We start from the raw sequence: 57197 nt of genomic DNA on the forward strand, positions 1-57197 counted from the left end.
TGGCGGCCGTGGCGGTCATACCAATCGAGCACGGCACTTGCGAACTGCTCATCCCTCATCGTTTGAACAGCCCTTTAAGCGCGTCTTTGAGTTCGGGGCTGACTTTGTCACCGAGTTTTTCTTCAAGTTTTTCGCTCAGTTTGTTGCCGGCGGCTTTAACGGCGACTTTGCCCAAGCCTTCTTTGTCCAGGCGGCAGGCCTTGGCGCCCAGTTCCAGCGGGCCACGGCAGCGCAAGGGCAGCTCGATACCGACGAAGTTTTTGCCCACTTGGCACGCCGGGTCGGGCATGGGGCGGGTGTCGCCTTCGATGGTGATGCCAATGCGGTAGTCCATGCCCAATACGCGCAGGTCGATGTCGCCATCGCCTTTGACGCTCAGGCCGGGAATGCGCACCACCAGGTCCTGGTTGCTGGCCACGCCGTTACGGAACACCAGGCTGCCCTTGAGTTCGTTGAAGGGCGTGTCTTTGCCCAGCGGGGCGCCGCTCAGGGTTTTGCGGTTGAGCGTGGAGATGGCTTTGCACAGTTGCTGTTCAATGTTGGCATTGAGCAGCACGCCGTTGTTGAGGGCGAAGCTGGCGGTGCCGTTGAGGCTCTGGATCAGCGCGCTCTGGCTGTTGCCGCTGCCGGTCACGTTGCTGTTGAGGGTCAACAAGCCGGTGACGGGCGATGTTTGCCCCTGGCTCTGGAGGATCTTCTCGACCGGCACACTGGTGATGCGGGTTTGCAGTTTGACCACCGGCAACACCGGCTGCACATTCAGGCTGCCGTTGGCGGCAAACGTGCCTTTGTAGAGGCTGCCGCTGAGGTTTTCGAGGGTCAGCACACCGTCTTTGCTGTTGGCTTTGAGCGCCGCATTCTGAATGGGCAATTTGCTCAGGGTCAGTTGGCCAAAGCTGATGTCGGCGTTCAGGTCCAGGGTTTTCAGGCGCTCGACGGGGATGATCTTGGTGGTGCTCCAGCCGCTTTTGGTTGGCGCATCCGGCAGCGGGCTGTCACCCGAGGCGGTCAGGGCGCTGGCTTCGCTGCCTTGCACTTCGGCCTGACGCGCAGCCTTGGCGCCATTGGCTTCGGCTGATTTAGGCGGCAGGTAGCGATCAGCGTCGAACGTGTCGGCTTTGAGCTGAATACGCAGGGCTTGTTTGGCGAAGTCTTCGACGGCGATGCGGCCATTGAAGGTGCTGTCATCGAGGCTCAGCTTGAGGTCATCAAAGCTCACGCTAGTCGGCGTAGCGGAGAGCTGGGTGACCAGTTCGAACTTGCTCAGGCTGCCCGGCGCCATGGTGGGCAGGGGCTGGCCGATGCTGTCGAGGAACTTGGCCAGGTCAAGCTGTGCAATCGACAGGCCGCCGCTGATTTGTGGAGTTTTGTCGAGGCTGTTGGCCTTGAGTTCACCGAGGGCGCGCAACTGGTTGGCAGAAATCTTCAGGCTGCTCCATTCGGCGACGTTCGCTGCCATATCAACCAAAAGCTGGCCAGAAGCCGAGAAGTTCATGGTTTTGCCTTGCAGCGGCTCGCCCGAGGCTTCGCCCACGATCTTCATGTCTTCGAGCTGATAACGCTTGAGCACGCGGTCAAAGCGCAGCTTGCCGTCGAGTTCGGTCTTGACCCGCATCACCGGCTGGTTGGTGCCCAAAAAGGCGGTCAGTTTGACCGGGATGCTGGTGGCCTCATGAACCGGGCCGGTGCTCAGCTGGATGCTCTCGGCGCTGAACTGCTTGCCGGTCAGCTCGTCGCTGTATTCAACGCGGGCGTTGTTCACGGTCAGGCTGTCGATGTCGAGCTTGATCGGCTGGCTGGCGGTGTCTGCGGCAGCAGGCTTGGTGCTGTCGGTGGCGGCTGTTTCAGTGCCGGGCGCAGCGGGTGCAGGCTTGCCAATGTCTTCCCAGTTGCCGCGACCGTCTTTGTCGCGGGTCAGGTGCAGGTTCAGGCCTTCGACCCGAACGTCGCTCATTTGCACTTCTTTGCGCAGCAGTGGCAGCACCCGCACTGACAGGCCGAGCATTTGCAAGTCGGCGAAAGGCTGGTCGGGGGCTGTCAGGGTCGCCACGCTGGCGTCGTGCAGTTCCAGGCCAAGCCACGGGAAGAGGCTCCAACCGATGTCGCCATTGAGGGTCAGCTCAATGTGGGCTTTGTCACGGGCTATCTGGCGGATCTCGTCTTTGTAATCGTTGGGATCGAACAGGTGGCTGAGGGCAAAGCCCAGCGCCACGATGATCAGCAACAACCCGAGAAGCACCAGACCCAGGATTTTGCCGAACGCTTTCATGGGCGAGTCCTTGTAAGTCTGTTGTTAGGTGAGTTTCAAATTTAGCCGCTGAGTATAGCGCCACGCGATGACGGACTGGGGCGCGGATAGTGTCAGAACAGTTTGCCGATGAAAGACCGCATCAGCGCAGGCTTTGGCCTACGCTCAAATGGTAATCTCCGTCCGTTTTCCAGGGCTTCCAGGGCGTAGTGTCTCGCCTTGATCTGAATCCTACAAAATGGCTGTGCGCTATAAGGCGCCAAAGTCGGGGGTTGAGCGTACCTGGGGAACATTCCATCCATGGGGGAGATAACAATGACAACCAGTACTGTCGCGGGCAGCCCTGCCTCGCAGCCTGCGTTTTTGTCCAAAGAACGCATCATCGCAAAACCCGGGTTCAATCGTTGGCTGGTACCGCCTGCCGCGTTGGCCATTCACTTGTGCATCGGCATGGCTTACGGTTTTTCCGTGTTTTGGCTGCCATTGTCCAAAGCGGTCGGCATCACCCAAGCGGTTGCTTGCGCACCGGACATGAGTTTTATCGCGCAGGTGTTCTCATCGCAATGCGACTGGCCGATCTCGATGCTCGGCTGGATTTACACCTTGTTCTTCATTTTTCTGGGCTGCTCGGCAGCGGTGTGGGGCGGCTGGCTGGAACATGCCGGGCCACGCAAGGCGGGTGTGGTATCGGCGCTGTGCTGGTGCGGCGGCCTGCTGATTTCGGCGCTTGGCATTTATACCCACCAGATCTGGCTGATGTGGCTGGGTTCGGGGGTAATCGGCGGTATCGGTCTGGGCCTGGGTTACATTTCGCCCGTGTCGACGCTGATCAAGTGGTTCCCGGACAAACGCGGCATGGCCACTGGCATGGCGATCATGGGCTTCGGCGGTGGGGCCATGGTGGGCGCGCCGTTGGCGACAGCGCTGATGGGGTATTTTGCCGGGCCGGATGGCGTGGGCGTGTGGCAGAGCTTTGTGGCGATGGCGGCGATTTACTTCGTGTTCATGATCGGTGGCGCCTTGTCGTACCGCGTGCCGCCGACCGGCTGGAAGCCCGCAGGCTGGACGCCTTCGCCTAACAAGGTGGCCAACTCGATGATCACCAAGCGCCATGTGCACGTGAGCGTGGCCTGGAAAACACCGCAGTTTGCGCTGGTGTGGCTGGTGTTGTGCCTGAACGTGTCGGCCGGTATCGGCATTCTGGGCATGGCCTCGCCGTTGTTGCAGGAGGTATTCGCCGGCAAGTTGCTGGGCAACGACCTGTCGTTCAGCCAGCTGGACGCTGTGCAACTGGGCCAGATCGCAGCCATCGCGGCCGGGTTCACCGGTTTGTTGAGCTTGTTCAACATTGGCGGACGATTCTTTTGGGCATCGTTCTCGGACTACCTGGGGCGTAAAAACACCTATTTTGTGTTCTTCGCGCTGGGCTTTGCGCTGTACGCGATGGTTCCCAACCTGGGGCATCTGGGCAACGTGTCGCTGTTTGTGGCGGCGTTCTGCATCATCTTGTCGATGTACGGCGGTGGTTTTGCCACGGTGCCGGCTTACTTGGCGGACTTGTTCGGCACGCAAATGGTCGGGGCCATTCACGGTCGCTTGCTGACTGCCTGGGCAGCGGCAGGCGTGCTGGGGCCGGTCTTGGTCAACTACCTGCGCGAGTACCAGTTGAGCATTGGGGTGCCACGCGCGGCAGCCTATGACATCACCTTGTACATCCTCGCGGGCCTGCTGGTGCTGGGCTTTATCTGCAACCTGCTGGTGCGCCCGGTGGCTGACAAGTACTTCATGACCGATGCGCAACTGGCGGCTGAGCAAGCGCTGGGGCATGACAAAGGCGCCGATGTAACGACCTCGCTGGAATGGAAAGCCGCGCCGGGCAGCCGTCCCTTGACCATTGCCGCGTGGTTGGCGGTGGGCATTCCGCTGTTGTGGGGTGTGTGGGTCACGGTGCAGAAAACAGCGGTGCTGTTTCATTAATACCCGTGGTTAATCTGTAGGAGCGAGCTTGCCTCGCGATCTTTAAAGATCAAAAGATCGCGAGGCAAGCTCGCTCCTACAGTGTTTTGCGTACGCTCATCCCCTTCCATGTTTCTGTTTGCCTGACCCGTGCCTATAATGGCCACCTTTTTCGCCCAATGATTTTGCGGAGCTGGTGATGGCCGAACGTAAGGCGTCAGTCGAGCGCGATACTCTGGAAACCCAGATCAAAGCCTCGATCAACTTGGATGGTACCGGTAAGGCCCGATTTGATATCGGTGTGCCTTTTCTTGAGCACATGCTCGACCAGATCGCCCGGCATGGGCTGATCGACCTGGACATCGAGTGCAAAGGCGACCTGCATATCGACGATCACCATACCGTCGAGGACGTTGGCATTACCCTGGGTAAAGCCTTCAACCAAGCGGTCGGTGACAAAAAAGGCATGACCCGCTACGGTCACGCTTATGTCCCGCTGGATGAAGCGCTGTCGCGCGTGGTCATCGACTTTTCGGGCCGTCCTGGCCTGCAAATGCATATTCCGTACACCCGCGCCACCGTTGGCGGTTTCGACGTTGACCTGTTTCAAGAGTTCTTTCAGGGCTTTGTGAACCACGCCAACGTGACGCTGCACATCGACAACCTGCGCGGCACCAACACCCACCACCAGATCGAAACCGTGTTCAAGGCTTTCGGCCGCGCACTGCGCATGGCGATCACGCTCGATGAGCGTATGGCCGGGCAAATGCCCTCGACCAAGGGCGTACTCTGATGCAGACAGTGGCGGTTATCGATTACGGCATGGGCAACTTGCACTCGGTGGCCAAGGCGCTGGAGCACGTGGGCGCCGGCCGGGTGTTGATCACCAGCGATGCTAACGTGATTCGCGAAGCCGACCGCGTGGTGTTTCCGGGTGTGGGCGCGATTCGCGACTGCATGGCTGAAATCCGCCGTTTGGGTTTCGACTCGCTGGTGCGTGAAGTCAGCCAGGACCGTCCTTTTCTCGGTATTTGCGTCGGCATGCAAGCCCTGCTCGACAGCAGCGAAGAGAACGGCGGCGTGGACTGCATCGGCCTGTTCCCGGGCCAGGTGAAGTTTTTCGGTAAAGATCTGCATGAACAGGGCGAGCACCTCAAGGTGCCGCACATGGGCTGGAACGAAGTGCAGCAGAAGGTCGATCACCCGCTGTGGCACAGCATTCCGGACCTGGCGCGCTTCTACTTTGTGCACAGCTACTACATCTCGGCGGGCAACCCTCGCCAGGTGGTCGGTGGCGGGCATTACGGCGTCGACTTCGCGGCTGCGCTGGCCGAAGGCTCGCGTTTCGCGGTGCAGTTCCACCCCGAGAAGAGCCACACCCACGGCTTGCAGTTGCTGGAAAACTTCGTTGCCTGGGACGGCCGCTGGTAATGGCGCCGCGCAAGCCGAAGCTGCCGATTCTCACGCTCACCCCAGAGCAAGAGAGCGAAGCCACCAGCAAAATTAAACGCTTTATGGAAGACCGCTTCGAACTGGACCTGGGTTCGTTTGAAGCGGCTGAAATCCTTGAGCTGTTCACTCGCGAAATCGCGCCGCATTACTACAATCGCGCGATTTTCGATGTGCAGACGCACCTCAAAGAGAGGTTCGAGAGCATCGAAAGCGACCTGTGGGCACTTGAAAAGAAATGATTTTCGAGTCACTGACTCCCGAATTTGAAGGTTTGCCAGATGCTGATTATCCCCGCTATCGATCTTAAAGACGGTGCCTGTGTACGTCTGCGCCAAGGCCGTATGGAAGATTCCACGGTGTTCTCCGATGACCCGGTGAGCATGGCCGCCAAATGGGTAGAAGGCGGTTGCCGTCGTCTGCATCTGGTTGACCTGAACGGCGCCTTTGAAGGCCAGCCGGTCAACGGTGAGGTGGTGACTGCCATCGCCAAGCGTTACCCGCACCTGCCGATCCAGATTGGCGGCGGCATTCGCTCGCTGGAGACCATCGAGCACTACGTCAAGGCGGGCGTGAGCTATGTGATCCTGGGCACCAAAGCGGTCAAGAACCCCGAGTTCGTGGCTGAAGCGTGCCGTGCCTTCCCCGGCAAAATCATTGTCGGCATGGATGCACAAGATGGCTTCGTGGCCACTGACGGCTGGGCTGAAGTCAGCAACGTGCAGGTCATCGACCTGGCCAAGCGCTTTGAAGCCGACGGCGTGTCGGCCATCGTTTATACCGACATCGCCAAAGACGGCATGATGCAGGGCTGCAACGTGGAGTTCACCGCAGCCTTGGCCGCGGCCACTAGCATCCCGGTGATCGCGTCGGGCGGTATCCACAACCTGGGCGATATCAAAGCCCTGCTGGATGCCAAGGCACCGGGCATCGTGGGCGCCATCACTGGCCGCGCCATCTACGAAGGCACCCTGGATGTCGCCGAAGCGCAAGCCTTCTGCGACAGCTACAAGGGCTGAGGAGAACCGCATGGCGCTGGCCAAACGCATCATCCCTTGCCTGGACGTGGATAACGGCCGGGTTGTGAAGGGCGTTAAATTTGAGAACATCCGCGATGCGGGTGACCCGGTCGAGATCGCCCGTCGCTATGACGAGCAAGGGGCTGACGAGATTACCTTTCTCGACATCACCGCCAGCGTCGATGGCCGCGACACCACGCTGCATACCGTTGAGCGCATGGCCAGCCAGGTGTTTATCCCGCTGACCGTGGGCGGCGGCGTGCGCTGCATTCAAGACATTCGCAACCTGCTCAATGCCGGTGCCGACAAGGTGTCGATCAACACGGCGGCGGTGTTCAACCCGGAGTTTGTGGGCGAAGCTGCGCAGCATTTCGGCTCGCAGTGCATCGTGGTCGCTATTGATGCGAAAAAGGTTTCACAGCCGGGTGAAACCCCGCGTTGGGAAATCTTCACCCACGGCGGGCGCAAGCCGACCGGGCTCGACGCGGTCGAGTGGGCGATGAAGATGGAAGGCTTGGGCGCCGGTGAGATCCTGCTGACCAGCATGGATCAGGACGGCATGAAAAGCGGCTTTGACCTGGGCGTGACCCGTGCCATCAGCGACGCGCTGGGCATTCCGGTCATCGCCTCCGGGGGCGTCGGCAACCTGCAGCACTTGGCTGACGGCATCCTGGAAGGCCACGCCAGCGCCGTACTGGCCGCGAGCATTTTCCACTTCGGCGAATACACCGTGCCAGAAGCCAAGGCCTATATGGCTGAGCGCGGGATTGTAGTGCGCTAATAGCCTGGCCCTTCAGCGCCTGCAATGGGCGCTGATGCTTCATCGTTTTACCCAATCCGGCCACACGTCCAAAGGCTACTGGACAGCATGGCAAGCCCACGGCACTCTTTGCACACCATGGATTTGGGTAAACGTTATGTTTAAGCGTCTTTGTCTCTTGCTTGCCAGTTGCACGATGTTGCTGGTGAGTAGCGTGTTTGCGGCCCCGTCCGAGCGGCCATCGCTGGTGCTGCTGACTGAAAATTTCCCGCCTTACAACATGGCCAAAAACGGCAAGAACTTTGCGCAGAACCAGAATCTTGAAGGCATTGCCGTCGATATTCTGCGTGAAACGTTCGAGCGTGCAGGCGTCGACTACAGCATGACCTTGCGCTTCCCTTGGCAGCGTATCTACAACCTGGCGATGGATAACCCCAATTACGGGGTGTTTGTGACTGCGCGGGTGCCTGAGCGTGAACACCTGTTCAAGTGGGTCGGCCCGCTTGGCCCGGACGACTGGGTGCTGCTGGCGCGGGCCAATAGCCCCATTCAACTGACCACGCTTGAGCAAGCGCGGGCCTATCGAATAGGCGCTTATAAGGACGATGTGATCGCCATGTTCCTGGAGAAGCAGGGCTACGCGCCGGTGATTGTGTTACGCGACCAGGACAACGCCAGAAAGCTGCAGGCCGGTCACATCGACCTGTGGGCCACAGGTGATCCGGCGGGGCAGTTTTTGGCCCGGCAGGTGGGTATTTCAGGGTTCAAGACGGTGCTGCGGTTTAATCAGGCGCAGTTGTTTCTGGCGTTGAACAAGCAAGTGCCCGATGCCGTGGTGAGCAAATTGCAAGCCGCGCTGGATGAGCTCAAGGCCGAAGGCGAACTGGACAAAATCCGCGCCCGCTACCTCTGACCCAACCCTTGCCTCTCGATCTTTTGATCTTTAAAAAGATCGCGAGGCAAGCTCGCTCCTACAAAGATGTTTCAGCGATAAATCCCATTCTTGCCATGCGCGTCCATCGCCTGATTGCTGCGCACGCCGATCATTTGTTTGATGTCGATCCAGTCGATGCCCTGGGCTTTGAGCGTGGGCAGTTCGCGTTCGAGCACGGCGAGGGTTTGCGGGTAGGGGTGGCCGATCATGACCACCGAGCCGTGGCTGCGTGCGTGTTTGATCGCGGTGTTGAGCTGCTGGGTGATGGCGTCTTCGGTGCGTACGTTGTCCAGGAACACGTCCCGCGACACGCTGGCCAGGCCGATTTTTTGCGCCTCGGCCGCGGCAACCGTTTTGGCGCTGGTGCGGCTGTCGACGAAGAATTTGTGCCGCTGTTGCAACTCGCCCATCAACCAGGCCATCGCCTGCGGCTGAGCGGTCATGCGGCTGCCTTCATGGTTGTTGATGCCGCTGGTGTAGGGCACGACCTTGAATGCCGCATCGAGGCGTTTGGCCAGTTCCTCCAGCGGCAGGTCAGGGTGCCAGGCAAACGGCCCCGTGGCCGGGTCCATTGGCATATGCAGAATGACGATTTTGCCCGCCTTGTGCGCCTCGCGGGCAAATTCAGCGGCGTGCGGGGTGTCGGGCATGATTGCCGTGGTCACCGGCCCCGCAAAGGCCAGAACACGCCGATCACGGGGCAGGTTTTGCCCCAGGTCGTCGATGATCAGGGTCAGGTAAGCCTTGCGCGGTGCCTCGGGGTTGCTGGCAGGCGCCGCGTGGGCGGCGCCGCTCAGGCAGCAGAGCAGGGCGATGACAGACCAGAAACGCACCGTTAATTGCCGCGCGTGATGCTCAAGCCTTTGAGCAGGCTCAAAGCCTGGCTCAACTGGTAGTCATCGTCTTGCGGCATGGGTTTGGCTTTGGTGCCGGAGCCGGTCGGTTTGTCTGCACCGCCGTTGCCGTTGCCGAGGTGACCTTGCAGGTCGGCCTCTTTGTAGTACTCGTTGTCTTGCTCGCGGGTGATCTTGGCGCGGTTGACTTCGATGTCCGGCACGATGCCCTGGGCCTGAATCGAGCGCCCGTTCGGGGTGTAGTACAGCGCAGTGGTGATCTTCAGTGCGCGGTCGTTGTTCAGTGGCAAGACGGTCTGCACCGAGCCTTTGCCGAAGCTTGGCGTGCCCATGACCACGCCACGCTTTTGATCCTGCAGGGCACCGGCGACGATTTCGGATGCCGAAGCGCTGCCGCCGTTGATCAGCACCACCAGCGGCACAGCTTCGCTCAAGTCTTTGCCGGTGGCCGAGAAGCGCAGTTCGGAGTTTGGCAGGCGGCCTTTGGTGTACACGATCAGGCCTTTCTTGATGAAGTGGTCGACCACTTCAACGGCTGATTGCAACACGCCGCCCGGGTTGTTACGCAGGTCAAGGATGATGCCCTTGAGCTTCTTGTTGCCGTTTTCTTTGCGCAGTTTGGCCAGCGCCGCGGCGACTTCTTCGCCGGTCTTGACCTGGAACTGGGTAATGCGGATGTAGCCGTAACCGTCTTCGAGCAGTTGTGCCTTGACGCTCTTGACCTGGATATTGGCGCGGGTCAGCGTCACGTCGAACGGTGCACCGCCACCGCGAACCAGGGTCAGGGTGATTTTTTGGCCGACCTTGCCGCGCATTTTGTCCACAGCTTCGGTCATGGTCAGGCCGTTGGTAGGCTGGCCATTGATCTTGACGATAAAGTCGCCCGCCTGGATGCCGGCCTTGCTGGCGGGGGTGTCATCGATCGGCGAAACGATTTTGATATTGCCGTCTTCCGAACCGACTTCGATGCCCAGGCCGCCGAACTCACCGCTGGTGCTTTCTTGCAGCTCGGCGAAGTCTTCGGGGCCCAGATACGCGGAGTGCGGGTCAAGGTTGCTGAGCATGCCCTTGATGGCGTTCTCCAGCAGGGTCTTGTCGTCTACCGGTTCAACATACGCGGCCTTGATGCGGTCCATGACCTCGGCAAATGTACGCAGCTCTTCCAGCGGCAGCGGTGCCTTGGCGCTGGCAGCGGCCGCAGGCTGAGCGACTGGCTGGGCAGCAAACACCATGGGTGATCCAATCACCAGAGCGATCGTCAGGGCCAGCGAGTTGAGGCGGGACAAGTGCGGCATGTTGAACGAACTCCTACGTATTAAAGGTGATGGCACTCATCCTTGAGTGCGGCACCATTGTGCAGGGTCGCTGGGGCGGCCCTGCTGACGAATAGCAAAGTACAGCGCTGGTGTGGCTTGCCCACCGCTGTTGCCCACGGTGGAGATCACATCGCCAGCTTTCACAATGTCTCCAGCGGACTTAAGCAGGGTCTGATTGTGGCCATACAAACTTAAGTAACCGTTACCGTGGTCCAGAATGACCAGTTGCCCGGCGCCGCGCAGCCAGTCGGCAAACACCACCCGACCGCCGTGCACCGCGTGCACCTGGGTGCCCGCATTGGCGCTGATCATCACCCCGTCCCACTTGGCACGGGCGTCATCGCCACGGCTTTCACCGAAGCGGGCAAGCAATCGACCATCAACCGGCCAAGGAAGTTTGCCCCGTGCCTGAGAAAAAGGTCCGCCATAAGAGACGCCTGCACTTGAAACCAAGGCACCTGGGGTGGACTTGACCACTTTGCGTGGGGCGTCAGTAGCTACCGATTCAGCCTCACGCTGGCGTTTCTTTTCGGCTTCCTGTTGCGCGATCAGGGCTTTTTGCCGCGCCTCTTCGGCTTCGCGGGCCTGACGGGCGAGGGTTTCTTCAATGGTCTTGAGGACTTTAGCCAGATCTGCCTGATCCTGCTCGCGAGCTTGTAACTTTTGATCGCGGTTTTTGACGTCGGCGTTGATCTTGGCCAGCACTTGCTGGCGTTCGGTACGCACTTTGTCGAGTTCGGCGCGCTGGCTGTCCAGGCTGCTTTTTTGTGTCAGCAGTTGTGCCTGTTGGGTGTTGATGTCGGATTCGACATTGGCCAACTGGCGCAGGGTTTCGTTAAACCCTTTGAGCTGGGCCAGACGGGCCTGGCTCAGGTAGTCGTAATAGGTGAGGGTTCGGGCGAACTTCTCGGGGTTCTGCTGGTTGAGCAGCAGCTTGAGGTATTCCTGACGGCCACCTTGATACGCGGCCCGGGCTTGAATGGCGATCAGACGTTGCTGTTCAACTTTTGCGCTGTTGAGTTTTTTCTTCTCACTATCAAGGCGCAGCAACTCGCCTTCACTCTTTTTTAGTTCTTGTTGCAGGGCCTCCACCTGCTTTTCCAGCTTGCCGATTTCAGTTTCGGTGCTGCGCAGGTCTTTTTGCGCGCCGGATTTTTCTTCCTGGAGCTTGCCGAGGAGCTTTTTCAGCTCGCCGATGTCCTGACGCGTGGCTTCCAGCTGCTGTTGAGTTTGCGCGCGCTCGTCGGCAAACGCCGGTTGGAGCAAGCATGTGAGGGTCAGAGCTATAAGGGCGCGAAGCATGGGGCGGGCGACACCTGGAGGAACGGGACGGCCTAGTATGCCCGCCAACGTTGTCTATAAGGAATGGATGAAGGTGAAATTGTGGCCTGTAAGAGCGAGCTTGCCTCGCGATCTTTTAAAAGGTCAAAAGATCGCGAGACAAGCTCGCTCCTACAGAAGGCCGGTGCTTACGCGTCGACCAGGATGCTGGTGCCGGTCATTTCTTTGGGCTGTGGCAGGCCCAACAGCTTGAGCATGGTCGGTGCAACGTCAGCCAGTACACCGCCTTCGCGGACCTTGAGCGCACGCTTGCCGACATAGATGAACGGTACGGGTTCGCAGGTGTGGGCGGTGTGCGCCTGACCAGTAGACTCGTCTTCCATCTGTTCAACGTTGCCGTGGTCAGCGGTGATCAGCGCTTCGCCGCCCACTTTGTCCAGCGCTTCAACGATACGGCCCACGCAGGCATCCAGGCATTCAACGGCTTTGACGGCGGCGTCGAACACACCGCTGTGGCCGACCATGTCGCCGTTGGCGTAGTTGACCACGATCACGTCGTAGCGCTGGTGCTCGATGGCATCGACGATTTTGTCGGTGACTTCAGGCGCGCTCATTTCTGGCTGCAGGTCGTAGGTTGCGACTTTCGGCGACGGCACCAAAATGCGCTCTTCACCCGGGAACGGTTCTTCGCGGCCACCCGAGAAGAAGAACGTCACGTGGGCGTATTTTTCGGTTTCGGCAATGCGCAGCTGGGTTTTGCCGTTTTTTGCCAGGTAATCGCCGAGCACGTTTTCCAGGCTGCCCGGTGCGAAAGCGCTCGGGGCCGGGATGCTGGCCGCGTATTGGGTCAGCATGACGAAGCCGGCCAGTTTCGGCTGGCGTGCACGTTCGAATTCCTTGAAGCCGTCTTCCACAAACACGCGGGTCAGCTCACGGGCGCGGTCGGCACGGAAGTTCATGAAGACCACGGCGTCGCCGTCTTCAACGGTCACTGGTTCACCAATGGTGGTGGCTTTGACGAACTCATCGCTCTCGCCACGGGCATACGCGGCTTCAAGGCCTTGTTGCGCGGTGGCAGCGTTGTACTCGCCTTTGCCGTCGACGATCAGGTTGTAGGCTTGCGCCACGCGGTCCCAACGGTTGTCGCGGTCCATGGCGAAGTAACGGCCAATCAGGCTGGCGATACGGCCTTTGCCGAGGGTTTTGAAGGCCTCGTCCAGCAGCTCGATCGACGATGCAGCGCTTTTAGGCGGCGTGTCGCGGCCATCCAGGAAGGCGTGCAGGTAGATTTTTTCAGCGCCGCGTTTAACGGCCAGCTCGGCCATCGCGATCAAGTGGTCCTGATGGCTGTGAACACCGCCATCCGACAGCAGGCCCATGATGTGCACGGCCTTGCCCGCGCCAACGGCTTTGTCTACCGCTGCGCAAATGGTTGGGTTCTCGAAGAACTCGCCGTCGCGGATCGACTTGGTGACGCGGGTGAAATCCTGATAAACCACGCGCCCGGCGCCGAGGTTCATGTGGCCGACCTCGGAGTTACCCATTTGGCCGTCCGGCAGCCCCACATCCATGCCCGAACCTGAGATCAGGCCGTTTGGCATGCTGGCGGTAAGGCGATCAAGCACAGGTTTTTTGGCTGAATAGACGGCGTTGTAATCGTGACTTTCACTGTGACCGAAGCCATCCAGGATGATCAGGATCAGAGGTTTAGGCGTGGTAGTCATAGATCCCACTCGTGGCGTGGTTAATAGAAGTATCAAGAAGATGCGCAGTTTAAAGCGAAGTTCATGTGGCGTCACCGCCGGGCGGGGTTTGGCGGGCCATGGTGCCTGTGTATACTGGCCCACATTTTCACGCCCTGGAACCTTCTGATGGTTGATCACCTGATTGCATTTGCCACTTCTCACTACCTGCTTGTAGGCGCGTTTGTCATCTTGTTGGCGTTGTTGATCGCCCATGAGGTGAGCCGCGGCGGCCGCAGCGTCAGCACCGGCGAACTGACCGGCCTGGTCAATCGCGACGAAGGCGTGGTGATTGATATTCGCCCGGCCAAAGACTTTGCTGCCGGCCACATTGTGGGTGCGCTGAACATTCCGCAAGACAAACTGATGGCGCGCATTGCCGAACTGGACAAGCACAAGGGCAAGACCCTGATCCTGGTGGATGCGGCTGGCCAACACTCCGGCACGCACGCACGCGAACTGCTCAAGGCCGGCTACAACGCCGCCAAGCTGTCCGGTGGTATTGCGACCTGGCGTGCAGATAACCTCCCAGTGGTGAAGTAACTATGTCCAAGGTCATCGTATATTCCAGCGACTATTGCCCTTACTGCATGCGAGCCAAGGCTTTGCTGGAGAAAAAGGGTGTTGCCTTCGAAGAAATCAAAGTCGACGGCAAACCTCAAGTTCGTGCAGAAATGACCCAAAAGGCAGGTCGTACTTCCGTTCCGCAAATCTGGATCGGCGACCGGCATGTGGGTGGATGCGATGACCTGTTTGCGCTCGAACGCGCAGGTAAATTGGATGCGCTGCTGAACGTCTGACTCTCATTCTCTAAAGCCCCAAGATGATCAAGGATCTGTGATGACTGACCAACAGAACACCGCTGCTGTTAGCGACGAAGACACTGCTCCACAATTCTCCCTGCAGCGTATTTACGTACGTGACCTGTCGTTTGAAGCGCCGAAAAGCCCGGCCATCTTCCGTCAGCAGTGGGAGCCGAGCGTTGCTTTGGACCTCAACACCCGCCAAAAGCCACTGGAAGGCGACTTCTTTGAAGTGGTTCTGACCTTGTCGGTCACCGTGAAAAACGCTGAAGAAGTGGCGTTTATTGCTGAAGTTCAGCAGGCTGGCATCTTCCTGATCAAAAACCTTGATCAAGCTTCGATGAGCCACACCCTGGGCGCGTTCTGCCCGAACCTGCTGTTCCCGTATGCCCGCGAAACTCTGGACAGCCTGGTGGTTCGTGGTTCGTTCCCGGCGTTGATGCTGGCTCCGGTGAACTTCGATGCTCTGTACGCCCAAGAGCTGCAGCGCATGCAAGAAGAAGGCAGCGCGACTGTTCAGTAAACAGCGCCCCGCCCATAAAAAAAGCGCCTGAATGGCGCTTTTTTTATGGGCAACGTTGTATCCGCGGCTACTTGAACCCCAACTGGCGCCAGGCTTCGTAAACGGCCACAGCCACGGTGTTGGACAGGTTCAGGCTGCGGCAGCCTTCGCGCATGGGCAGGCGCAGGCGGTGATCGCTGTCTTGCGCGTCGAGCACTTCAGGCGGCAGGCCACGGCTTTCAGGGCCGAAGATAAAGGCATCGCCTTCAGCAAACTGCACATCGTGGAACGGCCGCGAGCCTTTAGTGGTAAAAGCGAACAGGCGCGGATGGCCCAGGCTTTCCAGGCAACTGGCCAGGTCGGCATGGCGCTTGAGCGGCGCGTATTCGTGATAATCCAGGCCTGCCCGGCGCAGGCGCTTGTCGTCCAGCTCAAAACCGATAGGCTCGATCAAGTGCAGGTGGCAGCCGCTGTTGGCGCAGAGCCTGATAATGTTGCCGGTATTCGGCGGAATTTCTGGTTGAAAAAGGATGACGTGAAACATGCACGGCTCCGAATATAAAGATGGGCAGCATTCTACGCCTGAAGAGGACCCAAGGCCGAAACTATGGCCACGGGTTTTAGGTTCTTTGGCGATAGTCGGTGTGATGGTCGGGATGATGATCGGCCGTTTGACGATGCCTGAGCCGACTGAGCTGCAGCACATAGAGGTTCAGCCGCAGGGGTTGGTGGTGTGGTTTAACCACGAGCCCAAGCTGCACGGCGAATGGGTGGATGGCACTCTCGGGCTGTTATTCGCGGCCAAGGGCCAGCCGCAAAACGGCCAGCTTAAGGTGAACGGTAGGGATGTGAACTGGCGGGTGAGTCGCACCGATGCGGGCGTGATGCTGACCCTGGTGGCGGCCCGCGCCTTGAAGGGCGACTGGGCCGGTGCGCCGCAGGATGGGCGCTGGCGGCTGCAGGTGAACTTGCAAGATTAATAAAAGAGGGAGTCCCGGCCTGCCTGTACCAGGCTCCCCAAAAGCGTTGAACGCGTTGATGCGGGTGCATCAAGGCTGTGGTGTAAAAGAAGGGAGTCCCGGCCTGCCTGTACCGGGTTCCCTAAAAGCGTTGTGCGCGTCGATGCAGATGGCATCAAGGCTGCGGTGTAAAAGTGGGGAGTCCTGGCCTGCCTGTACCAAGGTCCCCTAAACCGGTGTTGCTTAGGTAATAGGGTTATTGCAGGGCGCGTGCCAGTTTTGTTTTTTGGCTGTTATTTTCTTTGCATAGACGCAAAAGCCCCGGAATTCGGGGCTTTTGTGTGTGGGGCGGGTGTGTTGAGTGCTGCAGGCCAGAGGCTTTGGGGTATGCAGTGCACAGAAGTGGGGCGAGATGCATACGAGTGGTGCGGCGTCCACAAACGTGTAGGAGCGAGCTTGCTCGCGATCTTTTGATCTTGGTCGAAGAGCCCCCTCACCCTAGCCCTCTCCCGAAGGAGAGGGAACCGATTGGGGGATGCTGAAGATACTCGGCGGCCTGTTTGCTGCGCGACAGCGCGGCCCCTCCTACATTTAACGGCGTTTAAGCGTCGTCGCCGTCATCCTCGTCGCCGTCGATTTTCATGCCCAGCTCTTTGATCTTGCGGGTCAGGGTGTTGCGGCCCCAGCCCAGCAACACGGCGGCATCGCGGCGGCGGCCAGCGGTGTGTTTGAGCGCTGTCTCGATCATGATGCGTTCAAAGGTCGGCACCGCGCTGTCGAGCAGGCTCGACTGGCCACGGCCCAGCGCCTGATCGGCCCATTGCCGCAAGGCTTGCTCCCAGTTGGTCACCGGCGACGCGTCTTGGTGCAGGTTCAGCAACTCAGGGGGCAAGTCGCTGATGTGCACTTCGCGGCCCGAAGCCATTACCGTGATCCAGCGGCAGGTGTTTTCAAGCTGGCGCACGTTGCCTGGCCACGGCAGGTTGCGCAGGTATTGCTCGGTTTCGGCTTTCAGCAATTTTGGCTCGACCGACAGCTCTTGCGCCGCGCTGCTGAGAAAGTGCCGCGCCAGCGTCGGGATGTCTTCGCGACGATCTGACAAACGCGGAATATGGATGCGGATGACGTTCAGGCGGTGGAACAAGTCTTCACGGAACTTGCCGGCCTGCACCAGGGTTTCGAGGTTCTGGTGGGTCGCGGCAATGATGCGCACGTCGACCTTGACCGGAATATGCCCGCCCACCCGGTAGAACTCGCCATCGGCCAGCACGCGCAGCAGGCGCGTCTGTGTGTCGGCTGGCATGTCGCCGATTTCGTCGAGGAACAACGTACCGCCGTCGGCTTGTTCAAAGCGCCCGCGTCGCAGGTTGGCGGCACCGGTGAAGGCGCCTTTTTCGTGACCGAACAGCTCGGACTCCATCAGGTCCTTGGGGATCGCCGCCATGTTCAACGCAATAAATGGCGAAGCCGCCCGCGGGCTGTGGCGATGCAGGGCGTGGGCGACCAGCTCTTTACCGGTGCCGGATTCGCCGTTTATCAGCACGGTGATGTTGGAGTGACTGAGGCGACCAATGGCGCGAAACACCTCCTGCATCGCCGGCGCTTCGCCAATGATCTCGGGGGTGGGGGCCGCTGCGGGCGCCACGGCCAGGCCTTGTTGCTCCTGGGCGTGCTGATTGGCACGCTTGACCAGCGACACGGCCTCGTCAACGTCAAACGGCTTGGGCAGGTATTCAAACGCGCCGCCCTGATAAGAGGCTACAGCGCTGTCCAGGTCGGAATGCGCGGTCATGATGATCACGGGCAGGCGCGGGTGCTGTGCGCGGATCTTGGCCAGCAGGTCGAGGCCACTGGCGCCCGGCATGCGGATGTCAGAAATGATCACGTCCGGCTGCTGGCGAGCCAGGCGACTCATCACCCCATCGGCGCTGTCGAAGCTCTGCGTGGTCATGCCTTCCTGTTGCAAGGCTTTTTCCAGGACCCAACGGATTGAACGGTCGTCGTCGACGATCCACACGGTTTCACTTCGGCTCATGTCGATGCGGCTCCTTGTTCCAGTGGTAGAAAGATCGAGAAGAGTGTGTGGCCAGGCTGGCTTTCACACTCGATCAATCCCTGGTGCTGACTAATGATGTTCTGGGTGATGGCAAGGCCCAGCCCGGTGCCATCCGGGCGTCCGCTGACCATCGGAAAGAAGAGGGTGTCGTGCAGCTCAGGCGGGATGCCCGGGCCGTTGTCGATGATTTCAATTTTGGTCACCAGCCGGTGGCGTACATGGCCGATGGTGAACTGGCGCATGGCCCGGGTGCGTAAGGTGATGCGGCCCAGGCGCAGCTCGTTTTGAGCGCTGATGGCCTGCATCGCGTTGCGCACAATATTGAGCACGGCCTGGATCATCTGTTCACGGTCGATTAGCAGGTCAGGCAGGCTCGGGTCGTAATCGCGCACCAGCGTGATGTCGCCCTGGGTCTCGGCTTCGACCAGATTGCACACGCGTTCGAGCACTTCGTGCACGTTGGTCATGGCCAGCGACGGCAGCTTGTTGGAACCCAGCATGCGGTCCACCAGGTTACGCAGGCGGTCGGCTTCTTCGATGATGACGTTGGTGTAATCACGCAGGTTTTCATCGGGCAGTTGGCGCGCCAACAGTTGCGCCGCGCCGCGAATGCCGCCCAGCGGGTTCTTGATTTCGTGAGCCAGGCCGCGCACCAGCATCTTGCTGGTTTCTTGCTTGGACAGCTGCGCTTCCTCTTTGGTGATGCGCAGCAGCCGGTCGCGTGGGTGCACTTCGAGCAGCAGCATGGTGCCTGCGGTGCTCAAGATTGGCGTGACCGCGTAATCGACGGTCAGGGTCTGGCCGGTGGCTGAGGTCAGCAACGCTTCGCGCTTGGTAAACGGGTGCGCTTGTTCAACCGCCAGACGCAGCGATTGCAGAGCCTCGGTGGTCTCGGTGAACAGTTCGCTGATGAATTGCCCATGGCTGCGCTGCCCGCTGATGGCCAGCAGCATTTCCGCCGCCGGGTTCATGTACTCAAGGCGCAGTGCGTCATTGAGCAACAACGTGGCGGTGGTCAGGTTGTCGAGTAACAGTCGGTGCAGGGCATCACTGATGGTCATGGGCCGATCCCGGATTGCGTGCGCGGGTGAGGCGCTGGTGCAAGGAAAATGCAAAAAACAAACCAAGGCTCCGAAAAGAAGCGCTAATTGCCTGAAATAGGGACTTGGAGGCCATCTGGATCGCGTACCGGCTCGGCCAATGAGGCTTTTTGAACCAAAGTGGGCTGGTAACGGCGTCATCGTGCAGCTCTTGCACCAATATAGTGCAACTTGGCTGAATAGATTCAGTTTCTCTCAAAAGCGCCGATGTTCGGGTTTGCGGGGGGAGGCGGCGGGGGTGTGGCAGTTGGAAAACTGCCGGCGGGTTCTTGCTCGGGCAGCAGGTGTTGTGGGTTGTCGACGGGGATAATTGCCACAGCAGGTTGGCGGTTAAGTGGCGCCAGTGTCATCGGCGTGGTATTTGACGGCTCATGGGGTGTATTGCTGTAGTGAGTCGTGCCGTGATCGTCGAGGTGTTTGTACACCTGCGCGCTCGCGGGCAGTGCGAGCACGCAGAGGCTTACAAAAAAGTAGCGCACCAGTCGATTACTGCGACAGTGGCATGCCTTTACCGCCCGCATAGAACACGATCAGCTCAACGGGCTGGTTACCGCTGGTTCCACGATGTTCTGTTTGCACCACTTCGGGTAGAACCTGGCCGGGCTTGAGCAACAGTTTGTGTTTGCCGTCCCGGGTTTCTACAAATAGCTCACCCGACTTCACGTAAGCCACGTTGGGCATGGGATGTGTGTGCCAACCGAGTGCGGTATTGGCCGGGATGATGATTTTGAGAACGGTAATTTCAGGCGGTCCAAGAGGATAGGGGGCGTAAGGTGCACCATCCCAGGATTCACTGGTTTTGATCAATTGCTCGACTGTGACGCCAGGCGTTTTGCTGGTGCATCCCAACAACGTCAGGCAGGCCAGTGATAGCAGCAGGGCTTTTATTTTAAGAGTGAGCGTCATGTCGGCGTCCGTAGGGTGAGTTGCCTCAAACTACAGATCGCGCTCTAAAGTGGCTGTCAGGCGCAGGAGATATGTTCTGCGAGTTTGCGCGTATTGCCGTAAGACGTTTCGCATAAAAAAGGCCTCCCGAAGGAGGCCTTTCACATCACGCCGCTAGCGCGGGTGAGTCTGGATTAGCAGCTGTAGTACAGCTCGTATTCCAGTGGGTGTACGAAGGTACGTACTTTGATTTCTTCTTCGCTTTTCAGGGCGATGTAAGCGTCGATGAAGTCGTCGCTGAAAACGCCGCCTTTGGTCAGGAACGCACGACCTTTGTCCAGCTCTTCCAGGGCTTCTTTCAGGCTGCCGCACACTTGTGGGATCTGCTTGGCTTCTTCTGGCGGCAGGTCATACAGGTTTTTGTCAGCAGCATCGCCAGGGTGGATCTTGTTCTGGATGCCGTCCAGGCCAGCCATCAGCAGTGCAGCGAAGCACAGGTACGGGTTGGCAGCCGGGTCCGGGAAACGTGCTTCGATACGGCGAGCCTTAGGGCTGGACACGTAAGGAATACGGATCGAGGCGGAGCGGTTACGCGCCGAGTAAGCCAGCATTACTGGGGCTTCGAAGCCTGGAACCAGACGCTTGTAGGAGTTGGTTGCCGGGTTGGTGAAGCCGTTCAGGGCCTTACCGTGCTTGATGATGCCGCCGATGAAGTACAGAGCGGTGTCGGACAGGCCGGCATAGCCTTCGCCTGCGAAGGTGTTCTTGCCATCTTTCCAGATGGACATGTGAACGTGCATGCCCGAACCGTTATCGCCATACAGAGGCTTAGGCATGAAGGTCGCGGTGCGGCCGTAAGCATCGGCAACGTTGTGCACGACGTATTTCAGGGTCTGGGTTTCGTCGGCTTTCTTCACCAGGGTGTTGAACTTGACGCCGATTTCGTTCTGGCCGGCAGTCGCCACTTCGTGGTGGTGAACTTCAACGGTCAGGCCCATTTCTTCCAGTGCGCTGCACATGGAGGTACGGATTTCGTGGTCGTGGTCGAACGGTGGCACCGGGAAGTAGCCGCCTTTAACGCCTGGACGGTGACCTTTGTTGCCGCCTTCGATGTCCTGGTCGGACATCCACGAACCTTGCTCGGAGTAGATTTTGAACATCGAGCCGGAGATGTCCGACTTGAATTTAACCGAGTCAAAGATGAAGAACTCTGGCTCCGGGCCTGCGAATACGGTGTCGCCGATGCCGGTCGCTTTCAGGTGCTCTTCGGCACGCTTGGCGATTGCACGTGGGTCACGGTCGTAACCCTGCATGCTCGAAGGTTCGATGATGTCGCACACCAGGATCAGCGTAGGCTGCTCGGTGAACGGGTCCAGAACAGCCGTGCTGTCGTCTGGCAGCAGGATCATGTCGGACGCTTCGATGCCTTTCCAGCCAGCAATGGAGGAACCGTCGAACATTTTGCCGTCGGTGAAGAAGTCTTCGTCCAACGCATCACGGGCCGGCATGGTCACGTGATGTTGTGTGCCCTTGGTGTCAGTGAAGCGCAGATCAATCCATTTAACGTCATGATCTTTGATGAGTTGAACCGACTTCGACATAGTGTCCTCCGGGGTGGCTTAGGGCTGGTAGTGGAGTAGCCCTTTAAATGTGGTTGATGCCGGCGCGAATACTCGGCCAAGGCAACCTGCCTCACAAGGGAGCAAATTGCATGCCAGTGCCCCGACTTGCCCCAATCTCAAGCAGGGCAGCCCACAAGACTACGGATTCACGGCCCTAATCGCACTCAAATGAAGCGAAATAAGTGCTTTATGAACCATTTTGGTGCGATGAAAACCGTTTGTACGATAACTGGTTAAACCTTGAGCAATTTCCGCTATAATCCGCGCCCCCCTTTTTTGGCAGGCTGCTCGCGCGCTGTTTTCATGAAACTAATTGTTAAAGTCTTCCCCGAGATCACTATCAAGAGCCGCCCGGTTCGGATGCGTTTCGTCCGTCAATTGGCTAAAAACATCCGTGCTGTGCTCCGCGATCTGGACCCGGCCGTGGTAGTGACAGGCGTGTGGGACAACATTGAGTTGCAAACCCGTGTGAGCGACCCCAAAGCCTTGAAGGAGATGACCGAGCGCCTGAGCTGCATGCCGGGCATTGCGCATTTTCTGCAAGTTGACGAGTACCCGCTGGGCGACTTCGATGACATCGTTGAGAAGTGCAAACTGCACTACGGCGATGTACTGGCCGGCAAAATCTTTTCAGTGCGTTGCAAACGCGGCGGCAAGCACCCATTTACCTCGATGGAAGTCGAGAAATACGTCGGCAGCAAGCTGCGACGTGAATGCGGCGCGGCCGGCATTGACCTGAAAAAGCCGGAAATCGAAGTCCGTTTCGAAATTCGCGACCAACGGTTGTTTGTGATTCACAGCCAGCACGACAGCATTGGCGGTTTCCCGCTGGGCTCGCTGGAGCAGACCTTGGTATTGATGTCCGGTGGTTTCGACTCCACTGTGGCGGCTTACCAGATCATGCGTCGCGGCCTGATGAGCCACTTCTGCTTCTTCAACCTCGGCGGGCGTGCCCACGAATTGGGCGTGATGGAAGTCGCGCACTACATTTGGAAGAAGTACGGCAGCTCACAGCGCGTGCTGTTTGTGAGCGTGCCGTTTGAAGAAGTGCTGGGTGAAATTCTCGGCAAAGTCGACAACAGTCATATGGGCGTCATTTTGAAGCGTATGATGTTGCGCGCTGCGTCCCGTATTGCGGACCGCCTCGAAATTGATGCACTGGTCACCGGTGAAGCGATTTCCCAGGTGTCCAGCCAGACCTTGCCTAACTTGTCGGTGATCGACTGCGTGACCGACAAGCTGGTTTTGCGTCCGCTGATCGCCAGCCACAAGCAAGACATCATTGATCAGGCGAACGAGATCGGTACCGCCGATTTTGCCAAGCACATGCCTGAATATTGCGGGGTGATTTCGGTCAACCCCAAGACCCACGCCAAGCGTCCGCGTGTGGAGTACGAAGAACAACAGTTTGATATGGCCGTGCTTGAGCGAGCGCTTGAGCGGGCCAAACTGGTGCCGATCGATCGGGTGATCGACGAATTGGGCCAGGACTTGCAAGTCGAAGAGGTCAGCGAAGTGCTGGCGGGCCAGATCGTCATCGACATCCGTCACCCGGATGCCCAAGAAGATCAACCGCTGGAACTGGCTGGCATCGAAGTACAAGCGTTGCCGTTCTATGCATTGAACAGCCGCTTCAAGGAACTGGATGAAACACGTCAGTACCTGTTGTATTGCGACAAAGGCGTGATGAGTCGCCTGCATGCTCACCATTTGCTCAGTGAGGGACATGCCAATGTGCGCGTTTATCGACCGAGCTAAGAGCCCGGGGCTGTTTGCCTGTGGCCTGCGTCACCGGCCCCCCGACGCCACCGTCAAGTTGTAACGGCAAGGCCTGACTCTACTGTTAATCGCTGCCACGACCTGTCAGCACACCGAATCCTCTGATCGAGATACACAAGTGATCGAAAATCTACGTAACATCGCCATCATCGCCCACGTTGACCATGGTAAAACCACCCTGGTAGACAAACTCTTGCGCCAATCCGGCACTCTGGAGCGCGGCGAGCTCAACGACGAGCGCGTGATGGACTCCAACGACCAGGAGAAAGAGCGCGGTATTACCATTCTGGCGAAAAACACCGCCATCAACTGGAACGGCTACCACATCAACATCGTGGACACCCCGGGCCACGCCGACTTCGGCGGTGAAGTAGAACGCGTAATGTCGATGGTTGACTCCGTTCTGCTGCTGGTTGACGCTCAAGACGGCCCTATGCCGCAAACCCGTTTCGTGACCAAAAAGGCCTTCGAAGCCGGCCTGCGTCCAATCGTGGTTATCAACAAGGTTGACCGTCCAGGCGCGCGTCCTGATTGGGTTCTGGACCAGATCTTCGATCTGTTCGACAACCTGGGTGCGACCGAAGAACAGCTGGACTTCAAAGTGGTTTACGCCTCTGCCCTGAACGGTATTGCTGGTCTTGACCACACCGACATGGCTGAAGACATGACCCCGCTGTACCAGTCGATCGTCGACAACGTACCTGCGCCAGCTGTAGACCGTGACGGTCCGTTCCAGATGCAAATCTCGGCACTGGACTACAACAGCTTCCTGGGCATTATCGGTGTTGGCCGTATCGCTCGTGGTCGCGTCAAGCCGAACACTCCGGTTGTAGCGATCGACGCTGACGGCAAGCGCCGCAACGGTCGTATCCTGAAGCTGATGGGTCACCACGGTCTGCACCGTGTAGACGTTGAAGAAGCTGCCGCAGGCGACATCGTTTGCATCAGCGGTATGGACTCGCTGTTCATCTCCGACACTCTGTGCGACCCGCTGAACGTTGAAGCGATGAAGCCGTTGACCGTTGACGAGCCAACCGTTTCCATGACCTTCCAGGTAAACGACTCGCCATTCTGCGGTAAAGAAGGCAAGTTCGTGACTTCCCGTAACATCAAGGAACGTCTGGACAAAGAGCTGCTGTACAACGTTGCTCTGCGCGTTGAAGAAGGCGACTCGGCTGACAAGTTCAAGGTTTCTGGCCGTGGTGAGCTGCACCTGTCGGTACTGATCGAAACCATGCGTCGTGAAGGCTTCGAAATGGGCGTTGGCCGTCCAGAAGTGATCATCCGTCTGGTTGACGGCGTGAAGCACGAACCGTTCGAAAACGTCACCATCGACCTGCCAGAAGAATCTCAGGGCAAGGTGATGGAAGAGATGGGTCTGCGTAAAGGCGACCTGACCAACATGGTGCCGGATGGTAAAGGCCGTGTGCGTCTGGAATACAACATCCCTGCTCGTGGTCTGATCGGTTTCCGTAACCAGTTCCTGACCCTGACCAACGGTGCTGGCATCCTGACCTCGATCTTCGACCGTTACGACGTGATGAAGTCGGGCCAAATGTCTGGCCGTCAGAACGGCGTTCTGGTTTCGGTTGAAACTGGCAAGGCACTGACCTACTCCCTGGAAACTCTGCAAGCACGCGGCAAGCTGTTTGTTGAGCACGGTCAAGAGATCTACAACGGTCAAATCGTTGGTCTGAACAGCCGTGACACCGACATGGGCGTTAACCCTACCAAGGGCAAGAAGCTCGACAACATGCGTGCTTCGGGTAAAGACGAAACCATCGCTCTGGTTCCGCCTGTTCGCTTCACTCTGGAACAAGCACTGGAATTCATCCAGGACGACGAGCTGTGCGAAGTGACGCCTAAGTCCATCCGTCTTCGTAAGAAGATCCTGGACGAAGGCGAGCGTACCCGCGCTGCTAAAAAGGCCAAAAACTAAGTTAATTAGTTAGCGGTTACAAAAACGCCCCCGACCTTGCGGTCGGGGGCGTTTTTTTATGTCCGGGGTTTGTGTAACGGCTGACATCTAATGTGGAGCGGGCTTGCTCGCGATGGCATCACCGCGTTGATTGAGCAAAGTCTGCGTTGCCTGCATCGCGAGCAAGCCCGCTCCCACAAAATGGCTTGAGTAAGGTGCTTTAAAAATTCATCAGCCGTTCGCTGCTGTTTTTACGCTCGACAGCCTTTGGCACGTACGCGCAATAGCCTGGGCGCGGGCCTACACGCGGGTGGTTGCGGCAGGTGTCGGGGCGTTTGTCGTAGATGGTGCACATGCGCGACTTGCGATCCAGGTACAGGCAGTCGTTATTGCTCATGCGCTGCAGGGTGAAAATCCCTGACTTCTGGTTGAAACGCTCAACGATCCCTTCTTTTTGCAGGCGCTTGGCGATGTTCTTCGGCGGGTCGCCCAGCTCGAATTCGTCCACCAGGCCAATGCGGATCAAGTCTTTGACCTTGACCTCAACCGGCAGGGTGCAGCAGCTGGAAATGCAGGAGCCGCACATGGGTGCGGAGTATTTGGCCCAGGTATCGAGACGGTCGATTTCCGCGGCAGCAATCAGGTTGGACTTCATCAAGGGTGTATTCCAGCGTGCATCAGGGCGCGCGATCATACCGGGGTTGTTGGCAGAGTGAATCACCATTTGCCGGTTTTTTGTACAAAGTGTGCGTTGAAGCGTTTAGCAGGCGGGGTGCATCGTTTTGGGGCGCTGTTCATTTCGTCTGTTTTTAATAAAAAAAAGCCCGAATCAACGCGCGTTGTTCCTGTCGAACGGTCTAGGCTGACACCATTCGTCCTTCTAATCGCTCCATCCCGCCAGAGGTTGTATCGATGCCCCAGGAACCGCTTGTTCGTGACGCGCAGGTAACGGCTTTTCGTGACGCTGTACTGGCCAAACTGACTTACGCGGTGGGTAAAGACCCGGATCACGCGTTTGACCATGACTGGTTTGAAGCCATTGCACTGGCCGCCCGCGACCATATGGTCGAGCACTGGATGGACCATACCCGGCAGATTTATCGCAAAGACCAGAAGCGGGTGTACTACCTGTCTCTGGAGTTTTTGATCGGCCGTTTGCTCTACGACAGCCTGAGCAATCTGGGCCTGCTCGACGTCGCACGTGAGGCGTTGACCGAGCTGGGCGTAGACCTGGAACGCATCCGCCTGCTGGAGCCCGACGCGGCCCTGGGCAACGGCGGCCTGGGCCGACTGGCTGCGTGCTTTATGGAAAGCATGTCGACCTTGGGCGTCGCCGCTCACGGTTATGGCATTCGCTACGAGCACGGGTTGTTCCGCCAGAGCATCGTCGACGGCTGGCAGCAAGAGCAAACCGAAAATTGGCTCGACTTCGGTAACCCCTGGGAGTTTGAACGCGCCGAGGTGCTGTACTCAGTAGGCTTTGGCGGCTCGGTTGAAACCAAACAGGACGAACAAGGCCTGTCACGGCAAATCTGGTGGCCCAACGAAACCGTGCGCGCCATCGCCTACGACACGCCGGTGGTCGGCTGGCGCGGGGCGAGCGTCAATACCTTGCGCCTGTGGCGTGCAAGGGCGCTGCATGACTTGAACCTGGGGCGCTTTAACGCCGGTGACCACTTGGGCGCGGTGGCCGAAGTGGTGCGGGCCGAGAGCATCTCGCGCGTGCTGTACCCGGCTGACAGTAACGAGGCTGGCCAAGAGTTGCGTTTGCGTCAGGAGTTCTTCTTTGTTTCGGCCTCGCTGCAAGACTTGCTGCGCCGCCACCTGAACGTCCATGACACCCTGCTCAACCTGGCCGAGCATGTCTCGATCCAGCTCAACGACACGCACCCTTCCATCGCTGTCGCCGAGTTGATGCGCATTCTGGTCGATGAGCACGGCATCGAGTGGCACACCGCCTGGCAGGTCACCGTCGACACGCTGTCGTACACCAACCACACCTTGCTGCCCGAGGCGCTGGAGACCTGGCCGGTGGGCCTGATGGAGCGCCTGTTGCCGCGCCACATGCAGATCATCTACCTGATCAACGGCTACCACATCGACCAACTGCGTGAAAAAGGCATTCACGACTTTGGCGTGCTGCGGGCCGTGTCTCTGATCGAAGAAGACAACGGCCGCCGGGTACGCATGGGCAACCTGGCGTTTCTCGGCTCACACAGCGTTAACGGCGTGTCGGGCTTGCACACCCAACTGATGCGCAGCACGGTGTTTGCCGATCTGCACAAGCTGTACCCCGACCGTATCAACAACAAAACCAACGGCGTGACCTTCCGCCGCTGGCTGTTCCAGGCCAACCCGCCGCTGACCGCGATGCTCAAAAACGCACTGGGCGAGGATGTGCTGGATGAAACTGAACATAAATTGATCAAGCTCGAACCCTTTGCCGAGCGCGCTGACTTCCGCAAACAGTTTGCCGAGCAACGTCTGCAGAGCAAATGCACCCTGGCGGCGCTGATCTACGAGCGGCTCGGTGTTGTGGTCAGCCCTGAAGCGATGTTCGACGTGCAGATCAAGCGGATCCACGAATACAAGCGTCAGTTGCTTAACCTGCTGCACACCGTGGCGCTGTATCAGGCTATTCGGGCCGAGCCGAGCAATAACTGGGTGCCACGGGTGAAGATCTTCGCGGGCAAAGCGGCGGCCAGTTATACACAGGCCAAACTGATTATTAAGCTGGCCAACGACATCGCCCGCACCGTCAACAGCGACCCCACGGTACGCGGCCTGCTCAAAGTGGTGTTTATCCCCAACTACAACGTCAGCCTGGCCGAGAACATCATTCCGGCGGCGGACCTGTCCGAGCAAATCTCTACTGCCGGCTACGAGGCGTCGGGCACCAGCAACATGAAGTTCGCCCTCAATGGTGCGCTGACCATCGGCACCATGGACGGTGCCAACGTGGAGATGAGTGAACGCATCGGCGCTGAAAACATGTTTATTTTCGGCCTGACCTCCGAGCAGGTCGAAGCCCGCAAGCTCAATGGCGAGTTCCACGCCTCGGCGGACGTTGCGGCGTCGCATCGGCTCAATGATGTGCTGCAAGCCATACGCGGCGGGGTGTTCTCCCACGACGACCCGGCGCGTTACACCGGTTTTGTCGATTCTCTGATCGAGTACGACCGCTTTTTGGTGTGTGCCGACTTTGATGCCTACTGGGATGCGCAGATGCGCGTTGAACACCTGTGGCACAACCCGGACGAATGGTGGCGCAAGGCCGTGTTGAACACCGCACGGGCGGGCTGGTTCTCATCGGACCGGACCATTCGTGAATACGCGACCGACATCTGGAAGGCGTTGTAATACCTCTGTAGCCGCTGCCGAAGGCTGCGATCGAGTCCGCAGGGCTCGCGTTTTTTAACAACGAAGCCCCTTCGGGCCTTATCGCAGCCTGCGGCAGCGGCTACTGTTTTAAGTTGATTTAAGGGTTCAGCACCGGCCTCTCCGTCGGTTGTGAGTCTGTTTAGAAGATTTGCACGGCAACACGCGTTAAACTGCGCGGGTTTTTTCGCCCCCTCCCCATTGTTCGGAGCCTTACATGTCCCGCGTTACCCTGAGTCGCTATTTGATCGAGCAGACCCGTAGCAACAACACCCCTGCTGATTTGCGTTTCCTCATCGAAGTGGTGGCGCGTGCTTGCAAAGAGATCAGCCACGCCGTGTCCAAAGGCGCCCTGGGTGGTGTTCTGGGCAGCATGGGCACTGAAAACGTGCAAGGTGAAGTGCAGAAGAAGCTCGACGTGATTTCTAACGAAATCCTGCTCGAAGCCAACGAATGGGGCGGTCACCTGGCCGGCATGGCGTCCGAAGAAATGGACAATGCCTACCAGATCCCGGGCAAATATCCGAAAGGCGCCTACCTGCTGGTATTCGACCCGCTGGACGGTTCGTCGAACATCGACATCAACGCGCCGGTCGGCACGATTTTCTCGGTACTGCGTTGCCCGAACGAATACCTGAGCCAGAACGAGCCGTTGAATGAAAAGGCCTTCTTGCAGCCAGGCACCCAACAGGTTGCTGCCGGTTATGCCATCTACGGTCCACAGACCATGCTGGTTCTGACCCTGGGCGACGGCGTAAAAGGCTTCACCCTGGACCGCGAAATGGGCAGCTTCGTGCTGACCCACGAAAACATCAGCATTCCGGAAACCACCCAGGAATTCGCCATCAACATGTCCAACCAGCGTCACTGGGAAGCCCCGGTACAACGCTACGTAGACGAATTGCTGGCTGGCGAAGACGGCCCGCTGAACAAGAACTACAACATGCGTTGGGTGGCCGCGATGGTCGCTGACGTACACCGTATCCTGACCCGCGGTGGTCTGTTCATGTATCCGCGCGACAGCCGCGAGCCGTCCAAGCCGGGCAAACTGCGCTTGATGTACGAAGCCAACCCGATGTCGTTCCTCGTGGAGCAGGCGGGCGGCGCGTCGACTGACGGCCATCAGCGCATACTCGACATCCAGCCAGAAGGCCTGCACCAGCGCGTAGCGGTGTTCCTGGGTTCGAAAGAAGAAGTGGCGCGCGTGACCTCGTACCACAAAGCGTAAATACATCGCCGCACCCTCTGTAGGAGCGAGCTTGTCTCGCGATCTTTTGACTGTTTAAAAGATCGCGAGGCGAGCTCGCTCCTACAGTCGTTTCTGGGTCAGGGAACCTGCCCGCGCTTTTCTCTTCTAAGCTTGCAGCAGGCAGCGATGCCGATTCTTTTATTCAGGAGCTTTTCCATGAAGTTGCGTTCTTTGGCGTTGTTGTCGTTCTGTGTGTTGCTGGCGGCTTGCAGCAAGGTCAATCAAGAAAACTACTCCAAACTGTCGGCGGGCATGACCAAGGCCGAGGTGGAACAACTGCTGGGCAGCCCTACCGATTGCTCGGGCGCGCTGGGGATGTCGAGTTGTACCTGGGGGGATAAGAGCAGCTTTATCAGCGTGCAATACGCCGGTGACAAAGTGCTGATGTTCTCGGGGCAGGGCCTTAAATAAAGCGCAGGGAGCGTTTGCGATGAAACGTCTTTTAGTCTGCCTCGGGGCAGCCTGGTTACTGGCCGGGTGCTCGACATCCAGCAACGACGCGCTGGCACCGAACACGGTGGGCAGCGTCGATTTACAGCGCTATCAGGGCACGTGGTATGAGCAGGCGCGATTGCCGATGTTCTTCCAGCGTAACTGCGCGCAATCCGAGGCTCAGTACACGCTTAAACCTGACGGCAATGTCGCGGTGTTGAACCGTTGCCGAACGGCAGAAGGTAAGTGGGAAGAGGCCAAGGGCACCGCCAGCCCGCAAGTGCCGGGCAAAACCGACAAGCTGTGGGTCGAGTTCGATAACTGGGTGTCCAGGCTGTTGCCGGGCGCGACCAAGGGCGATTACTGGGTGTTGTATCTGGGGGATGGCTACAGCACCGCGCTGGTCGGCAACCCGGACCGGCGCTACCTGTGGCTGCTGTCACGCAAGCCGCAGATCGATCAGCAAACCCGCGACGAACTGCTCAGCAAGGCTCAGCAGCAGGGCTATGACACCACCCGCCTGATCTGGCGAACACCCGACGCGGACATGCCAAAAGAGTAAAACCCAGTGTAGGAGCTCGCGATCATTTAAAGATCAAAAGATCGCGAGCAAGCTCGCTCCTACAGGGAGGTGGGCGCTATTAGCTTAGGCGCGCAGCAGGGTTTTCCAGGCGCGGTTCTGGTACACGGCAATGGCTTGTTGCTTGCGCGCGTTGAGCAGCAGGTCATTGCTCTCGGCGTCGTCAGTGATTGGCAAGGTCGCCAATTCTTGCAACTTGTTCATCTCACCGTACAAGCGATCGACTTCCGGGATCTCCAGAACGCCACGCGCCAGGCGCAACCAGGCCTGAATGCGTTCAATGCGTGGCAGCTGCTCGGCCAAGTCTTCTGGTTGCTGCTGGTAGCGGTTCAGACGCAGCGCAATGGCCTCGTCCGACAGCAAGCGCGGCAACCAACTGGCCAATTGTGCAGCGCCCTGGCGGTTGCCACGGGTGGTGCCACGGTCAATGGTCCAGCTGCGGGCCAGCAGCCAGCGCGAGGTGTTCAGCGAGAATTGGCCCCAGCGCGGGTCTTCCAGCTCTTCGAGGAACTGCTCAGGGGCAGCTTTACGCACGTCTTCATCGTCCTGGCCAATTTGCACAATCGGGCGCCAGTCTTCAAGCAGGGCATCCAGCTCGGCCCGCAGGGTGTGGGTCGATTGGCGCGGGGCGGCCTGGCCGAGGCTGCTGACCAACGCACGCAGGTCAATCAACTGGTGCAGCCAGTCTTGCAGCAAGCGCCAGTGACCATTGAAGCGGTATTGCTCAGCCAAGCGCTGGCTATTGCCCAACAGGTGCCAGGCCAGCGCGGCAAAGGCGTCGTCCAGCGGCGTTTCCGGGGTCAATTCAGGAGCGGGCAGGGTGACGTTGTAGCTGTTGGCGTCGAACAGGCGGTAGCCGCGCTCAGCCTTGCTGATGTCGCAAGGCATCAGCGGTAGTTTTTCCGCCAGTTCGGCAGCCAGCTCCAGCAGGGCAGCCGGCTCGCCTTCGCGCAGTTCGAGTTCCAGCTCGCAGATTTCTTCTTTCTGCTTGCCGGCAATTACGTGGCCCAGGTCCAGCGCGGCTTCGATCACCACCTTGGCTTTGCCACGGCCCCACGAGATTTCAGCGCGCTCGCGAACGAAATCGGTGGTGAAGATCGGCTTCAGGGTCTTTTTGTCCAGCTCGGCCAGTTCGTCAGGCCAGCATTCGCCTTCGAGCTTTTTGATGTCGAGCTTGGCCTTGGGCAAGTGCCAGTCGTATTCGTTGCGCTCCGACAGCCCGGCAATGCTTTGGCCGCGGGTCTTGAGGGTTTGGATCACCTCTTCGCCATCGCGGCGCAGGCGCAGGGCAACCTTGGCCTTGGCCAGATCGCGCTCAGGCGTGTCGAAGTACTGGTTTAACAACTCACGGCTTTCCCAGCCACTTTTGTTGCGTTTTTTCAGCAGAGGGTGCTCGCGCAAGGCAGCGAGGGTTTCTCGGCTGACGCGGAGCTTGATTTCGGTTTCTTTTTGCATGGCCGGAAAATCCAGGAACGGTGCGCAGCCGGGGAAAGTGTGGCTGCCAAGGCCGTGCAGTGTACAGGACTCACCGCCCCGGCGCGTTGCGCGGGTTTATTCTGTGGCGCAGATGGCTCTATGATGGGCCTCGCCCAGCCAACAGGAAGCCAGCGCATGCCCTTACCGTCCCTCAAAGAGCAATTCGCTGCGTTGATCGGCACGCCGTCGGTCAGTTGTACTCAGCCCCATCTGGATCAGTCCAACCGCGCCGTGATCGATTTGCTGGCCACGTGGCTGGGTGAGTTGGGCTTCAGTTGCGATATCCAGCAGGTCAGCCCCGGCAAGTTCAACTTGCTCGCCAGTTTTGGCAGCGGCCCCGGCGGTCTGGTACTGGCCGGTCACAGTGACACGGTGCCGTATGACGAAGCGCTGTGGCAGACCGATCCGCTCAAGCTGACCGAAGTGGACAATCGCTGGGTCGGCCTGGGCAGTTGCGACATGAAGGGCTTTTTCGCCTTGATCATCGAAGCCGTGCGCCCGCTGCTGGACCAACCGTTCAAGCAGCCGTTGCTGATTCTGGCCACCTGCGACGAAGAAACCTCCATGGCCGGTGCACGTGCGCTGGTCGAGGCCGGGCGGCCGCTGGGGCGTGCCGCGGTGATTGGCGAACCGACCGGGCTCAAACCCATCCGCATGCACAAAGGCGTGATGATGGAGCGCATCGACATTTTGGGGCGTAGCGGCCATTCCTCGGACCCAAGCCTGGGCCACAGCGCGCTGGACGCCATGCACGACGCGATCACCGAGCTCAAAGGGCTGCGCCAGCAATGGCTGAACGAGTACCGCAACCCGCAGTTCAGCGTGCCGCAACCGACCCTCAACTTTGGCTGCATCCATGGTGGCGACAACCCGAACCGGATTTGTGGCCAATGTTCGCTGGAATTTGACCTGCGGCCTTTGCCTGGCATGGACCCGGCGCTGTTGCGTTCAATCATTCGCAGCAAACTCGACCCGTTGGCCGAGCGTCATCAGGTCAAAATCGATTTCGCCCCGATCGCGGCGGGTGTCGCGCCGTTCGAGCAGGCGGCTGACAGCGAACTGGTGCGCGTGGCCGAGCGGCTCACCGGGCATCGCGCCGAAGCAGTAGCGTTTGGCACCGAAGCACCTTATCTTCAGCAGCTTGGCTGCGAGACCATCGTGTTGGGCCCGGGTGACATCACCTGCGCGCATCAGCCCGGTGAACACCTCGAAATGTCACGTTTGCAGCCGACAGTGCGTCTATTAAGCCAGCTGATCGAACATTATTGCCTGACCCCGGCCCAGTAAATGGCCGCAGGCCCGACCCGTATACACAAGGAGAGCACGCGTGTTGCCAAGTTTGTTTCGACGATAACTACCAGCCTGCTGTGCGTTTGCTGTTTTTGCCCTTTTTAGGCGGCTCATTTTTTACAGGCTTTGGTTATGCACGATTACGTTAACTGGCTGCGTCATGCTTCCCCTTACATCAATGCTCACCGCGACTGCACCTTTGTCGTCATGCTCCCTGGCGACGGTGTAGCGCACCCCAACTTTGGCAACATCGTCCACGACCTGGTGCTGCTGCACAGCCTGGGCGTGCGGCTGGTGCTGGTTCACGGCTCTCGTCCGCAAATCGAAAGCCGCCTTGAAGCCCGTGGCCTGCAGCCGCATTACCACAAAGGGATGCGCATCACCGATGCGGCGACGCTGGAATGCGTGATGGACGCCGTGGGCCAATTGCGCATCGCAATTGAAGCGCGCCTGTCCATGGACATGGCCTCATCGCCCATGCAGGGTTCGCGTTTACGCGTGGCCAGCGGCAACCTGGTGACCGCGCGGCCGATTGGTGTGCTCGATGGCGTGGACTACCACCACACCGGCGAAGTGCGCCGGGTCGACCGCAAGGGCATCAACCGCCTGCTGGACGAGCGTTCCATCGTGCTGCTGTCGCCCTTGGGCTACTCGCCCACCGGCGAAACCTTCAACCTGGCCTGCGAAGACGTTGCCACCCGCGCGGCTATCGATCTGGGGGCTGACAAACTGCTGCTGTTTGGCGCTGAGTCCGGCTTGCTCGATGAACAAGGGCGGTTGGTGCGTGAGTTGCGGCCACAACAAATCCCGGCGCACATGAAGCGTCTGGGCAGCGATTACCAGGCGGAATTGCTTGAAGCGGCTGCCGAGGCGTGCAGCGGTGGCGTGGCTCGCAGCCACATCGTCAGCTATGCCGAAGACGGCGCGCTGTTGACCGAACTGTTCACCCGCCACGGCGGCGGCACCCTGGTTGCCCAGGAGCAATTTGAAGTCACCCGCGAAGCGGCCATTGAAGACGTGGGCGGTTTGCTGGACTTGATCAGCCCGCTGGAAGAGCAGGGCATCTTGGTGCGCCGTTCACGGGAAGTGCTGGAGCGCGAGATCGAGCAATTCAGCGTGGTTGAGCGCGAAGGCATGATCATCGCCTGCGCGGCGCTGTATCAGATTGCGGATTCGGATGCTGGTGAACTGGCGTGCCTGGCGGTCAACCCGGAGTACCGTCATGGCCGTCGGGGTGATGAATTGCTGGAGCGCATCGAAAGCCGTGCACGGGCGCAGGGGCTGAAAACCTTGTTCGTCCTCACGACACGCACGGCTCACTGGTTCCGCGAGCGCGGCTTTGAACCCAGCAGCGTCGAACGCCTGCCAGCAGCACGAGCGTCGCTGTACAACTTCCAGCGCAACTCCAAGATCTTTGAAAAGGCGCTGTAAAACACCCAAGCCTTGTAGCCGCTGACGAGGCACGAAGGCTGCGATGCGGGCCGCAGGACCGCCGTCCGGGGTCGCTTCGCAACCCATCGCAGCCTTCGTGCCTCGACAGCGACTACAGAGTCGCTGTGTCGCCTTAGTTACTGATCGCCAAAATACTCGCCTGATACGAGGCCACGAACAGGTCGAAATCACCTACTTCGTTGTTCTCGGTCTCGGCTTGGTCGAGCAGCGATTGCTTGGCTTTGGCTTCGAAGGCGGCCTGGTCTTCCGGGCTCAGCGGGGTGTCGCGAAAGTACTCCGCGTGGGCCTGGCTCTGGCGCATCGAAAACTGGGCGAAGCTTTCCTTGTGTTCGGTCATGCTGGCCAACACTTTGGCTGACGGGGTCAGGGACACGTCGGCAACTTTGGCAAACTGATCGTCCAGCGCCTTGCTGTGGGCGTCGTCGCCATGCACTTGGTCCAGCAATGCCGCCACCGGGGCGATTTTTTCCAGCAGTTCTGCCGCCCACTCTTTCAGTTCGACCGCTTGGCCCTGACGCTGCAGTTGCAGGCCCGGGCGGCGACCTTCTTTGACCACGCTCAAGAAGTTGGACGTGCAGTTGCCGCATTCGCTGCTCTCGAACTGCGGGCTCTCTTGCAGCGCGCAATACAGCAGGAAGGCATCCAGGAAGCGCGCTTGCGGCAGGTCGATGCCCACCGGCAGGAACGGGTTGATGTCCAGCAGGCGCACTTCAACGTACTGCACGCCACGGGCCATCAGGGCCTGGATCGGGCGCTCGCCGGTGTAGGTCACGCGCTTGGGGCGAATGTTGGAGTAGTACTCGTTTTCGATTTGCAGAATGTTGGTGTTCAGTTGCACCCATTCGCCATCTTTGTGCGTACCGATCTCGACATACGGCGGGTACGGCGTCGCCACGGCCTTGCGCAGGCTGTCGGTGTAGCTGTCGAGGTTGTTGTAGCAAGGCGTGAGGCCCGCCTGGGCGTTGCTCTGGTAACCCAGGTCGCTCATGCGCAGGCTGGTGGCGAACGGCAGGTACAGCGTGTCGGCGTCCAGTTGCTCCAACTGGTGCGAACGGCCGCGCAAGAAACCTGCATCCAGCGCAGGTGAGGCGCCGAACAAGTACATCAGCAACCAGCTGTAACGGCGGAAGTTACGAATCAGCGCGATGTAGGCGTCCGACTGGTAATCACCGTCGGTGCCGACAAAGCCCTCAGCGTGCTTGAGCACCGGCCACAGGGCTTCAGGCAGGCTGAAGTTGTAGTGGATCCCGGCGATGCACTGCATGGTCTTGCCGTAACGCAGGGCCAGGCCTTTGCGGTACACGTACTTGAGCTGACCGATGTTGGACGTGCCGTAGTAGGCAATCGGAATGTCTTCTTCGGCCGGCAACGGGCACGGCATCGAAGGGCTCCACAGGAACTCGTTACCAAGTTTGCTGTAGGCAAAACGGTGAATCTTGTCGAGGCTGGCCAGCGTGTCCGCAGGGTCGGGCAGGGCCGGGGTGATGAACTCCAGCAGCGACTCGGAATAGTCAGTGGTGATTTGGTCGTTGGTCAGCGCCGACCCCAGTTCTTCAGGATGCGGGGTCTGCGCCAGTCGTGCATCGGCCGTTACGCGCAGGCATTCGCGCTCGATACCATGCAGGCACTGCTCGAGCAAAGAGAGGTGTGTGCGCTCGCCAAGTAAGTTCAGGCGGCGGTTGAGAAGTTCGCTCAAGTTAGATTCCTTCACGCGTCAGTCGCCCCAATATGGGGGTGGTCAGGACGGTCTACAAGGGTGAAGTTATACCGGCGTGGTCGCCTGGCTTTGTAGGGGTGATGCTCAGCCCCGTCCCTGTTTCGGTATTACGGCGCTCCGAGCGCATTTCGGCACTGCTTTCACAGTGCCGAAATTAACTCAAATGACCTGATGACCGCTACAGGACAGCGAACGTGCCTTGTGCTTTAGCGACCAGTTTGTCGCCTTGCATGACGTCCGCTTCGACGACAAACGTCCGTCGGCCGGGGTGGATGACCTTGGCGATGCACAGCACATCGCCATCTGAAACGGAGCGCAAGTAGTTGATCTTGCACTCGATTGTCACGCTTTGGCGGTCAAAACCATGGGCGCCGGAACAGGCCAGCCCCATGGTGATGTCGACCAGGCTGAAAATCACCCCGCCGTGCATTTTGCCGCCACGGTTGCGCAGCTGTGGTTCAAGGCTGAGCGCGACGTGCGCAATGCCGTCTTCCACCGATTCCACGCGGCAGCCGATCAACTCGCTGAACGCGCTTTGGGTCAAACCCTCGGGCAGCGTCATTAGCGTTTCTTCAGCTGTTTGGCATTGGCGAACAGCGAAGCCATTGCGTTGTTGGCCGGGGCAGCGGCGACTGTCTCTTTACGCGGGGCCGAGTTTTGCTGGCGCGGCGCCGAACCTGGGCGGGCACCGCGTGCGCCGTCGATTTTCTCGCCGGGGGTATCGCTCATGCGCATCGACAGGCCAACGCGTTTGCGCGGGATGTCGACTTCCATGACCTTGACCTTGACCACGTCACCGGCTTTAACGGCTTCACGCGGGTCTTTGATGAACTTCTCGGACAAGGCCGAGATGTGCACCAAACCGTCCTGATGCACGCCGATATCGACGAACGCACCGAAGTTGGTCACGTTGGTGACCACGCCTTCGAGGATCATCCCCAGTTCCAGGTCTTTAAGGTCTTCAACCCCTTCCTGGAACTCTGCCGTCTTGAACTCGGGACGCGGGTCGCGGCCCGGTTTTTCCAGCTCTTGCAGGATGTCGGTGACGGTCGGCAGGCCGAAAGATTCGTCGGTGAATTTTTTCGGGTCCAGACGCTTGAGGAAGCCGGCGTCGCCGATCAGCGAGCGAATGTCACGCTCGGTGTCCGAGGCGATGCGCTTCACCAGCGGGTAGGCCTCAGGGTGAACGGCCGAGGCGTCGAGCGGGTTGTCACCGTTCATCACGCGCAAGAATCCGGCTGCCTGTTCGAAGGTTTTTTCGCCCAGACGGCTGACTTTTTTCAGCGCCGCACGGGTTTTGAAGGCGCCGTTTTCATCGCGGTGGGCCACGATGTTTTGCGCCAGGGTGGCGTTAAGGCCGGAAATACGCGCCAGCAGGGCGACAGATGCGGTGTTCACGTCCACGCCCACGGCGTTTACGCAGTCCTCGACCACGGCGTCCAGGCCGCGTGCCAGTTTGAGCTGGGACACGTCGTGCTGGTATTGGCCGACACCAATGGATTTAGGGTCGATTTTCACCAGCTCGGCCAGCGGATCTTGCAGGCGGCGGGCGATCGACACGGCGCCACGGATCGACACGTCGAGGTCCGGGAATTCCTTGGCGGCCAGTTCAGAGGCCGAGTACACCGATGCACCGGCTTCGGACACCATCACTTTGGTGACTTTCAAGGCCGGGTATTTTTTGATCAGCTCAAGGGCCAACTTGTCGCTTTCGCGGCTGGCGGTACCGTTGCCGATGGCAATCAGCTCAACCGAATGCTTGGCGCACAGGGCGGCCATGATCGCGATGGTTTGATCCCACTTGTTGTGCGGCACGTGCGGGTACACCGTGGCGTGCTCAAGCAGTTTGCCGGTGGCATCGACCACAGCGATCTTGCAGCCGGTGCGCAGGCCCGGGTCCAGGCCCAGTGTGGCGCGCGGGCCTGCCGGCGCGGCCAGCAACAGGTCGTGCAGGTTGTGGGCAAACACGTTGATCGCTTCGGTTTCTGCGGCGTCGCGCAGTTCACCCAGCAGGTCGGTTTCGAGGTGGGTGTAAAGCTTGACCTTCCAGGTCCAGCGCACCACTTCGCTCAGCCATTTGTCTGCCGGGCGGTTTTGGTTTTCCAGGCCGAAGCGCTGGGCAATCATCATTTCGCCAGGGTGCATGGTGCCGGGGAGTTCTTCACCGACCTTGAGCGACGAGCTGAGGATGCCTTCGTTGCGGCCACGGAAAATCGCCAGCGCGCGGTGCGACGGCATACTTTTGAGCGGTTCGTCGTGTTCGAAGTAATCGCGGAACTTGGCGCCTTCTTCCTCTTTGCCCGCGATAACGCGGGCGCTGAGGGTGGCTTCCTGCTTCAAGAAGCTGCGCAGTTTATCCAGCAGGCTGGCGTCTTCGGCGAAGCGCTCCATGAGGATGTACTTGGCGCCATCGAGGGCAGCCTTGACGTCTGCCACGCCTTTTTCGGCGTCAACAAAACGTGCGGCTTCGGTGTCCGGGTTGAGGTTGGGGTCGTTGAACAGGCCGTCAGCCAGTTCGCCGAGGCCGGCTTCCAGGGCGATCTGGCCCTTGGTGCGGCGCTTTTGCTTGTAAGGCAGATACAAGTCTTCGAGGCGGGTCTTGGTGTCGGCCAGCTTGATGTCGCGGGCCAGTTCAGGCGTCAATTTGCCTTGTTCTTCGATGCTGGCGAGGATGCTGATGCGCCGTTCGTCGAGTTCACGCAGGTAGCGCAAGCGTTCTTCCAGATGACGTAATTGGGTGTCATCCAGGCTGCCTGTCACTTCCTTACGGTAGCGAGAGATGAAGGGTACGGTGGAGCCTTCATCCAGAAGAGCGACGGCCGCTTCGACCTGCTGCGGGCGCACGCCAAGTTCTTCGGCGATGCGGCTGTTGATGCTGTCCATAAAACCACCTGACAAAGTGTGATGCAGGCTCGCAGGCCCGGGCTGTAAGGCTTGCGAGACTGGTTGAGCGGCCCGAAGGGCGCCGCTACCTGGGCCAAAAGGGCAGCCTGTTGACCCGTGAAATCAGCAAATTACGGCAGGCATTGAAAAAATAAATCCTGGCGCAATGTTTGAAAAACCGAGATTGCCTGACACAAAAGGCGGCGCATTATAACCAGCGTTCCCGGATTCAGGGGATTGCGCACTTCACCCGCTATACTCGGCGCACTGGCCGTGAAGGAAAAATCTGCTAACAATGCACACGATGCGTATAACAGCAGCTAAGCCATAATGCGCGCCGAGATCACAGGAGCATCTAATGAGCAGCATTGCACAACCGGCTGAAGGCGAAAAAATTCTTATCGTTGATGACGATCCAGGGCTGAGCAGCCTGCTGGAGCGTTTCTTCGTCAGCAAGGGCTACCGCGCCCGCGCTGTGCCGAACGTCGAGCAAATGGACCGTTTGCTGGCTCGTGAGGTATTTAACCTTGTGGTACTGGACCTGATGCTGCCCGGCGAAGACGGGCTGTCTGCATGCCGCCGCCTGCGTGCCGCGGGTAATCGGGTGCCGATCATCATGCTCACCGCCAAGGGCGACGAGCTGAGCCGCATCAAGGGCCTGGAACTGGGCGCTGATGACTACCTGGCCAAACCTTTCAACCCTGATGAACTGATGGCGCGTGTGCGTGCCGTGTTGCGTCGTCAGTCGGCGCCTGTGCCGGGTGCACCGGGCAGCGAAGACGAAAGCGTCACCTTTGGTGATTACGAGTTGTCCCTGGCCACGCGCGAACTCAAGCGGGGCGATGAAGTACACATGCTCACCACCGGTGAGTTTGCCGTACTCAAGGCGTTGGTCATGCATGCGCGAGAGCCGTTGACCCGCGACAAGCTGATGAACCTGGCCCGTGGCCGTGAGTGGGATGCACTGGAGCGTTCAATCGACGTTCAAATCTCCCGCCTGCGCCGCATGATCGAGCCGGACCCTTCCAAACCGCGCTACATCCAGACGGTCTGGGGTGTCGGTTATGTGTTCGTGCCGGATGGCAACGCAACCAAGTGATGTCGCCTGTGCAGGCGCGAGTCACCCAGTGGCCTTAGGGCGCCGGGTGGCTCGCACTTCATTCTATTGCGGGTCTTGGTACTCGTCCCTGCAACGTGTAAAGCGCCATCTATGAAAACCCCTCTGTGGTTCCCCCAAAGTTTTTTCTCCCGCACCCTCTGGCTGGTGCTTATCGTCGTCCTGTTCTCCAAGGCATTGACCCTGGTTTATCTGTTGATGAACGAAGATATGTTGGTCGACCGCCAATACAGCCACGGCGTGGGCCTGGTGCTGCGCGCCTATTGGGCGGCCGATGAAGAGAACCGCGCCAAGATCGCCGATGCCGCAACGTTGACGCGTGTGGTGGGCGGCGGGGTGCCAGAAGGCGAGCAACACTGGCCTTACAGCGAGATCTACGAGCGTCAGATGCAGGCCGAACTGGGCGCTGACACCGAAGTGCGTTTGCGCATGCACTCGCCTCCGGCGCTGTGGGTACGTGCCCCGAGCCTGGGCGATGGCTGGCTGAAGGTACCGTTGTATCCGCACCCGCTGCGTGGGCAAAAAATCTGGAGCGTACTGGGCTGGTTCCTGGCCATCGGGTTGTTATCCACCGCCTCGGCGTGGATTTTCGTCAGCCAGCTCAATCAGCCACTTAAACGGTTGGTCTATGCGGCCAGGCAGTTGGGGCAGGGGCGCAGTGTGCGCCTGCCGATCAGTGATACACCGAGCGAAATGACCGAGGTGTACAGCGCCTTCAACCAGATGGCTGAAGATGTGGAGCAGGCAGGCCGCGAGCGCGAACTGATGCTGGCGGGTGTGTCCCATGACTTGCGCACGCCGTTGACGCGCTTGCGTTTGTCGCTGGAGTTGATGGGCAACCACAACGACCTGACTGACGACATGGTGCGCGACATTGAAGACATGGACGCCATTCTGGATCAGTTTTTGGCGTTTATCCGCGACGGTCGCGATGAGCCGGTTGAAGAAGTTGACCTGTGCGAACTGATCCGCGAAGTCGTTGCGCCGTATAACCAGAATGACGAACAGGTGCGCTTGCGCTTGCAGCCCATTCAGCCGTTTGCGTTGCGTCGGGTATCGATGAAGCGCCTGCTCAATAACTTGATCGGCAATGCCTTGCACCATGCGGGGGATGACGTTGAAGTCGCCGCCTATGTGTCGGGCGATACCAGCGCGCCTTACGTGGTGCTGAGTGTGATGGACCGCGGTGCGGGCATTGACCCGTCGGAGCTTGAAGACATCTTCAATCCGTTTATCCGCGGTGACCGTGCCCGAGGCGGCAAAGGCACTGGCCTGGGCCTGGCGATTGTAAAACGCATCGCCTCCATGCACGGCGGCAACGTTGAGTTGCGCAACCGTGCCGGCGGTGGCCTGGAAGCCAGAGTCCGACTGCCGTTGGGCTTGATGCTCCCGCGCGGCGCCGTTTAAACACACACCCTGTAGGAGCGAGCTCGTCTCGCGATCTTTTGATCTGTTAAAAGATCGCGAGGCAAGCTCGCTCCTACACGTTTTGGGTGCGTTAACCTTTGCCTTTAGTCCGCGTCATGTTCGGGCCGCTGTTTTTTTCCAGATGCTCAATGATGATCCCCGCCACATTCTTGCCCGTGGTGGTTTCGATCCCTTCAAGCCCTGGCGATGAGTTGACCTCCAGCACCAGCGGGCCGTGGTTGGAGCGCAGAATATCGACACCCGCCACGCTCAACCCCATGACCTTGGCTGCACGAATGGCCGTCATGCGTTCTTCGGGGGTGATTTTGATCAGGCTGGCGCTGCCGCCACGGTGCAGGTTGGAGCGGAATTCGCCCGGCTTGGCCTGGCGCTTCATGGCGGCAATTACCTTGTCGCCCACTACGAAGCAACGGATATCGGCACCGCCCGCTTCCTTGATGTATTCCTGCACCATGATGTTTTGCTTGAGGCCCATAAAGGCTTCGATCACCGACTCGGCCGCCGTGGCGGTTTCACACAGCACCACGCCAATGCCTTGCGTGCCTTCCAGCACCTTGATCACCAGCGGTGCGCCGTTAACCATCTCGATCAAGTCCGGGATGTCATCCGGCGAGTGAGCAAAACCGGTCACCGGCAAGCCCAGGCCACGACGCGAGAGCAATTGCAGTGAGCGCAATTTGTCACGTGAACGGGCAATGGCCACCGACTCGTTGAGCGGGAACACGCCCATCATTTCGAACTGGCGCAACACCGCACAGCCGTAAAACGTCACGGATGCACCAATGCGCGGGATCACTGCATCAAAGCCTTCCAGCGGCTTGCCACGGTAATGGATCTGCGGCTTATGACTGGCAATGTTCATATAGGCGCGCAAGGTATCGATCACCACCATCTGATGGCCTCGTTCGGTCCCGGCCTCAACCAGGCGACGAGTGGAATACAGACGCGGGTTGCGCGACAGCACAGCGATCTTCATGCAGCACCTTTGGAGGAGGTAGTAGTCACCGGAAACACCGGCTTGTCTTGAACGTATTTTTGCCCTGGGTTAACGACCAATTGGCCGTCGACCAGTGCTTTTGAGCCCAGTAACAGGCGGTAGCGCATCGACTTGCGGCAAGCGAGGGTGAATTCGACTTGCCACACATGATCACCCAAGGCCAAGCCAGTGCGTATGACATAGCGCACCTGCGTGTGACCGTTTGAGCTTTTAATGGTTTTAATCGCCACTAACGGCGCTTCGCAGCGACGGTGGCGCAGTTGTACCAACGTGCCCAAATGGGCATTAAAACGTACCCACTCGACACCGTCGCGCTCAAAAGGCTCGATCTCAGTGGCGTGCAAGCTGGAGGTACTGGCGCCGGTGTCGATTTTTGCGCGCAAGCCGGCAACGCCCAAATCGGGCAGCGCCACCCACTCGCGCAGACCGACAACGGTCAAATGATCAAATGTCTTCAATATAAGTAACCAGCGATTAACGTATTCAGGTTGCAGGAAGGGCCCTGCAGGTCACACATGAAAGCCAACAGGCGGTATTCACGCAGAATAGCTGGCAAATGGCGACAGTTTTCCTACGGGGGATGCAATGCAGTGTTTGAGCTGCAGTGTTGGCCGATGAGCATTCTATCGGGCGTATTCCTTCCTTGGTTCATCAAAAGTAGTAGTACAGTTCTGTGAATTTAAATGAAGGGGCTTCCAATGGCGCAGAAACAGGAAGAGGACGACAAAGTCCGGCTGGACAAATGGCTGTGGGCCGCACGCTTCTATAAAACCCGGGCGTTGGCCAAGGCGGCCATTGAAAGTGGCAAGGTTCACTGCCGTGGCGAGCGTTGCAAACCCAGCAAAGAGCCGCGTGTGGGTGATGAGTTGCAGATCCGGGTAGGGCTTGAAGAGCGCACCGTTGAAGTCAAAGCCTTGTCAGTCGTACGTCGTGGCGCCCCGGAGGCGCAAACGCTGTATGCCGAAACCGAACAAAGCATCGCCAAGCGCGAAAACGCGGCCGCGCTGCGCAAGGCCGGGGCGATGGGGATCAGTACTGATGGCAAGCCGACCAAAAAACAACGTCGCCAACTGCACCAGCTGCATGACGTGAGCGATTTGTAACAGCGGCAACGGCGGGTACGCTGTGGGCTGCCATTGCTTTGCCGTGCGTCGTGTCTGTGCAGACATGACTTGTAACTGCGCAGGTGAAACGCCATATAGGGTTATTAGCCAGCGGCCTGTTAAAGCCCCACCTACATTAAGTAACTATTCAGAACTCTATTCTTATGTCCGATCTACTTAAAAACGACCTTCAAAAAGACGCCACCCAACGCTTTATGTTTGACACCTGCGATGCCCGTGGCGAGCTGGTTTCGCTGGAGCACAGCTACGCAGAAGTGTTGGCCAAACATAACTACCCAGCACCGGTCCAGCAATTGCTGGGCGAGTTGATGGCGGCAGCGGCGTTGCTGGTGGGTAACCAGAAAAATGACGGTTTGCTGAGCCTGCAAGCACGTTCCGAAGGCCCGGTGCCACTGTTGACCATCGAGTGCACTAGCGAGCGCGAAATCCGTGGCCTGGCCCGTTTTGATCCTGAGCAGATTGCCCCGGATGCCACCTTGGCCGACCTGCTGCCAGACGGCCTGCTGGCCATTACCGTAGTGCCCAAAGTGGGCGAGCGCTCCCAGGGTTTTGTGGACCTGGATGGCGACACGCTGGCGGATTGCTTCACCAATTACTTCGTCATGTCTCAGCAAGTGCCTACGCGCTTCTGGCTGAAAGCGGATGGCCTGCGTGCACGTGGCATGTTCTTGCAGCAACTGCCGGTCGACGTGATCGATGACGAAGACGAGCGTGCCGATAAGTGGAAAGAACTGCTGATGCTGGGCGATACGCTCAAGGCTGAGGAGCTGATGGGGCTGGACAACGAAACCATCCTGCACCGTCTGTACCACGAAGAAACCGTGCGCGTGTTCGACTCAGAAGCACTTGAGTTCAAATGCAGCTGCTCGCGTGAGCGTTCAGGCAATGCATTGACCAGCCTGGGCCATGAAGATGCGCTCAATCTGGTGGCCGAACACGGTGGTCATATCGAGATCGATTGCCAGTTTTGTAACGCTCAATACCTGTTCGATGCGGCCGATGTGGATCAATTATTCTCCGGCGCGGGTGTTCAGTCGCCTTCCAATACTCATCACTAAAACGTTTCAGCGCAGGTGAAACACCTGTCAATTACCGTTCTTGCGCGGTTCTGACAGGTGGGCCCTACTCTTTTTGGCCATTTCTGGCATAATCCGGCCCACTTTTTTCGCGGTAGTAGTGCAACTATTTCTACTACAAAACGTTTGGCGCACTCGGCCAATGGCCGACGGGGAACCTCATGACGCAAGCTAATAACGCCGTGCACATCGATCTGAGCATCGACGATCTGGTAAAAGAAGCCCTGAACCGTGGTGAAGGCGAGCTTGCCGACAGCGGTGCACTGGTTGTTCGTACCGGCCATCGCACGGGTCGTTCACCTGCTGACCGCTTCATTGTTGAAGAACCGACTACTCAGGACGCAATCGCCTGGGGCCCGATCAACCGCAAGTTCCCAGCCGACAAGTTTGACGCGCTGTGGGACCGTGTTTCGGCTTACGTGGCTGAGCGTGAGCGTTTCGTTTCTCACGTTCATGTAGGCTCTGATCCGGCGCACTACCTGCCCGTCAAAATGACTACCGAAACCGCGTGGCACAACCTGTTTGGCCGTTGCCTGTTCATCAACCCGGAACAGTACAACCCGGCGGGCAAAGACGAGTGGCAAATCATCAACGCACCGAACTTCGTGTGCGAGCCAGAGCGTGATGGCACCAACTCCGACGGTTGCGTGATCATCAACTTTGCAGCCAAAAAAGTGCTGATCGCAGGCATGCGTTACGCCGGCGAAATGAAAAAAGCCCTGTTCTCGGTTCAAAACTTCCTGCTGCCAGCAGTCGACGTTCTGCCGATGCACTGTGCGGCCAACATGGGCGAAGAGGGCGACGTGACCCTGTTCTTCGGCCTGTCGGGCACCGGTAAAACCACCCTGTCGGCTGACGAAAGCCGTTACCTGATCGGTGACGACGAACACGGCTGGGGCGTGGGCGTGGTGTTCAACATCGAAGGCGGTTGCTATGCCAAGTGCATCGACCTGTCCGAGAAAAACGAGCCGGTGATCTGGAAAGCCATCCAGCACGGCGCGGTACTGGAAAACGTTGTTATTGATCCAGTCACCAAAAAAGCGGACTACGCAGACGACAGCCTGACGCAAAACAGCCGTGCTGCTTACCCGCGTGAACTGATCGAAAAACGCGCACCGAAAAACCTCGGTGGCGAGCCAAACGCTGTGATCTTCCTGACCTGCGACCTGACCGGCGTACTGCCACCGGTGTCGATCCTCAGCGAAGAACAAGCGGCTTACCACTTCCTGTCGGGTTACACCGCACTGGTAGGTTCGACTGAAATGGGTTCGGGCAGCGGCATCAAGTCGACCTTCTCGACGTGCTTCGGCGCGCCATTCTTCCCACGTCCTGCTGGCGAATACGCAGAGCTGCTGATCAAGCGCATCCGCGGTTTCGGCTCCAAGGTTTACCTGGTTAACACCGGTTGGACTGGCGGCGGCTACGGCGTTGGCAAGCGCTTCAACATCCCGACCACCCGTGGCGTGATTGCAGCGATCCAGAGCGGTGCTCTGATCGGCGCAGAAACCGAGCACCTGGACACCATCAACCTCGACGTGCCATTGGCCGTACCGGGTGTTGACACTGCCCTGCTGAACCCACGTAACACCTGGGCTGACAAAGCGGCCTACGACGAAGCGGCCAAAGCTCTGGCTGGCTTGTTCGTTGAGAACTTCAAGAAGTTCGACGTCAGCGACGCGATCAAAGCTGCTGGCCCGAAGCTGTAAGCATCGGTTAGCGCATTGATCTACAAAAAAACCGCCTGAAAGGGCGGTTTTTTTGTGCCTGAAGATCCAAAGATCGCGAGACAAGCTCGCTCCTACAGGTTCAGTTCAGGCTTCCAGGGCTTGTGTGTCCCAATGCCCGAGTGTGATGGCGTCATACAGCATGCCAATGGTCAGCGGCACCTTGTTGCCCCGGCCTTTGGCGTTGCGCTTGAAATGCGGGTCGTTGCCCGCCGGGTGGAAATAGCGATACGCATCGTAATCGGTCAGTTCCAGCCCGAAGCGCTCCTCAAGGGTTTCCATCAAATGCTGGGCATCGCTGCCATTACAACCCAGGTCGAGGTTGATCGAGGTCTTGAGGCTGATGGTCTTGTGCTCGGGCAGGCCGATTTCTTCATGCAGCAACTGCATCAGCTCGCGCAGGGCTGGTGTGTCGGGGAGAGTGCTGGCGAGTTTCATGATGGATAGTCCGTAAATTGGCTCAAGACAGCTCTTCAGGCGAGTGGTTTTTCAGCCAGTCAGCCAATGCTGCATTCATCCGCGTTTGCCAACCGGGCCCGGAAGCCTTGAATTTATCCACTACCTCTGGCGCAAGCCGAATAGTGATGCGTGTAAGCACTTTTTCAGCTTTGGGTCTTCCGCGTTTGACCAGATGCGGGCCTTTAAACTCATCGGCAATTTCAAAAAACTCGTCCGTCAGTTCAGGCGCATCATCGGGATCAACCCAGTCGATGTGCGTAGAGTGCTTGTTCGCGCTCATTGGCTTTCCTCATGGAAATAATACGGCGGTCCGCGCCGCGCGGTGTCCAGACCAAAACAACCATGCGGCCTTGTAACAAGCCGACGCTGATAAATCTGACTTCTCCGTAGTTTTGTCGTAGGTCCTCAGCCGTTAAGTGGCAACCCGCAAAAACGGTTGCTGCATCGGCGAAATCGAGTCCCCGCTCAATCAACGTTTTGTTGCGCTTAGCGATGTCGTAGGTTATTTGCATGGATTTATCGTATGCACAATAAATCATACTTGCAAAATTCAGGTGTTGCCAAATTTTGCCCTCGCTTCAGACGGAGGGTATTCAAAGCTGCTTGCCACTACCCTGTATCATCCCCTCTCAATTTGCCCCCGACCTTTTCTCGATTCGCCGCAAACCCTGCGCTACGGTTCAGGACTCTGCGGCGGTCAATGGAGTGACAGCGATGTACAACACCCTGGAACAGGTTTTCGGTTATCCACAGTTTCGCGCAGGCCAAGAGGCGGCGATCAGTGCGGTGCTGGCCGGGCGTTCGGCGGCGGCGATTTTTCCGACGGGGTCGGGCAAGTCGTTGTGTTATCAGTTGCCTGCAGTGTTGCTGCCGCATCTGACGCTGGTGGTGTCGCCGCTGCTGGCGCTGATGCAGGATCAGTTGGCGTTTTTGCAACGTCATGGCATTGCGGCTGCCAGTATCGATTCGGTGCAAAGCCGCGATGAGGCCAGCGCTGTCATGGCGCGGGCCAAGGCGGGGGAGTTGAAGATTTTGATGGTGTCGGTTGAGCGCCTGAAGAACGAGCGCTTCCGACACTTTTTGCAGCAGGTGCCTATTTCATTACTGGTGGTGGACGAGGCGCACTGTATTTCTGAGTGGGGGCATAACTTTCGCCCGGATTACTTGAAGCTGCCGGACTACCAGCACCAGTTCAATATCCCGCAAGCCTTATTGCTGACGGCCACGGCTACGCCCGCTGTGATCGCTGACATGCAGCGCAAATTTGCGATTGCCGAGTCGGATGTCGTCACCACCGGTTTTTATCGCGCCAACCTGGATTTGTGGGTCGAGCCCGTCACCGGCACGGCCAAGCGTCAGCGCTTGGTGCAGTGGATGGGCGAGCGTCCAGGCCAGCCAAGCATTGTGTACGTGACGCTGCAAAAAACTGCCGAGCAGATCGCCCAACACCTGAGCCAACACGGGATCAGCGCCAACGCTTACCACGCAGGCTTGCCCCACGAGCAACGGGAAAGCATCCAGCGCCAGTTCATGGCGGGCCAACTCAATTGCATCGTTGCGACCATCGCCTTCGGCATGGGCATCGACAAAAGTGACATCCGCAACGTGGTGCATTTTGACCTGCCCAAGTCGATTGAAAACTACAGCCAGGAAATCGGCCGCGCCGGTCGCGATGGCGCAACGTCCGAGTGTCTGGTCCTGGCCAATCGCGACAGCCTCAATGTCCTGGAAAACTTTGTGTATGGTGACACGCCAGAGCTGCAAGGCATTCGCTGTGTGCTGGAAGAACTGAGTGCCGCGATTGCCGAAGGGCAATGGGAGTTCATGCTGACGCCGCTGTCGGACCAGAGCAACATCCGCCAGTTACCCCTCAAAACCCTCTTGGTGCAGCTGGAACTGCGCGGCCTGATTGCCCCGCGTTACGCCTATTTTGCCGAGTACCGCTTCAAGTTCTTGATCGAGCCCGACGCCTTGCTGGCCAAGTTCGAAGGCGAGCGCCAACAGTTTGTAGCGGCGATTATCCAGACCTCCAGCCGTGCCCGAACCTGGGCAACGGTGAACTTTGACACCCTGTACGAACAGCATCAGGCGGACCGCAATCGAGTGGTCAAGGCACTGGATTACTTTCAGGAAAAGGGCTGGATCGAGCTTGAAAGCAAGCAGATGACAGAGGTCTATAACGTGCTGGTGACTGAGGTGGATGCACAGGCGCTGAGCCTTGAATTGCATCAGTACTTCACCGCCCATGAGCGTAGTGAAATTGCGCGCATTCACGCAATGTTGGCGCTGTTCTCCAGTGACACCTGCCTGAGTCATCGACTGGCGCAGTACTTTGGCGATGAGCAGGCGCCGCAGCAGTGCGGGCATTGTTCTGTGTGTGCGGGGCAGATTGCGCGCTTGCCCGATCCGCCCGCGCTGGCGCCGCTTGTGGATAAAAACTTTGAAGCGCTGTGCGGTGCTTTTATCCACAAGCATCAGGAGTACGCAGGCAGTTATCCACCGGCAGAACGTGTGACCCGGTTTTTGTGCGGCATCAGTGTGCCGTTATTCACCAAGATCAAAGCGCGTTCGATTGCAGGTTTTGCCGCCCTGGAAAACTACCCCTACGCCGACGTACGCCACTGGGCCGAACACCACCTGGCAGATGAGTGGATTTGAACCGGTGGGAGCGGGCTTGCTCGCGATAGCATCGACGCGGTGTACCTGATACACCGAGTCGTCTGAATCGCGAGCAAGCCCGCTCCCACACTTTATTCCCCCAGAAGTTCTTTCAACACGCGAGTGAAGTCCCGGCTGCTCACGTCTTCATCTGCATGGCGCCCGTCACGCACCACCCATTGGCCGTTCACCACCACGTCACGGACCTGCCGATCGCCGCCGGCAAACAACCAGCGGTTGAGAATCCCGTCTTCCTGCGCCGTCGCCAGATACGGGTCGTTGCCGTCGAGTACCAGCCAGTCAGCCCGCTGGCCCACGGCCAATCCGGCCACTGGCTGGCCCATCGCTTGCGCACCACCCGCCACGGCCGCGTCGTAGAGGGTGCGCCCGACCATCGGCTGGTCGCTGCGGTACAGGCGGTTGCGCCGTTGGTCGCGTAAACGCTGGCCGTATTCCAGCCAGCGCAACTCTTCAACCACGCTCAACGACACATGGCTGTCAGAGCCAATGCCCATGCGGCCGTTTTGCGCGAGGTAGTCCACTGCCGGGAAAATACCGTCGCCCAGGTTGGCTTCTGTGGTCAGGCATAGCCCGGCCACGGCCTGACTGTGCGCCATAAGGCGCACCTCATCAGGGGTCGCGTGGGTGGCATGCACCAGACACCAGCGCGCGTCGACTTCAACGTTGTCATACAGCCATTGGATTGGGCGTTTGCCGCTCCAGCTCAGGCAGTCATCGACTTCCTTTTGCTGCTCGGCGATGTGGATATGCACCGGGCACGCCGTGTCGCTGGCGCGCAGCACGTCGTGTAGTTGTTCGGGGGTGACCGCCCGCAGCGAGTGGAAACACAGGCCCAGTTGTTGCGCCGGTTGTTGCGCCAACAGGGGCTTTAACTGTTGCTGCAACGTCAGGTACTGCTCGGTGCTGTTGATAAAACGGCGCTGGCCATCGTTAGGCGCCTGGCCGCCAAAACCGGAATGGCTGTACAGAACCGGCAGCAACGTCAGGCCTATGCCGGTGGAGCGCGCCGCTTCACTGATGCGCAGCGCCAACTCGGCCGGGTTGGCGTAAGGCTGGCCCGACAGGTCGTGGTGCACGTAATGGAATTCCGCCACCGAGGTGTACCCGGCCTTGAGCATTTCGATGTACAACTGGCGGGCGATGACGCCCAATTGCTCGGGGCTGATTTTGCCGACCAGCCGGTACATCAGGTCGCGCCAGGTCCAGAAGCTGTCGTTGGGGTTGCCCGCCACTTCGGCCAAACCGGCCATGGCCCGCTGAAACGCATGGGAGTGCAGATTCGGCATGCCCGGTAACACCGGGCCGTTCAAGCGTTGTGCGCCTTGGGCGTCGGCATTGGCTTGAATACGGGTCAGAAAGCCGTCGGCCCCGACCTCGATGCGGACATGAGTAGCCCAGCCTGTGGGTAGCAGCGCACGTTCGGCGAAGAAGACGGACATCGGTTGAGCACCCCATCGTGGAAATTTGTATATACATATACAGACGTTTGCCTGCCCGGTAAACTCCGGCAAGCTACGCCCCTTAACTCATGAACAAGGATTGCCTGTGTCGACTCCGCCTGTCGTGCCCCCGCTGGCCGCCCACATGGGCGACAGTCCAGCCCCGCTTTACGCTCGCGTAAAACAGATGATCACTCAGCAAATCGAGAGCGGTAACTGGCCGCCGCATTACCGCGTGCCGTCTGAAAGCGAGCTGGTCAGCCAACTGGGCTTCAGCCGCATGACCATTAATCGGGCGCTGCGCGAAATGACCGCAGACGGCCTGCTGGTGCGCATGCAGGGTGTTGGCACCTTCGTGGCCGAGCCAAAAACGCAATCCGCGCTGTTTGAAGTCAACAACATTGCCGACGAAATCGCCGCCCGTGGCCATAAGCACACCTGCAAAGTGATCAGCCTGGCCGAAGAACTGGCCGGCTCCGAGCGCGCCGCCGTCCTCGACATGCGTGAAGGGCAGAAAGTGTTTCATTCGTTGATCGTGCATTACGAAAACGGTATTCCCGTGCAAATTGAGGACCGTTTCGTCAACGCACTCGTCGCCCCGGACTACCTCAAGCAAGACTTCACTCGGCAAACGCCTTACGCCTATCTGTCGCAGGTCGCACCGCTGACCGAAGGTGAGCACGTGGTCGAAGCGATTTTGGCTGACCCCAAAGAGTGCAAGCTGCTGCAAATTGAAGCCAGCGAGCCGTGCCTGCTGATCCGCCGCCGAACGTGGTCGGGCCGCCAGCCAGTGACTGCCGCTCGTCTGATCCACCCCGGCTCCCGTCATCGCCTGGAAGGACGTTTCAGCAAATGAGTGAACTCACCGTTTTACGCGCCGCCGATTACCCGCGCATGCCGTGGAAAAACGGCGGCGGCAGCACAGAAGAAATCACCCGCGATGCCGGTGAAGGCCTTGATGGCTTCGGCTGGCGCTTGTCGATTGCCGACATTGGCGAGTCGGGTAGCTTTTCGCGTTTCGACGGCTACCAGCGAGTCATCACCGTGCTGCAAGGCGCGGGTATGCACCTGCAGGTGGACGGCGAGCAGAGCCGGGCGTTGTTACCGTTCGATGCCTTTGCTTTTAAAGGTGACAGCGAGGTCAGTTGCCGCTTGATCGACGGGCCGATCCGCGACTTCAACCTGATCTATGCCCCGCAGCGTTACAGCGCCCGCCTGCAATGGCTGCAAGGCGGTAGCCGCTTGTTCACCCCGGCGCAGACCGTGCTGGTATTCGCTGCTGATGACCACGTTGACGTGCGTGTGGGTAACACGCGGCACGAACAACTGGGCCGCTACGATTGCCTGCAACTGAGCGGCAATCGTGAGCTGCTTGAGATCGCCATCACCGGCCGCAGCTGCGTGATTGAGTTGAATAGGGTCTGAAAATGTGGGAGCGGGCTTGCTCGCGATAGCATCACTGCGATGTGCCTGATACACGGCGTTGTTTGCATCGCGAGCAAGCCCGCTCCCACAAGTCGAGTTAAGCCACGCCCCATCTTGTTACCTAACGCCCCAAAAAGACGCAAAACGCCCTTCAAGTAACATTCCTTTACTCTCCCTTCTGCATGTTCACGCAAACCTTGTGCATGCCTCAGCGCCTTTGTTTTCGGGTCTTTCAACCCATGTCGCGATGTTTTAATTGACAGCAAAGTCACGTTGGCCGCTTACTTGCATATGCTTGTATGTACAAGTACATAAGTGTTCACCTGCCTAGCACTGAGGAGTTACCCGTGACTTCAACTACCCCTAAATCGCCTGTTGCGTTCACCCGTCACCGCGAAGGTGAGATCCGCGCCGCCCGTGGCACTCAGCTCACGGCTAAAAGCTGGATGACTGAAGCGCCACTGCGGATGCTGATGAACAACCTTGATCCACAGGTGGCTGAAAACCCGACCGAGCTGGTGGTGTATGGCGGTATTGGTCGTGCGGCGCGTAACTGGGAGTGCTACGACAAAATCGTCGAAAGTCTGACCAACCTCAATGACGACGAAACCCTGCTGGTGCAATCGGGCAAGCCAGTCGGCGTGTTCAAAACCCACAGCAACGCACCACGGGTACTGATCGCCAACTCCAACCTGGTGCCGCATTGGGCCACGTGGGAACACTTCAACGAACTCGACGCCAAAGGCCTGGCCATGTACGGCCAGATGACTGCCGGTAGCTGGATCTACATCGGCAGCCAGGGCATCGTCCAAGGCACCTACGAAACCTTCGTTGAGGCTGGTCGTCAGCATTACAACGGCAGCCTGGTCGGCAAATGGGTGCTCACCGCAGGTTTGGGCGGCATGGGCGGCGCACAACCGCTGGCTGCGACCCTGGCGGGCGCGTGCTCACTGAACATCGAATGCCAGCAGAGCCGTATCGACTTCCGCCTGGCCACGCGCTACGTCGACGAGCAAGCCGCCGATCTGGATGACGCCCTGGCCCGCATCGCCAAATACACCGCCGAAGGCAAGGCGATTTCTATCGCGCTGTGCGGTAACGCCGCTGAACTGCTGCCAGAAATGGTGCGCCGTGGCATCCGCCCGGACATGGTCACCGACCAGACCAGCGCCCACGACCCACTCAATGGCTACCTGCCAAAAGGCTGGACCTGGGAGCAGTACCGCGACCGCGCCGTGACCGATCCGGCGGGCGTCGTCAAAGCCGCCAAAGCTTCAATGGGTGAACACGTAGAAGCCATGCTGGCGTTCCAGAAAGCCGGCATTCCGACCTTCGACTACGGCAACAACATCCGCCAGATGGCCAAAGAAGTGGGCGTTGAAAAGGCGTTCGACTTCCCGGGCTTTGTTCCGGCGTACATCCGCCCACTGTTCTGCCGTGGCATTGGCCCGTTCCGTTGGGCTGCGCTGTCGGGCGATGCAGAAGACATCTACAAAACCGACGCCAAGGTCAAAGAACTGATCCCTGACGACGACCACCTGCACAACTGGCTGGACATGGCCCGCGAGCGCATCAGCTTCCAGGGTTTGCCTGCGCGCATTTGCTGGGTTGGCCTGGGCCAGCGCGCCAAGTTGGGCCTGGCGTTCAACGAAATGGTGCGCAGCGGTGAGCTGAAAGCGCCGATCGTGATTGGCCGCGACCACCTGGACTCAGGTTCGGTGTCCAGCCCGAACCGTGAAACCGAATCGATGCAAGACGGTTCGGACGCCGTCTCTGACTGGCCGCTGCTCAATGCCTTGCTCAACACCGCGAGCGGCGCGACCTGGGTATCGCTGCACCACGGTGGCGGCGTTGGCATGGGCTTCTCGCAGCACTCGGGCATGGTGATTGTGTGTGACGGCACCGACGAAGCGGCCGAGCGCATCGCCCGTGTGCTGCACAACGACCCGGCGACCGGTGTGATGCGCCATGCGGATGCGGGTTACCAGATCGCCATCGACTGCGCCAACGAACAGGGCCTGAACCTGCCGATGGTCAACGGCTAAGCCCAGAGGGTGCATATCCCTTGTGGGAGCGGGCTTGCTCGCGATGCAGGTTGTGATGCATTCGCGAGCAAGCCCGCTCCCACGGAGTGCATACACTCAACGCAGTGATTAACGGCCCGGACCCTTTTCCAAGGAGCATCAATGTGAACCGTTTAAACCTGATCCCCGGCCAATTGAGCCTTGCCCAACTGCGTGACATTTATCAGCAGCCGGTGAGCCTCAGCCTGGACGACAGCGCTAGCGCGCAGATTGATGCCAGCGTGGCGTGTGTGGAGCAGATCCTTGCCGAGCACCGCACCATTTACGGCATCAACACCGGTTTTGGTTTGCTGGCGTCGACAAAAATTGCCAGCGAAGACCTGGAAAACCTCCAGCGTTCTCTGGTGCTGTCCCATGCTGCGGGTGTCGGTGAGCCGCTCAGCGATGACCTGGTACGCCTGATCATGGTGCTCAAGGTCAACAGCCTGAGCCGTGGCTTTTCGGGGATCCGCCGGGTGGTGATCGATGCCCTGATCGCGCTGATCAATGCCCAGGTCTACCCGCATATTCCGCTCAAGGGCTCGGTTGGCGCTTCGGGCGATTTGGCGCCGTTGGCGCACATGTCGCTGGTGCTGTTGGGGGAGGGCAAGGCGCGTTACAACGGTGAATGGCTGGAGGCTGGCGCCGCGCTGAAACAGGCGGGCCTCACGCCGCTGACCCTGGCGGCCAAAGAAGGCCTGGCCTTGCTCAATGGCACGCAGGTGTCGACTGCCTTTGCCCTGCGCGGGCTGTTTGAAGCCGAAGACCTGTTTGCCGCCGCCATTGCCTGCGGCAGCCTCACGGTTGAAGCGGTGCTGGGCTCGCGCTCACCCTTTGATGCGCGCATCCATGCCGCGCGCGGCCAGCGTGGGCAAATCGATGCTGCCGCGCTGTACCGCGACCTGCTGGGTACGAGCAGCGAAGTGTCCGAATCACACAAAAATTGCGACAAGGTTCAAGACCCGTATTCCCTGCGTTGCCAGCCACAAGTGATGGGCGCCTGCCTGACGCAATTGCGTCAGGCGGCCGAGGTGCTGGGCATTGAGGCCAACGCCGTGTCGGATAACCCGCTGGTGTTTGCCGAACAGGGCGATGTGATCTCTGGCGGCAACTTCCACGCCGAGCCGGTCGCCATGGCCGCCGACAACATGGCCTTGGCCATTGCTGAAATCGGTGCCCTGAGCGAGCGGCGCATCTCGTTGATGATGGACAAACACATGTCGCAGTTGCCGCCGTTTCTGGTGGCCAACGGCGGCGTCAACTCAGGCTTCATGATTGCCCAAGTGACCGCGGCCGCGTTGGCCAGCGAGAACAAGGCGCTGGCGCACCCGCACAGCGTCGACAGCATTCCCACCTCGGCCAACCAGGAAGACCACGTGTCGATGGCCCCGGCGGCGGGCAAGCGCTTGTGGGACATGGCCGAAAACGTTCGCGGCGTGCTCGCCGTGGAATGGCTGGCCGCGTGCCAGGGCCTGGACCTGCGCACTGGCCTCAAAACCTCCCCCAAACTCGAAATCGCCCGCACCACCCTGCGCAGCAAAGTGGCGTTTTATGAAAAAGACCGCTTCTTCGCGCCCGACATCGACGCCGCCCAGCAGTTACTGGCGTCGCGGTGCCTCAATGAACTGATCGTGCGCCAGACCCTGCCCAGTTTGTAGGCGTCGATGACCCCATTGGCCATTAATGATTAGGAGTGTCACACAATGAAAATCTACAAGACTCTGCTGACTCCATTACTTTCCCTCAGCGTGTTGGTTGCTGCAGGCACCGCCCAGGCGGCCACCTGGTGTGAATCCGGCAAACCGGTGAAATTTGCCGGGCTCAACTGGGAGAGCGGCATGCTCTTCACCGACCTGATGCAGTTCGTGCTGGAAAAAGGCTACGGCTGTAAAACCGACAGCTTGCCGGGCAACTCCATCGCCATGGAAAACGCCCTGAGCAGCAACGACATTCAAGTGTTTGCCGAAGAGTGGGTGGGCCGCAGCAACGTCTGGGTCAAGGCCGAGAAGGCTGGCAAGGTGGTGGG

Annotated in this window: 53 protein-coding genes (2 of these 53 only partly in view); 30 read left to right on the top strand and 23 right to left on the bottom strand. The window is 59.0% G+C overall.

All coding sequences use genetic code 11. From position 1 onward, the window contains the following. A protein-coding gene (mutY, locus tag GHO32_RS02540; protein WP_153334298.1) for an A/G-specific adenine glycosylase crosses the window boundary here: on the bottom strand, positions 1-59 show its beginning. Its footprint begins 1009 nt before the window's first position; only the first 59 of its 1068 coding nucleotides appear in the window; the start codon lies at positions 57-59; the stop codon falls past the left edge of the window. After that, entirely contained in the window at positions 56-2269 is a 2214-nt protein-coding gene (locus GHO32_RS02545; protein WP_153334300.1) for an AsmA family protein, read from the bottom strand. Before GHO32_RS02545 ends, mutY begins: the two co-directional genes overlap by 4 nt. A 294-nt stretch (positions 2270-2563) precedes the next feature. On the opposite strand from GHO32_RS02545, the gene GHO32_RS02550 reads away from it, so the two are divergent. The 7 genes from GHO32_RS02550 (at position 2564) to GHO32_RS02580 (ending at position 8345) form a co-directional block, all read left to right on the top strand. Next, a complete protein-coding gene (locus GHO32_RS02550; protein WP_123751025.1) occupies positions 2564-4225 on the top strand; it encodes an OFA family MFS transporter in 1662 nt (553 codons plus the stop codon). 178 nt (positions 4226-4403) lie between these two features. Continuing rightward, on the top strand, positions 4404-4997 hold the full coding sequence (gene hisB / locus GHO32_RS02555; RefSeq protein WP_019411757.1) for an imidazoleglycerol-phosphate dehydratase HisB: 594 nt from the start codon (positions 4404-4406) through the stop codon (positions 4995-4997). Beyond that, positions 4997-5635 carry an imidazole glycerol phosphate synthase subunit HisH gene (gene hisH / locus GHO32_RS02560; protein ID WP_153338211.1) on the top strand — a complete coding sequence of 213 codons (639 nt, stop codon included), beginning with the start codon at positions 4997-4999 and terminating at the stop codon, positions 5633-5635. The genes hisB and hisH overlap by 1 nt, the downstream gene beginning before the upstream one ends. Then, positions 5635-5895: a DUF2164 domain-containing protein gene (locus tag GHO32_RS02565; RefSeq protein WP_153334304.1), complete on the top strand. Its 261-nt coding sequence runs from the start codon at positions 5635-5637 to the stop codon at positions 5893-5895. Before hisH ends, GHO32_RS02565 begins: the two co-directional genes overlap by 1 nt. Positions 5896-5934: 39 nt before the next feature. Continuing rightward, a complete protein-coding gene (gene hisA / locus GHO32_RS02570; protein ID WP_123751027.1) occupies positions 5935-6672 on the top strand; it encodes a 1-(5-phosphoribosyl)-5-[(5-phosphoribosylamino)methylideneamino]imidazole-4-carboxamide isomerase in 738 nt (245 codons plus the stop codon). A gap of 10 nt (positions 6673-6682) precedes the next feature. Further along, positions 6683-7453 carry an imidazole glycerol phosphate synthase subunit HisF gene (gene hisF / locus GHO32_RS02575; RefSeq protein WP_048388931.1) on the top strand — a complete coding sequence of 257 codons (771 nt, stop codon included), beginning with the start codon at positions 6683-6685 and terminating at the stop codon, positions 7451-7453. A 136-nt stretch (positions 7454-7589) separates the two neighbouring features. Continuing rightward, positions 7590-8345, top strand: coding sequence for an ABC transporter substrate-binding protein (locus tag GHO32_RS02580; RefSeq protein ID WP_153334306.1), 756 nt, complete (start codon positions 7590-7592; stop codon positions 8343-8345). 71 nt (positions 8346-8416) lie between these two features. Here the strand turns inward: GHO32_RS02580 and GHO32_RS02585 are convergent, their stop codons facing one another. The 4 genes from GHO32_RS02585 to gpmI all read right to left on the bottom strand — a co-directional run bounded on the left by GHO32_RS02585 (position 8417) and on the right by gpmI (position 13541). Then, the gene (locus tag GHO32_RS02585; protein ID WP_368668423.1) at positions 8417-9199 is read right to left on the bottom strand and encodes a divergent polysaccharide deacetylase family protein; all 783 of its coding nucleotides are present in this window, start codon (positions 9197-9199) and stop codon (positions 8417-8419) included. A 2-nt stretch (positions 9200-9201) separates the two neighbouring features. Next, positions 9202-10452 carry a S41 family peptidase gene (locus GHO32_RS02590; RefSeq protein ID WP_371924496.1) on the bottom strand — a complete coding sequence of 417 codons (1251 nt, stop codon included), beginning with the start codon at positions 10450-10452 and terminating at the stop codon, positions 9202-9204. A gap of 99 nt (positions 10453-10551) precedes the next feature. Next, positions 10552-11838, bottom strand: coding sequence for a murein hydrolase activator EnvC (locus GHO32_RS02595; protein ID WP_153334310.1), 1287 nt, complete (start codon positions 11836-11838; stop codon positions 10552-10554). A gap of 167 nt (positions 11839-12005) precedes the next feature. Beyond that, positions 12006-13541, bottom strand: coding sequence for a 2,3-bisphosphoglycerate-independent phosphoglycerate mutase (gene gpmI, locus GHO32_RS02600; RefSeq protein ID WP_153334312.1), 1536 nt, complete (start codon positions 13539-13541; stop codon positions 12006-12008). A 147-nt stretch (positions 13542-13688) separates the two neighbouring features. Here gpmI and GHO32_RS02605 point away from each other — a divergent pair, with 147 nt between their 5' ends. Genes GHO32_RS02605 through secB form a run of 3 tightly spaced genes read left to right on the top strand, consistent with a single transcriptional unit; the run spans position 13689 to position 14885 of the window. Then, on the top strand, positions 13689-14102 hold the full coding sequence (locus tag GHO32_RS02605; protein ID WP_048366785.1) for a rhodanese-like domain-containing protein: 414 nt from the start codon (positions 13689-13691) through the stop codon (positions 14100-14102). Between the two features lie 2 nt (positions 14103-14104). Beyond that, positions 14105-14359, top strand: coding sequence for a glutaredoxin 3 (grxC, locus tag GHO32_RS02610; RefSeq protein ID WP_048386465.1), 255 nt, complete (start codon positions 14105-14107; stop codon positions 14357-14359). Between the two features lie 40 nt (positions 14360-14399). Then, positions 14400-14885 carry a protein-export chaperone SecB gene (secB, locus tag GHO32_RS02615; protein WP_048366783.1) on the top strand — a complete coding sequence of 162 codons (486 nt, stop codon included), beginning with the start codon at positions 14400-14402 and terminating at the stop codon, positions 14883-14885. 67 nt (positions 14886-14952) lie between these two features. On the opposite strand, the gene trmL is transcribed toward secB, so the two are convergent. Next, positions 14953-15408: a tRNA (uridine(34)/cytosine(34)/5-carboxymethylaminomethyluridine(34)-2'-O)-methyltransferase TrmL gene (trmL, locus tag GHO32_RS02620; protein WP_048366782.1), complete on the bottom strand. Its 456-nt coding sequence runs from the start codon at positions 15406-15408 to the stop codon at positions 14953-14955. Here trmL and GHO32_RS02625 point away from each other — a divergent pair. Continuing rightward, positions 15407-15844: a hypothetical protein gene (locus tag GHO32_RS02625; protein WP_153334315.1), complete on the top strand. Its 438-nt coding sequence runs from the start codon at positions 15407-15409 to the stop codon at positions 15842-15844. The genes trmL and GHO32_RS02625 overlap by 2 nt on opposite strands. Before the next feature lie 580 nt (positions 15845-16424). Here the strand turns inward: GHO32_RS02625 and ntrC are convergent. The 5 genes from ntrC to glnA all read right to left on the bottom strand — a co-directional run bounded on the left by ntrC (position 16425) and on the right by glnA (position 21465). Next, positions 16425-17858, bottom strand: a complete 1434-nt coding sequence (ntrC, locus tag GHO32_RS02630; RefSeq protein WP_048366780.1) for a nitrogen regulation protein NR(I) — start codon at positions 17856-17858, stop codon at positions 16425-16427. After that, a complete protein-coding gene (gene glnL / locus GHO32_RS02635) occupies positions 17855-18940 on the bottom strand; it encodes a nitrogen regulation protein NR(II) (RefSeq protein ID WP_048366779.1) in 1086 nt (361 codons plus the stop codon). Before glnL ends, ntrC begins: the two co-directional genes overlap by 4 nt. Before the next feature lie 224 nt (positions 18941-19164). Further along, on the bottom strand, positions 19165-19500 hold the full coding sequence (locus tag GHO32_RS27125) for a DUF4124 domain-containing protein (protein WP_153334317.1): 336 nt from the start codon (positions 19498-19500) through the stop codon (positions 19165-19167). Beyond that, positions 19466-19885 carry a cupin domain-containing protein gene (locus GHO32_RS02645; RefSeq protein WP_123751034.1) on the bottom strand — a complete coding sequence of 140 codons (420 nt, stop codon included), beginning with the start codon at positions 19883-19885 and terminating at the stop codon, positions 19466-19468. Before GHO32_RS02645 ends, GHO32_RS27125 begins: the two co-directional genes overlap by 35 nt. Before the next feature lie 173 nt (positions 19886-20058). Further along, positions 20059-21465 carry a type I glutamate--ammonia ligase gene (gene glnA, locus GHO32_RS02650; protein WP_048366777.1) on the bottom strand — a complete coding sequence of 469 codons (1407 nt, stop codon included), beginning with the start codon at positions 21463-21465 and terminating at the stop codon, positions 20059-20061. 324 nt (positions 21466-21789) lie between these two features. Between glnA and thiI the strand changes: the two genes are divergently transcribed. Together thiI and typA are read left to right on the top strand one after the other, a co-directional pair. Beyond that, the gene (gene thiI, locus GHO32_RS02655; protein WP_048386453.1) at positions 21790-23244 is read left to right on the top strand and encodes a tRNA uracil 4-sulfurtransferase ThiI; all 1455 of its coding nucleotides are present in this window, start codon (positions 21790-21792) and stop codon (positions 23242-23244) included. 139 nt (positions 23245-23383) lie between these two features. Continuing rightward, a complete protein-coding gene (gene typA / locus GHO32_RS02660) occupies positions 23384-25204 on the top strand; it encodes a translational GTPase TypA (protein WP_048366775.1) in 1821 nt (606 codons plus the stop codon). 199 nt (positions 25205-25403) lie between these two features. Here the strand turns inward: typA and GHO32_RS02665 are convergent, their stop codons facing one another. Then, on the bottom strand, positions 25404-25841 hold the full coding sequence (locus GHO32_RS02665; RefSeq protein WP_048366966.1) for a YkgJ family cysteine cluster protein: 438 nt from the start codon (positions 25839-25841) through the stop codon (positions 25404-25406). 254 nt (positions 25842-26095) lie between these two features. Between GHO32_RS02665 and GHO32_RS02670 the strand changes: the two genes are divergently transcribed. The 4 genes from GHO32_RS02670 (at position 26096) to GHO32_RS02685 (ending at position 30804) form a co-directional block, all read left to right on the top strand. Further along, on the top strand, positions 26096-28543 hold the full coding sequence (locus GHO32_RS02670; protein WP_048366774.1) for a glycogen/starch/alpha-glucan phosphorylase: 2448 nt from the start codon (positions 26096-26098) through the stop codon (positions 28541-28543). A gap of 235 nt (positions 28544-28778) precedes the next feature. After that, positions 28779-29789 (top strand): class 1 fructose-bisphosphatase, encoded by a 1011-nt coding sequence (locus GHO32_RS02675; RefSeq protein ID WP_153328092.1) that lies wholly within the window; start codon positions 28779-28781, stop codon positions 29787-29789. 177 nt (positions 29790-29966) lie between these two features. Continuing rightward, entirely contained in the window at positions 29967-30221 is a 255-nt protein-coding gene (bamE, locus tag GHO32_RS02680; protein ID WP_048386449.1) for an outer membrane protein assembly factor BamE, read from the top strand. Positions 30222-30240: 19 nt separating this feature from the next. Further along, positions 30241-30804 (top strand): lipocalin family protein, encoded by a 564-nt coding sequence (locus GHO32_RS02685; RefSeq protein WP_153334319.1) that lies wholly within the window; start codon positions 30241-30243, stop codon positions 30802-30804. 84 nt (positions 30805-30888) lie between these two features. Here GHO32_RS02685 and GHO32_RS02690 read toward each other — a convergent pair whose 3' ends face one another. Further along, positions 30889-32277, bottom strand: a complete 1389-nt coding sequence (locus GHO32_RS02690) for an inorganic triphosphatase (RefSeq protein ID WP_153334320.1) — start codon at positions 32275-32277, stop codon at positions 30889-30891. 156 nt (positions 32278-32433) lie between these two features. Between GHO32_RS02690 and argE the strand changes: the two genes are divergently transcribed. Next, positions 32434-33585 carry an acetylornithine deacetylase gene (gene argE, locus GHO32_RS02695; protein ID WP_048366769.1) on the top strand — a complete coding sequence of 384 codons (1152 nt, stop codon included), beginning with the start codon at positions 32434-32436 and terminating at the stop codon, positions 33583-33585. 135 nt (positions 33586-33720) lie between these two features. After that, on the top strand, positions 33721-35019 hold the full coding sequence (argA, locus tag GHO32_RS02700) for an amino-acid N-acetyltransferase (RefSeq protein ID WP_048366768.1): 1299 nt from the start codon (positions 33721-33723) through the stop codon (positions 35017-35019). Positions 35020-35152: 133 nt separating this feature from the next. Here argA and gshA read toward each other — a convergent pair whose 3' ends face one another. From gshA to GHO32_RS02715, 3 genes are all read right to left on the bottom strand, one after another. Further along, positions 35153-36736: a glutamate--cysteine ligase gene (gshA, locus tag GHO32_RS02705; protein WP_153334322.1), complete on the bottom strand. Its 1584-nt coding sequence runs from the start codon at positions 36734-36736 to the stop codon at positions 35153-35155. A 199-nt stretch (positions 36737-36935) separates the two neighbouring features. Further along, positions 36936-37319, bottom strand: coding sequence for a PaaI family thioesterase (locus tag GHO32_RS02710; RefSeq protein ID WP_048366766.1), 384 nt, complete (start codon positions 37317-37319; stop codon positions 36936-36938). Continuing rightward, positions 37319-39640, bottom strand: a complete 2322-nt coding sequence (locus tag GHO32_RS02715; protein WP_123751037.1) for a Tex family protein — start codon at positions 39638-39640, stop codon at positions 37319-37321. The genes GHO32_RS02710 and GHO32_RS02715 overlap by 1 nt, the downstream gene beginning before the upstream one ends. Before the next feature lie 358 nt (positions 39641-39998). Between GHO32_RS02715 and ompR the strand changes: the two genes are divergently transcribed. Together ompR and GHO32_RS02725 are read left to right on the top strand one after the other, a co-directional pair. Next, positions 39999-40739: a two-component system response regulator OmpR gene (gene ompR / locus GHO32_RS02720; protein ID WP_048386441.1), complete on the top strand. Its 741-nt coding sequence runs from the start codon at positions 39999-40001 to the stop codon at positions 40737-40739. 111 nt (positions 40740-40850) lie between these two features. Then, on the top strand, positions 40851-42164 hold the full coding sequence (locus tag GHO32_RS02725; RefSeq protein WP_048366763.1) for an ATP-binding protein: 1314 nt from the start codon (positions 40851-40853) through the stop codon (positions 42162-42164). 91 nt (positions 42165-42255) lie between these two features. Here the strand turns inward: GHO32_RS02725 and rimK are convergent, their stop codons facing one another. Then, positions 42256-43161, bottom strand: coding sequence for a 30S ribosomal protein S6--L-glutamate ligase (rimK, locus tag GHO32_RS02730; RefSeq protein ID WP_048366762.1), 906 nt, complete (start codon positions 43159-43161; stop codon positions 42256-42258). Continuing rightward, complete coding sequence (locus GHO32_RS02735; RefSeq protein ID WP_178113834.1) at positions 43158-43607, bottom strand: ATP-dependent zinc protease; 450 nt, start codon at positions 43605-43607, stop codon at positions 43158-43160. Before GHO32_RS02735 ends, rimK begins: the two co-directional genes overlap by 4 nt. 273 nt (positions 43608-43880) lie before the next feature. Between GHO32_RS02735 and GHO32_RS02740 the strand changes: the two genes are divergently transcribed. The 3 genes from GHO32_RS02740 (at position 43881) to GHO32_RS02750 (ending at position 47088) form a co-directional block, all read left to right on the top strand. Further along, positions 43881-44285, top strand: coding sequence for an RNA-binding S4 domain-containing protein (locus GHO32_RS02740; RefSeq protein ID WP_123751040.1), 405 nt, complete (start codon positions 43881-43883; stop codon positions 44283-44285). Between the two features lie 164 nt (positions 44286-44449). Beyond that, positions 44450-45364: an Hsp33 family molecular chaperone HslO gene (gene hslO / locus GHO32_RS02745; RefSeq protein ID WP_123751041.1), complete on the top strand. Its 915-nt coding sequence runs from the start codon at positions 44450-44452 to the stop codon at positions 45362-45364. A gap of 179 nt (positions 45365-45543) precedes the next feature. Continuing rightward, entirely contained in the window at positions 45544-47088 is a 1545-nt protein-coding gene (locus tag GHO32_RS02750; RefSeq protein ID WP_153334324.1) for a phosphoenolpyruvate carboxykinase, read from the top strand. A gap of 105 nt (positions 47089-47193) precedes the next feature. Here the strand turns inward: GHO32_RS02750 and GHO32_RS02755 are convergent, their stop codons facing one another. The 3 genes from GHO32_RS02755 to GHO32_RS02765 are packed head-to-tail and all read right to left on the bottom strand — an operon-like array spanning position 47194 to position 48077. Continuing rightward, complete coding sequence (locus GHO32_RS02755) at positions 47194-47544, bottom strand: DUF1493 family protein (RefSeq protein WP_153334326.1); 351 nt, start codon at positions 47542-47544, stop codon at positions 47194-47196. A 22-nt stretch (positions 47545-47566) separates the two neighbouring features. Continuing rightward, the gene (locus GHO32_RS02760; protein ID WP_153334328.1) at positions 47567-47845 is read right to left on the bottom strand and encodes a BrnA antitoxin family protein; all 279 of its coding nucleotides are present in this window, start codon (positions 47843-47845) and stop codon (positions 47567-47569) included. Continuing rightward, positions 47805-48077, bottom strand: a complete 273-nt coding sequence (locus GHO32_RS02765; RefSeq protein ID WP_153334331.1) for a BrnT family toxin — start codon at positions 48075-48077, stop codon at positions 47805-47807. Before GHO32_RS02765 ends, GHO32_RS02760 begins: the two co-directional genes overlap by 41 nt. Positions 48078-48279: 202 nt before the next feature. On the opposite strand from GHO32_RS02765, the gene GHO32_RS02770 reads away from it, so the two are divergent. Beyond that, positions 48280-50223 carry an ATP-dependent DNA helicase RecQ gene (locus GHO32_RS02770; RefSeq protein ID WP_153334333.1) on the top strand — a complete coding sequence of 648 codons (1944 nt, stop codon included), beginning with the start codon at positions 48280-48282 and terminating at the stop codon, positions 50221-50223. Between the two features lie 92 nt (positions 50224-50315). Here GHO32_RS02770 and GHO32_RS02775 read toward each other — a convergent pair whose 3' ends face one another. Continuing rightward, positions 50316-51683, bottom strand: a complete 1368-nt coding sequence (locus tag GHO32_RS02775) for a formimidoylglutamate deiminase (RefSeq protein WP_153334335.1) — start codon at positions 51681-51683, stop codon at positions 50316-50318. Between the two features lie 145 nt (positions 51684-51828). On the opposite strand from GHO32_RS02775, the gene hutC reads away from it, so the two are divergent. The 5 genes from hutC to GHO32_RS02800 all read left to right on the top strand — a co-directional run. Next, positions 51829-52539, top strand: a complete 711-nt coding sequence (gene hutC, locus GHO32_RS02780; protein WP_153328128.1) for a histidine utilization repressor — start codon at positions 51829-51831, stop codon at positions 52537-52539. After that, positions 52536-53108: a HutD family protein gene (locus tag GHO32_RS02785; RefSeq protein WP_153334337.1), complete on the top strand. Its 573-nt coding sequence runs from the start codon at positions 52536-52538 to the stop codon at positions 53106-53108. Before hutC ends, GHO32_RS02785 begins: the two co-directional genes overlap by 4 nt. Before the next feature lie 347 nt (positions 53109-53455). Then, positions 53456-55153, top strand: a complete 1698-nt coding sequence (gene hutU, locus GHO32_RS02790; RefSeq protein ID WP_368668424.1) for a urocanate hydratase — start codon at positions 53456-53458, stop codon at positions 55151-55153. A gap of 143 nt (positions 55154-55296) precedes the next feature. After that, the gene (gene hutH, locus GHO32_RS02795) at positions 55297-56829 is read left to right on the top strand and encodes a histidine ammonia-lyase (RefSeq protein WP_368668425.1); all 1533 of its coding nucleotides are present in this window, start codon (positions 55297-55299) and stop codon (positions 56827-56829) included. Between the two features lie 45 nt (positions 56830-56874). Next, positions 56875-57197, top strand: partial view of an ABC transporter substrate-binding protein gene (locus GHO32_RS02800; protein WP_153334338.1) — the 5' end (the start) only. 646 nt of this gene lie beyond the right edge of the window; only the first 323 of its 969 coding nucleotides appear in the window; the start codon lies at positions 56875-56877; its stop codon lies beyond the right edge, outside the window.

The organism is Pseudomonas sp. FSL R10-2189 (assembly GCF_009600325.1).
GTDB lineage: Bacteria > Pseudomonadota > Gammaproteobacteria > Pseudomonadales > Pseudomonadaceae > Aquipseudomonas > Aquipseudomonas helleri.

Coding starts and splice junctions, on each gene's coding strand:
- GHO32_RS02545 (WP_153334300.1), bottom strand. CDS start 2,269: ATGAAAGCGTTCGGCAAAATCCTGGGTCTGGTGCTTCTCGGGTTGTTG.
- GHO32_RS02550 (WP_123751025.1), top strand. CDS start 2,564: ATGACAACCAGTACTGTCGCGGGCAGCCCTGCCTCGCAGCCTGCGTTT.
- hisB (WP_019411757.1), top strand. CDS start 4,404: ATGGCCGAACGTAAGGCGTCAGTCGAGCGCGATACTCTGGAAACCCAG.
- hisH (WP_153338211.1), top strand. CDS start 4,997: ATGCAGACAGTGGCGGTTATCGATTACGGCATGGGCAACTTGCACTCG.
- GHO32_RS02565 (WP_153334304.1), top strand. CDS start 5,635: ATGGCGCCGCGCAAGCCGAAGCTGCCGATTCTCACGCTCACCCCAGAG.
- hisA (WP_123751027.1), top strand. CDS start 5,935: ATGCTGATTATCCCCGCTATCGATCTTAAAGACGGTGCCTGTGTACGT.
- hisF (WP_048388931.1), top strand. CDS start 6,683: ATGGCGCTGGCCAAACGCATCATCCCTTGCCTGGACGTGGATAACGGC.
- GHO32_RS02580 (WP_153334306.1), top strand. CDS start 7,590: ATGTTTAAGCGTCTTTGTCTCTTGCTTGCCAGTTGCACGATGTTGCTG.
- GHO32_RS02590 (WP_371924496.1), bottom strand. CDS start 10,452: ATGGTGTTTGCTGCCCAGCCAGTCGCTCAGCCTGCGGCCGCTGCCAGC.
- GHO32_RS02595 (WP_153334310.1), bottom strand. CDS start 11,838: ATGCTTCGCGCCCTTATAGCTCTGACCCTCACATGCTTGCTCCAACCG.
- gpmI (WP_153334312.1), bottom strand. CDS start 13,541: ATGACTACCACGCCTAAACCTCTGATCCTGATCATCCTGGATGGCTTC.
- GHO32_RS02605 (WP_048366785.1), top strand. CDS start 13,689: ATGGTTGATCACCTGATTGCATTTGCCACTTCTCACTACCTGCTTGTA.
- grxC (WP_048386465.1), top strand. CDS start 14,105: ATGTCCAAGGTCATCGTATATTCCAGCGACTATTGCCCTTACTGCATG.
- secB (WP_048366783.1), top strand. CDS start 14,400: ATGACTGACCAACAGAACACCGCTGCTGTTAGCGACGAAGACACTGCT.
- GHO32_RS02625 (WP_153334315.1), top strand. CDS start 15,407: ATGCACGGCTCCGAATATAAAGATGGGCAGCATTCTACGCCTGAAGAG.
- trmL (WP_048366782.1), bottom strand. CDS start 15,408: ATGTTTCACGTCATCCTTTTTCAACCAGAAATTCCGCCGAATACCGGC.
- ntrC (WP_048366780.1), bottom strand. CDS start 17,858: ATGAGCCGAAGTGAAACCGTGTGGATCGTCGACGACGACCGTTCAATC.
- glnL (WP_048366779.1), bottom strand. CDS start 18,940: ATGACCATCAGTGATGCCCTGCACCGACTGTTACTCGACAACCTGACC.
- GHO32_RS27125 (WP_153334317.1), bottom strand. CDS start 19,500: ATGCGGGCGGTAAAGGCATGCCACTGTCGCAGTAATCGACTGGTGCGC.
- GHO32_RS02645 (WP_123751034.1), bottom strand. CDS start 19,885: ATGACGCTCACTCTTAAAATAAAAGCCCTGCTGCTATCACTGGCCTGC.
- glnA (WP_048366777.1), bottom strand. CDS start 21,465: ATGTCGAAGTCGGTTCAACTCATCAAAGATCATGACGTTAAATGGATT.
- thiI (WP_048386453.1), top strand. CDS start 21,790: ATGAAACTAATTGTTAAAGTCTTCCCCGAGATCACTATCAAGAGCCGC.
- GHO32_RS02670 (WP_048366774.1), top strand. CDS start 26,096: ATGCCCCAGGAACCGCTTGTTCGTGACGCGCAGGTAACGGCTTTTCGT.
- GHO32_RS02675 (WP_153328092.1), top strand. CDS start 28,779: ATGTCCCGCGTTACCCTGAGTCGCTATTTGATCGAGCAGACCCGTAGC.
- bamE (WP_048386449.1), top strand. CDS start 29,967: ATGAAGTTGCGTTCTTTGGCGTTGTTGTCGTTCTGTGTGTTGCTGGCG.
- GHO32_RS02685 (WP_153334319.1), top strand. CDS start 30,241: ATGAAACGTCTTTTAGTCTGCCTCGGGGCAGCCTGGTTACTGGCCGGG.
- GHO32_RS02690 (WP_153334320.1), bottom strand. CDS start 32,277: ATGCAAAAAGAAACCGAAATCAAGCTCCGCGTCAGCCGAGAAACCCTC.
- argE (WP_048366769.1), top strand. CDS start 32,434: ATGCCCTTACCGTCCCTCAAAGAGCAATTCGCTGCGTTGATCGGCACG.
- argA (WP_048366768.1), top strand. CDS start 33,721: ATGCACGATTACGTTAACTGGCTGCGTCATGCTTCCCCTTACATCAAT.
- GHO32_RS02710 (WP_048366766.1), bottom strand. CDS start 37,319: ATGACGCTGCCCGAGGGTTTGACCCAAAGCGCGTTCAGCGAGTTGATC.
- GHO32_RS02715 (WP_123751037.1), bottom strand. CDS start 39,640: ATGGACAGCATCAACAGCCGCATCGCCGAAGAACTTGGCGTGCGCCCG.
- ompR (WP_048386441.1), top strand. CDS start 39,999: ATGAGCAGCATTGCACAACCGGCTGAAGGCGAAAAAATTCTTATCGTT.
- GHO32_RS02725 (WP_048366763.1), top strand. CDS start 40,851: ATGAAAACCCCTCTGTGGTTCCCCCAAAGTTTTTTCTCCCGCACCCTC.
- rimK (WP_048366762.1), bottom strand. CDS start 43,161: ATGAAGATCGCTGTGCTGTCGCGCAACCCGCGTCTGTATTCCACTCGT.
- GHO32_RS02740 (WP_123751040.1), top strand. CDS start 43,881: ATGGCGCAGAAACAGGAAGAGGACGACAAAGTCCGGCTGGACAAATGG.
- hslO (WP_123751041.1), top strand. CDS start 44,450: ATGTCCGATCTACTTAAAAACGACCTTCAAAAAGACGCCACCCAACGC.
- GHO32_RS02750 (WP_153334324.1), top strand. CDS start 45,544: ATGACGCAAGCTAATAACGCCGTGCACATCGATCTGAGCATCGACGAT.
- GHO32_RS02755 (WP_153334326.1), bottom strand. CDS start 47,544: ATGAAACTCGCCAGCACTCTCCCCGACACACCAGCCCTGCGCGAGCTG.
- GHO32_RS02760 (WP_153334328.1), bottom strand. CDS start 47,845: ATGAGCGCGAACAAGCACTCTACGCACATCGACTGGGTTGATCCCGAT.
- GHO32_RS02765 (WP_153334331.1), bottom strand. CDS start 48,077: ATGCAAATAACCTACGACATCGCTAAGCGCAACAAAACGTTGATTGAG.
- GHO32_RS02770 (WP_153334333.1), top strand. CDS start 48,280: ATGTACAACACCCTGGAACAGGTTTTCGGTTATCCACAGTTTCGCGCA.
- GHO32_RS02775 (WP_153334335.1), bottom strand. CDS start 51,683: ATGTCCGTCTTCTTCGCCGAACGTGCGCTGCTACCCACAGGCTGGGCT.
- hutC (WP_153328128.1), top strand. CDS start 51,829: ATGGGCGACAGTCCAGCCCCGCTTTACGCTCGCGTAAAACAGATGATC.
- GHO32_RS02785 (WP_153334337.1), top strand. CDS start 52,536: ATGAGTGAACTCACCGTTTTACGCGCCGCCGATTACCCGCGCATGCCG.